The sequence below is a fragment of the Marinobacter gudaonensis genome (assembly GCF_900115175.1).
Classification (GTDB): Bacteria; Pseudomonadota; Gammaproteobacteria; order Pseudomonadales; family Oleiphilaceae; genus Marinobacter; species Marinobacter gudaonensis.
Genome location: NZ_FOYV01000001.1, coordinates 1,262,510 through 1,318,070, shown reverse-complemented (window position 1 = coordinate 1,318,070; position 55,561 = coordinate 1,262,510). Strand labels below are relative to the sequence as shown.

56 protein-coding genes (2 of these 56 cut by a window edge) are annotated in these 55,561 nt (G+C 61.3%); 32 read left to right on the top strand and 24 right to left on the bottom strand.

Translation table 11 applies throughout. The annotated features are described in order from the left end of the window. From BM344_RS17655 to BM344_RS05955, 10 genes are all read left to right on the top strand, one after another. Window positions 1-1,692, top strand: the 3' portion of a protein-coding gene (locus BM344_RS17655) for a chemotaxis protein CheA (protein ID WP_091987185.1). 387 nt of this gene lie to the left of the window's left edge; only the last 1,692 of its 2,079 coding nucleotides appear in the window; its start codon lies off the left edge, out of view; it ends in the stop codon at window positions 1,690-1,692. Next, window positions 1,676-3,307 carry a methyl-accepting chemotaxis protein gene (locus tag BM344_RS05995; protein ID WP_091987182.1) on the top strand — a complete coding sequence of 544 codons (1,632 nt, stop codon included), beginning with the start codon at window positions 1,676-1,678 and terminating at the stop codon, window positions 3,305-3,307. The genes BM344_RS17655 and BM344_RS05995 overlap by 17 nt, the downstream gene beginning before the upstream one ends. A gap of 12 nt (window positions 3,308-3,319) precedes the next feature. Then, the gene (locus BM344_RS05990) at window positions 3,320-3,865 is read left to right on the top strand and encodes a chemotaxis protein CheW (protein WP_091987180.1); all 546 of its coding nucleotides are present in this window, start codon (window positions 3,320-3,322) and stop codon (window positions 3,863-3,865) included. Further along, a complete protein-coding gene (locus BM344_RS05985) occupies window positions 3,849-4,700 on the top strand; it encodes a CheR family methyltransferase (protein WP_091990838.1) in 852 nt (283 codons plus the stop codon). The genes BM344_RS05990 and BM344_RS05985 overlap by 17 nt, the downstream gene beginning before the upstream one ends. Continuing rightward, on the top strand, window positions 4,697-5,212 hold the full coding sequence (locus BM344_RS05980) for a chemotaxis protein CheD (protein WP_091987178.1): 516 nt from the start codon (window positions 4,697-4,699) through the stop codon (window positions 5,210-5,212). Before BM344_RS05985 ends, BM344_RS05980 begins: the two co-directional genes overlap by 4 nt. Continuing rightward, window positions 5,209-6,276 carry a protein-glutamate methylesterase/protein-glutamine glutaminase gene (locus BM344_RS05975; protein ID WP_091987176.1) on the top strand — a complete coding sequence of 356 codons (1,068 nt, stop codon included), beginning with the start codon at window positions 5,209-5,211 and terminating at the stop codon, window positions 6,274-6,276. The genes BM344_RS05980 and BM344_RS05975 overlap by 4 nt, the downstream gene beginning before the upstream one ends. A gap of 297 nt (window positions 6,277-6,573) precedes the next feature. Beyond that, complete coding sequence (locus BM344_RS05970; protein WP_167363218.1) at window positions 6,574-8,121, top strand: PAS domain-containing sensor histidine kinase; 1,548 nt, start codon at window positions 6,574-6,576, stop codon at window positions 8,119-8,121. 5 nt (window positions 8,122-8,126) lie between these two features. Then, on the top strand, window positions 8,127-8,759 hold the full coding sequence (locus BM344_RS05965) for a response regulator (protein WP_091987172.1): 633 nt from the start codon (window positions 8,127-8,129) through the stop codon (window positions 8,757-8,759). A 100-nt stretch (window positions 8,760-8,859) separates the two neighbouring features. Further along, window positions 8,860-10,260 (top strand): putative bifunctional diguanylate cyclase/phosphodiesterase, encoded by a 1,401-nt coding sequence (locus tag BM344_RS05960; RefSeq protein WP_091987170.1) that lies wholly within the window; start codon window positions 8,860-8,862, stop codon window positions 10,258-10,260. A 29-nt stretch (window positions 10,261-10,289) separates the two neighbouring features. Beyond that, window positions 10,290-10,772, top strand: a complete 483-nt coding sequence (locus tag BM344_RS05955; RefSeq protein ID WP_091987167.1) for a sll1863 family stress response protein — start codon at window positions 10,290-10,292, stop codon at window positions 10,770-10,772. Between the two features lie 7 nt (window positions 10,773-10,779). Here BM344_RS05955 and BM344_RS05950 read toward each other — a convergent pair whose 3' ends face one another. Together BM344_RS05950 and BM344_RS05945 are read right to left on the bottom strand one after the other, a co-directional pair. Beyond that, window positions 10,780-12,117 (bottom strand): dicarboxylate/amino acid:cation symporter, encoded by a 1,338-nt coding sequence (locus tag BM344_RS05950; protein ID WP_091987165.1) that lies wholly within the window; start codon window positions 12,115-12,117, stop codon window positions 10,780-10,782. Window positions 12,118-12,222: 105 nt separating this feature from the next. After that, entirely contained in the window at window positions 12,223-12,918 is a 696-nt protein-coding gene (locus tag BM344_RS05945) for a pseudouridine synthase (protein ID WP_091987163.1), read from the bottom strand. 53 nt (window positions 12,919-12,971) lie between these two features. Between BM344_RS05945 and BM344_RS05940 the strand changes: the two genes are divergently transcribed. The 5 genes from BM344_RS05940 (at window position 12,972) to rarD (ending at window position 18,125) form a co-directional block, all read left to right on the top strand. Further along, window positions 12,972-13,211, top strand: a complete 240-nt coding sequence (locus BM344_RS05940) for a TIGR02647 family protein (protein ID WP_091987160.1) — start codon at window positions 12,972-12,974, stop codon at window positions 13,209-13,211. Between the two features lie 75 nt (window positions 13,212-13,286). Beyond that, window positions 13,287-14,021 carry a TVP38/TMEM64 family protein gene (locus tag BM344_RS05935; protein WP_091987158.1) on the top strand — a complete coding sequence of 245 codons (735 nt, stop codon included), beginning with the start codon at window positions 13,287-13,289 and terminating at the stop codon, window positions 14,019-14,021. Further along, the gene (locus BM344_RS05930; RefSeq protein ID WP_091987156.1) at window positions 14,018-16,213 is read left to right on the top strand and encodes a hypothetical protein; all 2,196 of its coding nucleotides are present in this window, start codon (window positions 14,018-14,020) and stop codon (window positions 16,211-16,213) included. The genes BM344_RS05935 and BM344_RS05930 overlap by 4 nt, the downstream gene beginning before the upstream one ends. Window positions 16,214-16,315: 102 nt before the next feature. Further along, entirely contained in the window at window positions 16,316-17,203 is an 888-nt protein-coding gene (locus BM344_RS05925) for a DMT family transporter (RefSeq protein ID WP_091987154.1), read from the top strand. A gap of 31 nt (window positions 17,204-17,234) precedes the next feature. Next, window positions 17,235-18,125: an EamA family transporter RarD gene (gene rarD / locus BM344_RS05920; protein WP_091987152.1), complete on the top strand. Its 891-nt coding sequence runs from the start codon at window positions 17,235-17,237 to the stop codon at window positions 18,123-18,125. 8 nt (window positions 18,126-18,133) lie between these two features. Here the strand turns inward: rarD and BM344_RS05915 are convergent, their stop codons facing one another. After that, entirely contained in the window at window positions 18,134-19,024 is an 891-nt protein-coding gene (locus tag BM344_RS05915; RefSeq protein ID WP_091987150.1) for a haloalkane dehalogenase, read from the bottom strand. Window positions 19,025-19,117: 93 nt separating this feature from the next. Here BM344_RS05915 and BM344_RS05910 point away from each other — a divergent pair, with 93 nt between their 5' ends. From BM344_RS05910 to BM344_RS05900, 3 genes are all read left to right on the top strand, one after another. After that, window positions 19,118-19,999: a diacylglycerol/lipid kinase family protein gene (locus tag BM344_RS05910; protein WP_091987147.1), complete on the top strand. Its 882-nt coding sequence runs from the start codon at window positions 19,118-19,120 to the stop codon at window positions 19,997-19,999. 231 nt (window positions 20,000-20,230) lie between these two features. Continuing rightward, window positions 20,231-21,013 carry a substrate-binding periplasmic protein gene (locus BM344_RS05905; RefSeq protein ID WP_091987146.1) on the top strand — a complete coding sequence of 261 codons (783 nt, stop codon included), beginning with the start codon at window positions 20,231-20,233 and terminating at the stop codon, window positions 21,011-21,013. 153 nt (window positions 21,014-21,166) lie between these two features. Further along, complete coding sequence (locus tag BM344_RS05900; protein WP_167363217.1) at window positions 21,167-21,391, top strand: hypothetical protein; 225 nt, start codon at window positions 21,167-21,169, stop codon at window positions 21,389-21,391. Between the two features lie 16 nt (window positions 21,392-21,407). On the opposite strand, the gene BM344_RS05895 is transcribed toward BM344_RS05900, so the two are convergent. From BM344_RS05895 to BM344_RS05880, 4 genes are all read right to left on the bottom strand, one after another. Beyond that, window positions 21,408-21,920 (bottom strand): DUF2244 domain-containing protein, encoded by a 513-nt coding sequence (locus tag BM344_RS05895; protein WP_091987141.1) that lies wholly within the window; start codon window positions 21,918-21,920, stop codon window positions 21,408-21,410. 68 nt (window positions 21,921-21,988) lie between these two features. Next, window positions 21,989-22,780, bottom strand: coding sequence for a M48 family metallopeptidase (locus BM344_RS05890; protein ID WP_091987138.1), 792 nt, complete (start codon window positions 22,778-22,780; stop codon window positions 21,989-21,991). Between the two features lie 26 nt (window positions 22,781-22,806). Continuing rightward, a complete protein-coding gene (locus tag BM344_RS05885) occupies window positions 22,807-23,502 on the bottom strand; it encodes a response regulator (RefSeq protein WP_091987135.1) in 696 nt (231 codons plus the stop codon). Further along, window positions 23,499-25,142, bottom strand: a complete 1,644-nt coding sequence (locus tag BM344_RS05880; protein ID WP_091987133.1) for an ATP-binding protein — start codon at window positions 25,140-25,142, stop codon at window positions 23,499-23,501. Before BM344_RS05880 ends, BM344_RS05885 begins: the two co-directional genes overlap by 4 nt. A 223-nt stretch (window positions 25,143-25,365) precedes the next feature. On the opposite strand from BM344_RS05880, the gene BM344_RS05875 reads away from it, so the two are divergent. From BM344_RS05875 to BM344_RS05860, 4 genes are all read left to right on the top strand, one after another. After that, window positions 25,366-26,343 (top strand): Bug family tripartite tricarboxylate transporter substrate binding protein, encoded by a 978-nt coding sequence (locus BM344_RS05875; protein ID WP_091987131.1) that lies wholly within the window; start codon window positions 25,366-25,368, stop codon window positions 26,341-26,343. Next, window positions 26,340-26,786 (top strand): tripartite tricarboxylate transporter TctB family protein, encoded by a 447-nt coding sequence (locus tag BM344_RS05870; RefSeq protein WP_091987129.1) that lies wholly within the window; start codon window positions 26,340-26,342, stop codon window positions 26,784-26,786. Before BM344_RS05875 ends, BM344_RS05870 begins: the two co-directional genes overlap by 4 nt. Continuing rightward, window positions 26,786-28,312, top strand: coding sequence for a tripartite tricarboxylate transporter permease (locus tag BM344_RS05865; RefSeq protein ID WP_091987126.1), 1,527 nt, complete (start codon window positions 26,786-26,788; stop codon window positions 28,310-28,312). The genes BM344_RS05870 and BM344_RS05865 overlap by 1 nt, the downstream gene beginning before the upstream one ends. 161 nt (window positions 28,313-28,473) lie before the next feature. Beyond that, window positions 28,474-29,145, top strand: a complete 672-nt coding sequence (locus BM344_RS05860) for an NAD(P)H-binding protein (RefSeq protein WP_091987125.1) — start codon at window positions 28,474-28,476, stop codon at window positions 29,143-29,145. A 7-nt stretch (window positions 29,146-29,152) separates the two neighbouring features. Here the strand turns inward: BM344_RS05860 and BM344_RS05855 are convergent, their stop codons facing one another. Both BM344_RS05855 and BM344_RS05850 read right to left on the bottom strand, forming a co-directional pair. Continuing rightward, a complete protein-coding gene (locus BM344_RS05855; protein ID WP_091987122.1) occupies window positions 29,153-30,823 on the bottom strand; it encodes a GMC family oxidoreductase in 1,671 nt (556 codons plus the stop codon). Window positions 30,824-30,849: 26 nt separating this feature from the next. Further along, window positions 30,850-32,361 (bottom strand): CoA-acylating methylmalonate-semialdehyde dehydrogenase, encoded by a 1,512-nt coding sequence (locus BM344_RS05850; RefSeq protein WP_091987121.1) that lies wholly within the window; start codon window positions 32,359-32,361, stop codon window positions 30,850-30,852. Between the two features lie 185 nt (window positions 32,362-32,546). Here BM344_RS05850 and BM344_RS05845 point away from each other — a divergent pair, with 185 nt between their 5' ends. Continuing rightward, the gene (locus BM344_RS05845; protein ID WP_091987118.1) at window positions 32,547-33,455 is read left to right on the top strand and encodes a LysR family transcriptional regulator; all 909 of its coding nucleotides are present in this window, start codon (window positions 32,547-32,549) and stop codon (window positions 33,453-33,455) included. Between the two features lie 37 nt (window positions 33,456-33,492). Here BM344_RS05845 and BM344_RS05840 read toward each other — a convergent pair whose 3' ends face one another. Further along, entirely contained in the window at window positions 33,493-34,278 is a 786-nt protein-coding gene (locus tag BM344_RS05840; RefSeq protein WP_091987116.1) for a ZIP family metal transporter, read from the bottom strand. Window positions 34,279-34,419: 141 nt separating this feature from the next. Here BM344_RS05840 and BM344_RS05835 point away from each other — a divergent pair, with 141 nt between their 5' ends. Beyond that, a complete protein-coding gene (locus BM344_RS05835; protein ID WP_091987114.1) occupies window positions 34,420-35,307 on the top strand; it encodes an alpha/beta fold hydrolase in 888 nt (295 codons plus the stop codon). A gap of 5 nt (window positions 35,308-35,312) precedes the next feature. On the opposite strand, the gene BM344_RS05830 is transcribed toward BM344_RS05835, so the two are convergent. From BM344_RS05830 to BM344_RS05800, 7 genes are all read right to left on the bottom strand, one after another. Further along, complete coding sequence (locus BM344_RS05830) at window positions 35,313-36,413, bottom strand: oxidoreductase (protein WP_091987111.1); 1,101 nt, start codon at window positions 36,411-36,413, stop codon at window positions 35,313-35,315. A 127-nt stretch (window positions 36,414-36,540) separates the two neighbouring features. After that, on the bottom strand, window positions 36,541-36,834 hold the full coding sequence (locus tag BM344_RS05825; RefSeq protein WP_091987110.1) for a SelT/SelW/SelH family protein: 294 nt from the start codon (window positions 36,832-36,834) through the stop codon (window positions 36,541-36,543). After that, window positions 36,831-37,781 (bottom strand): alpha/beta fold hydrolase, encoded by a 951-nt coding sequence (locus tag BM344_RS05820; protein ID WP_091987107.1) that lies wholly within the window; start codon window positions 37,779-37,781, stop codon window positions 36,831-36,833. Before BM344_RS05820 ends, BM344_RS05825 begins: the two co-directional genes overlap by 4 nt. Beyond that, on the bottom strand, window positions 37,768-38,220 hold the full coding sequence (locus BM344_RS05815; RefSeq protein ID WP_091987105.1) for a hypothetical protein: 453 nt from the start codon (window positions 38,218-38,220) through the stop codon (window positions 37,768-37,770). The genes BM344_RS05820 and BM344_RS05815 overlap by 14 nt, the downstream gene beginning before the upstream one ends. Window positions 38,221-38,225: 5 nt before the next feature. Continuing rightward, complete coding sequence (locus tag BM344_RS05810) at window positions 38,226-39,869, bottom strand: L,D-transpeptidase family protein (RefSeq protein ID WP_091987102.1); 1,644 nt, start codon at window positions 39,867-39,869, stop codon at window positions 38,226-38,228. Between the two features lie 81 nt (window positions 39,870-39,950). Beyond that, window positions 39,951-41,012 (bottom strand): PA0069 family radical SAM protein, encoded by a 1,062-nt coding sequence (locus tag BM344_RS05805; protein WP_091987100.1) that lies wholly within the window; start codon window positions 41,010-41,012, stop codon window positions 39,951-39,953. 96 nt (window positions 41,013-41,108) lie between these two features. Then, entirely contained in the window at window positions 41,109-42,986 is a 1,878-nt protein-coding gene (locus BM344_RS05800) for a methyl-accepting chemotaxis protein (RefSeq protein WP_091987098.1), read from the bottom strand. 91 nt (window positions 42,987-43,077) lie between these two features. Between BM344_RS05800 and BM344_RS05795 the strand changes: the two genes are divergently transcribed. Then, window positions 43,078-43,848 (top strand): sulfite exporter TauE/SafE family protein, encoded by a 771-nt coding sequence (locus BM344_RS05795; protein ID WP_091987096.1) that lies wholly within the window; start codon window positions 43,078-43,080, stop codon window positions 43,846-43,848. Window positions 43,849-43,864: 16 nt separating this feature from the next. On the opposite strand, the gene BM344_RS05790 is transcribed toward BM344_RS05795, so the two are convergent. Next, window positions 43,865-44,530, bottom strand: a complete 666-nt coding sequence (locus BM344_RS05790) for an AbiTii domain-containing protein (RefSeq protein WP_091987094.1) — start codon at window positions 44,528-44,530, stop codon at window positions 43,865-43,867. Window positions 44,531-44,689: 159 nt separating this feature from the next. Between BM344_RS05790 and BM344_RS05785 the strand changes: the two genes are divergently transcribed. Then, on the top strand, window positions 44,690-45,346 hold the full coding sequence (locus BM344_RS05785) for a protein-L-isoaspartate(D-aspartate) O-methyltransferase (RefSeq protein WP_091987091.1): 657 nt from the start codon (window positions 44,690-44,692) through the stop codon (window positions 45,344-45,346). Window positions 45,347-45,366: 20 nt separating this feature from the next. Here BM344_RS05785 and BM344_RS05780 read toward each other — a convergent pair whose 3' ends face one another. After that, complete coding sequence (locus BM344_RS05780; RefSeq protein WP_091987089.1) at window positions 45,367-46,173, bottom strand: DUF1338 domain-containing protein; 807 nt, start codon at window positions 46,171-46,173, stop codon at window positions 45,367-45,369. After that, window positions 46,163-47,209 carry an arginine N-succinyltransferase gene (locus BM344_RS05775; protein ID WP_091987087.1) on the bottom strand — a complete coding sequence of 349 codons (1,047 nt, stop codon included), beginning with the start codon at window positions 47,207-47,209 and terminating at the stop codon, window positions 46,163-46,165. The genes BM344_RS05780 and BM344_RS05775 overlap by 11 nt, the downstream gene beginning before the upstream one ends. 118 nt (window positions 47,210-47,327) lie before the next feature. On the opposite strand from BM344_RS05775, the gene BM344_RS05770 reads away from it, so the two are divergent. Together BM344_RS05770 and BM344_RS05765 are read left to right on the top strand one after the other, a co-directional pair. Beyond that, a complete protein-coding gene (locus BM344_RS05770) occupies window positions 47,328-47,756 on the top strand; it encodes an Lrp/AsnC family transcriptional regulator (protein ID WP_091987084.1) in 429 nt (142 codons plus the stop codon). Window positions 47,757-47,935: 179 nt separating this feature from the next. After that, window positions 47,936-49,618, top strand: a complete 1,683-nt coding sequence (locus BM344_RS05765) for an AMP-binding protein (protein ID WP_091987081.1) — start codon at window positions 47,936-47,938, stop codon at window positions 49,616-49,618. Between the two features lie 113 nt (window positions 49,619-49,731). Here BM344_RS05765 and BM344_RS05760 read toward each other — a convergent pair whose 3' ends face one another. Further along, window positions 49,732-49,926, bottom strand: a complete 195-nt coding sequence (locus tag BM344_RS05760) for a hypothetical protein (protein ID WP_091987078.1) — start codon at window positions 49,924-49,926, stop codon at window positions 49,732-49,734. A 129-nt stretch (window positions 49,927-50,055) separates the two neighbouring features. Here BM344_RS05760 and BM344_RS05755 point away from each other — a divergent pair, with 129 nt between their 5' ends. Further along, complete coding sequence (locus tag BM344_RS05755) at window positions 50,056-50,955, top strand: LysR family transcriptional regulator (RefSeq protein ID WP_091987075.1); 900 nt, start codon at window positions 50,056-50,058, stop codon at window positions 50,953-50,955. 3 nt (window positions 50,956-50,958) lie between these two features. Here BM344_RS05755 and BM344_RS05750 read toward each other — a convergent pair whose 3' ends face one another. Next, window positions 50,959-51,582 (bottom strand): transglycosylase SLT domain-containing protein, encoded by a 624-nt coding sequence (locus tag BM344_RS05750; protein WP_407656799.1) that lies wholly within the window; start codon window positions 51,580-51,582, stop codon window positions 50,959-50,961. A gap of 186 nt (window positions 51,583-51,768) precedes the next feature. On the opposite strand from BM344_RS05750, the gene BM344_RS05745 reads away from it, so the two are divergent. Together BM344_RS05745 and BM344_RS05740 are read left to right on the top strand one after the other, a co-directional pair. Continuing rightward, complete coding sequence (locus BM344_RS05745) at window positions 51,769-52,605, top strand: DUF2059 domain-containing protein (RefSeq protein WP_091987070.1); 837 nt, start codon at window positions 51,769-51,771, stop codon at window positions 52,603-52,605. A gap of 106 nt (window positions 52,606-52,711) precedes the next feature. Next, entirely contained in the window at window positions 52,712-53,905 is a 1,194-nt protein-coding gene (locus BM344_RS05740; RefSeq protein WP_091987068.1) for a M24 family metallopeptidase, read from the top strand. Here BM344_RS05740 and BM344_RS05735 read toward each other — a convergent pair. Together BM344_RS05735 and BM344_RS05730 are read right to left on the bottom strand one after the other, a co-directional pair. Beyond that, entirely contained in the window at window positions 53,865-54,848 is a 984-nt protein-coding gene (locus BM344_RS05735; RefSeq protein ID WP_091987066.1) for a VanZ family protein, read from the bottom strand. The two genes, BM344_RS05740 and BM344_RS05735, sit on opposite strands and share 41 nt — an antisense overlap. Then, window positions 54,848-55,126, bottom strand: coding sequence for a peptidylprolyl isomerase (locus BM344_RS05730; RefSeq protein ID WP_091987063.1), 279 nt, complete (start codon window positions 55,124-55,126; stop codon window positions 54,848-54,850). The genes BM344_RS05735 and BM344_RS05730 overlap by 1 nt, the downstream gene beginning before the upstream one ends. Before the next feature lie 203 nt (window positions 55,127-55,329). Between BM344_RS05730 and BM344_RS05725 the strand changes: the two genes are divergently transcribed. Next, on the top strand, window positions 55,330-55,561 hold the beginning of the coding sequence (locus tag BM344_RS05725) for an ABC-F family ATPase (RefSeq protein WP_091990835.1). The gene runs 1,355 nt beyond the window's last position; the window shows 232 of its 1,587 coding nt (coding positions 1-232); its start codon is at window positions 55,330-55,332; its stop codon lies beyond the right edge, outside the window.

Sequence of the window (55,561 nt, the reverse complement as noted above, 5' to 3'; positions counted from 1 at the left end):
GTCGCCGAGACGGCGGATCCGACACCGGAATCACCGGTTTCGGATGGCGCGGATGACCTTTGGCAGATCCGGATCCGCATCCACGCCGATGCCCTGCGCCACGGTATGGACCCGCTGGGCTTTATCCGCTTCCTGGGTACCCTGGGGAAACTGGAGCAGGTCTCGATCCTGGAACAGGGCCTGCCGGCACTTCCGGAATTCGATGCCGAGGCGTGCTACCTGGGTTTTGACCTGGCTCTGCGGACCGCAGCCGGTCAAAGCGACATCGAGGATGTGTTCGAATTTGCCGGTGAGCTATACGAGCTGCAGATCTCTCGTCCACAGGCTGACGATGATCCGGAGTCAATTCCGTCCGAGGCATGTGTCGGACTCGAGCTCGAAACGGAACCGGCTGGCGATATGCGCATCGGTGACGCCGTCGATCCCCAACAGAGCCGGCGGAAGAAATCGGTGCAACACCTGCGAATCCAGGCCGACAAGCTGGACAACCTGATCAATCTGGTTGGCGAGCTCGTGATTGCCTCTGCCACGGTATCTTTGGACGCGGAGCGCTCCGGCGATGCCGCTTCCCGGGAGACCGCCGCCAACCTCAACCTTCTGGTGGAGGAAATCCGCGACAGCTCCCTGGACCTGCGCATGGTGCCCATTGGTGAAACCTTCCAGCGCTTCCAGCGGGTGGTTCGCGATGTGTCGTCGGAGCTCGGCAAGGACATCGAGCTGGTGATCACCGGTGCCGACACCGAGCTGGACAAAACAGTGGTCGAGAAGATCGCCGATCCGCTCACTCACCTGGTCCGCAACGCATGCGACCATGGCGTCGAGTTGCCCGAGGTCCGCCTGGGCAAGGGCAAGTCGGCCCAGGGCAGGGTGCACCTGAATGCCTACCACGAGTCCGGCGCTGTGGTGATTGAGGTGAGCGATGACGGCAGCGGCCTCAACCGTGACCGACTTCTGGCCAAGGCTGTGGAGCGGGATCTGGTGAAGCCGGACGCAGTGCTCTCCGACACCGAACTTTTCAATCTGATTTTCGAGCCGGGATTTTCAACGGTGGAACAGGTAACCAACCTGTCCGGCCGCGGGGTGGGCATGGATGTGGTGCGCCGTAACATCGAGGCGCTGCGCGGCATGGTGGAGCTGGAATCGCCCGGCGTTGCCGGCGGTACCACCTTCCGAATCCGCCTGCCGCTGACCCTGGCCATTATTGATGGCTTCCTGGCCAGCGTTGGCGAAGCCACCTACGTGGTGCCCCTGGAGATGGTGGTCGAGTGCACGGAGCTGAGTGCCGAACAGCAGGCGCTCAGTGCCGGCCAGGACTACCTCAACCTGCGGCAGGAAGTCCTGCCTCTGGTGCGACTCAGGGATCAGTTCTGTGTGCCGGGCCAACCTGGCCGGCGACAGAACATCATTGTGGTGCGCCACGCCGGTCGCAAGGCGGGCCTGATCGTGGACGATCTGCTGGGCGAGCACCAGACCGTGATCAAACCGCTGAACGGCATTTTTTCTCATCTCAAAGGGTTGTCTGGCTCCACCATTCTGGGGAGTGGCCAGGTGGCCCTGATTCTGGACGTGCAGGCCCTGATCTCCCAGATAAGCCATCGGGAGCAGGAAGCGCTGAGTGCGCAGGGAATGCGTTTAAACCAACCAAGACATGGCCTAACACAGGGGATCAAATCCAATGAGCCTGTTCAATAACCTTCGAATTTTTACCAAACTGATGGGCGCCTTCGGTGTCGTCCTGCTGCTTTTCCTGGCCACCGGCATCTACGCTCTGATGCAGATGTCCACGATGAACGATTCCGCCAACGAACTGGCGGATAACTGGATGGTGTCGGTGGATGCTGCCCAGACCATGGATGCGCTGGTTGGCGATTACCGCCGGTTTGAGCTTGAGCACATCATTTCCCAGTCGCCTGAGGAAATGGCCGGCAATGAAAAGCGGATGGATGCCATCATTGGCCGGCTTGAAACCGCGGCCGCCACCTTTGCCGCCCTGTTGAAAATGCCAGAGGAAAAGGCGCTGTTCGAGGAGTATCAGAGCGCCTGGACCAGCTACGATACCGATCACAAGAAGCTGCTGTCGCTGTCGCTTTCCGGTAATACCGAGGAGGCTCTGGCGTACTATAGGGGTGACTCAAGAACGGCGTTCAACAAGATCAGCGAGGCCATCGAACGCAATGTGGCCTGGAACGTCGAAATGGGCAAGGCCGCCAGCGACGCCGCGAGCGAAGCCTATGCAGCAGCGCAACTGGCGGTCATCATCCTGCTTTCAATCAGCATTCTGCTTGGTCTTGGCCTGGCCTATGTGATTGCCCGCAGCATCACCGGTGCCATCCGTGAAGCCATGGCCGCGGCCACCAGCATTGCCGACGGCGATCTCACCGTTAAAGTGGAAGCCCGCAGCCGTGACGAGATTGGTCAGATGATGGACACCATGCAGCGCATGGTGGCGAAGCTGTCCCAGGTGATTTCCGAAGTTCGCTCAGGTGCCGACAACCTGGCGTCTGCATCGGAAGAGGTCAGCGCGACCAGCCAGTCGCTGTCCCAGGCGTCCAGCGAGCAGGCCTCCAGCGTTGAGGAAACCAGTGCCTCCATGGAGCAGATGACCGCGTCCATCAGTCAGAACACCGAGAATGCCTCCATTACCGACGGCATGGCCAGCAAGGCCTCCCGTGAAGCGGTGGAAGGTGGCGAGGCCGTTGGCCAGACCGTTACCGCCATGAAGAGCATTGCCGAGAAGATCTCGATCATCGACGACATTGCCTACCAGACCAACCTGCTGGCCCTGAACGCGGCCATTGAAGCCGCCCGGGCCGGCGAGCACGGCAAGGGCTTTGCGGTGGTGGCTGCCGAGGTTCGCAAGCTGGCCGAGCGCAGTCAGATCGCCGCCCAGGAAATTGGCGAAGTGGCCGGTTCCTCGGTTGAGCTGGCGGAGCGTGCCGGTCGCCTGCTCACCGAAATGGTGCCATCAATCCAGAAAACCTCCGATCTGGTGCAGGAGATTGCTGCCGCCTCTGGCGAGCAGTCCGCAGGTGTTGAGCAGATCAACAGTGCCATGGAGCAGCTGAACCAGATTACGCAGCAGAACGCCTCTGCCTCGGAGGAACTGGCCGCCACCTCGGAAGAGATGTCCTCCCAGGCCGAGCAGCTGCAACAGGCTATGGCCTTCTTCCGTACCCACGACAGCCACGGTGCCCAGGCACCCATGCGCCAGGCCAAGCCCGCGGTGCCTGCGAAAAAAGCCCGGGACGTGTCCCGGCCGGTGCAGGACAGCGAAGAGTTTGACGCCTCTGCCTACGTGCGCTTCTGATCGGAGGTGATCATGAACCAGGTACAAAGACAGCAGGAGGTGGTCCGCCTGGCGGATACCTCCGGAGACCAGAACCAGTATCTGACTTTTCAGATTGGCCGCGAGATGTTTGCCGTGGGCATTCTTCACATCCGGGAAATCATCGAGTATGGCAGCCTGACCACCGTGCCCATGATGCCCCGGTTCGTGCGGGGTGTGATAAACCTGCGGGGCAGCGTGGTGCCGGTCATCGACCTCTCGGCCCGGTTTGGTCGGGGCGAGAGTGCTATTAACCGCCGCAGCTGCGTGGTGATTCTCGAGGTGGAAAGCGCGGACGAGAGCCTTCAGGAAATCGGGGTGATTGTAGACGCGGTGTCCGAGGTGTTGGAAATTCCGCCTGCGGACATCGAGCCGGCGCCCAGTTTTGGCGCCCGGATCCGGGCCGATTTTATTGCTGGTATGGGCAAGGTGCAGGGCCAGTTTGTGATTCTGCTGGACGTTCAGCAGGCCCTGAACACCCGTGAAATGGCCGAACTGGCCGCGATCTCGGATGGCCACCAAGATGTCCTCGACCACTGAGCTGCGTGCCCAGAGCGTGACGAGTGCGGTGAATGCCGCACCGGTACTTGGCGAGGCCGAGTTCCGGGAGTTTCAGGCGATGATCTTTGCGGTTGCCGGCATTCACATGCCGGCGAGCAAGCGAACCATGGTTGCCGGACGACTCTCCAAGCGGTTGAAGGCGCTGGAAATGGGTAGCTACGCCGAGTATTGGCGGCACCTGAAGATGAATGCCTCGGAGAAACAGACCGCGGTCGATCTCCTCACCACTAACGAGACCTACTTCTTCCGAGAGCCGCGGCACTTTGAGTTTCTCAGGGAGCGGATTCTGGGGGAGCGCCAGCGCCAGGGGCGCTTCCGCCTCTGGAGCGCCGCCTGCTCTAGCGGCGAAGAGGCCTACACTGCGGCTATGGTGTTGTCGGATACGCTGGGCGCCGGAGGCTGGGAAATCCTGGCGTCGGATATCAGCACCCAGGTTCTGGAAAAAGCCAGGGCCGGTCGCTACCCCTTGGCAAGGACCGATCGGATTCCGCCAGAAAGTCTGAAGCGCCATTGCCTCAAAGGCATTGGTGAAGCCGCCGGTACCCTGATGGTGGATCCGGTTCTGCGGGCGCGGGTGGAATTCCGCCAGATCAATCTCAACACGCGGCTGCCGGACGTTGGGCTGTTCGATGTGATTTTTCTGCGCAACGTGATGATCTACTTCAATGCCGAGACCAAGCAACAGATCGTTGCCCGGTTGCAGGCCTGTCTGCGTCCGGGGGGGTATCTGCTTATTGGTCATTCGGAGACCCTGAACGGGTTCCAGAACGGGCTCGAGGCGGTGGCGCCCTCCATTTACCGGAAGCAAAAATGACTGCACACCTGGGTTCGGGTATCGATATCTTTCTTCATCCCGGGGACTGGTACTTCGGGGATCGCGACACCCGGATTCGTACCACCCTGGGGTCCTGCGTCGCGGTAACGCTCTGGCACCGGGAGCTTAAGCTGGGCGGCATGTGTCACTACATGCTGCCGGGCCCCAGCCTCGAGAACGCGCTCAATGCCCGTTATGGCGAGGACGCCCTGCAGTTGCTGGTTGCTGAAATTCGTCAGCAGGGCACGGCGGTGACCGACTACGAGGCCAAACTGTTTGGCGGCGCCAGCATGTTTGACGTAGGCCCCCATGGCAGCTCGGTCGCCAGGCGCAATGTCGAGGCCGCTGAGGCCCTGATGCTGCGGCACGGCGTTACGGTAACTGCACGAAGCCTCGGTGGCACAGGCTATCGGCGGCTGTTCTTCAACATTGCCGATGGCGATGTCTGGGTAAGTCGCGGCGAAAGCCGGGCAGAGCCGGCTGGCGCGGTGTCTTCCGGAGGTGCTGTATGACGGCGCCGGTTTCCGTGTTCATCGTCGACGATTCGGCAGTGGTTCGGCAGGTACTCGGTCAGTTGCTGATGTCGGATCCCGGGATACGGGTCGCTGGTGCGGCGCCTGATCCGATCTTTGCCTTGCAGAAAATGCAGAAGGACTGGCCCGACGTGATCATCCTGGACGTGGAAATGCCCCGGATGGATGGCATCACCTTTCTTCGCAAGCTGATGAAAGAGCGTCCGACACCTGTGGTGATCTGCTCGACTCTCACCGAGAAGGGCGCGGATACCACGCTCCAGGCCCTGTCCGCCGGCGCCGTGGATATCATTACCAAGCCGAAACTCGGTTTGCGGGATTTCCTGCAGGCCGGTGGTCCGCACATGGTGCAGGTCCTTAAAGCGGCCGCCCGGGCAAAGCTCGCTGCAGTGCCCCGTGCGCGTCCCGTTGCTTCGCCCGAGCCCAGGGCGGCAGCGCCGGTGGCCATGGCCCGTACCACCGACCAGGTGGTGGCGCTGGGCACCTCCACAGGCGGAACCCAGGCCCTGGAAGCGGTGCTGACGCGGTTGCCGGCGGACTGCCCGGGTATTGTCGTGGTGCAGCACATGCCGGAGAAATTCACGGCGGCTTTTGCCCAGAGGCTGAACCAGCTCTGCCGCTGTGAGGTACGTGAAGCGGTGGACGGTGATCGGGTCATCCCCGGTCTGGTACTGATTGCTCCGGGCGGTCGCCACATGCAGCTTCGTCGCAGCGGCGCCCAGTACCGGGTAGGCGTTGCCGATGGCCCGCCGGTGAACCGGCACAAGCCGTCGGTGGACGTACTGTTTCGATCGGTCGCCAATACCGCAGGGCGCAATGCCCTGGGCATCATCATGACCGGCATGGGCGACGACGGCGCCCAGGGGTTGCTGGCCATGCGCCAGGCGGGTGCCCACACCATCGCCCAGGACCAGCAAACCTCGGTGGTTTTTGGCATGCCACGGGAAGCCATCGAGCTGGGCGCCGCCGCAGAAGTCCTGCCTCTGTCGGACATGGCGCAGGCGATTATGGGTTCCGGCGGCAGACGGTCACTGGCGTCCTGATCATGGTGGTGACCCTGAAATGTGCCTGCCGGCATGCTACATTTAAGAAGCAAACGCGATGAACGTTCAGAGGTGGACATGGGACCACACGCTGTGATCCCGATGGCCGCATTGCCTGGAGCCGTTCTAAGGATTGCGCCAGACGGACGGATAACTGATCTCAACCCCAGCGCTGCCGCGCTTGACGACTGTCTCCAACCGGGCACCTTGTTGATTGATTGCCTGGACCTCCCCGGTCGCTCGCATCTGCAGTCACTTTTAGACAGTGACGGAAGGGGGGCGGACGACGGGTTCGAGATGGAAGCACGAATTGGCGACCGTCTCTACCGCCTGACTCTCGCCCGGTTCCACTGCCCGGACGGATCCAGCCTTGTCCAATTGGCAGACATTACCGATTATCGCCATCTCTCCGAGCGCATTGCGATCAATGAGCAACGCTTTCGCTCACTGTTCTCCCAGAATCCTTTTGCGGTCTGCAGCATGGATCTGCAGGGGCGGCTTGTGGAAATGAACCACTGCACCGAGGAGTTGACCGGCTACCCCGAGCGGCAGCTTTGCGACTACCACTGGGAAACGCTGGTGGATCCCAGAGATCGGCAGGCGGCCAGGGAATGTTTCGAGGCGGCACTGAGTGGAATTCCCTGCAGCTACCGTTGCCGGGTCAAACGTAGCGGCGGACAGACGGCGCTGCTGCAGGTGACCTACATCCCGATCTTGGTGGAGGGCGAGGTAACCGGTGTATTCGGTGTTGCCCGTGACAAAACCGAGAGATACCGCCTGGAGGAAAGTCGACGTCTGCTACAGGCCTGCATGTCGCAAATCCACGATGTGATCATTATTACCGAAGTGGATCCGCTGGATCCGCCGGGGCCGCGTATTGTGTACGTCAATGAGGGCGTGGAGCGGATGACCGGGTATCGGCCAGAAGAGCTTTTGGGCAATACCCCCCGGATTTTTCAGGGACCAGACACTGACAGGGCCGCTTTGCGCCGGATACGTAGGGCGCTGGAGATGCATGAACCGATCAAGGAGGTGTTGGTCAACTACTGCAAGAATGGCGTCCCTTTCTGGAATGAAATCGAGATTGTGCCTATTCCGCGGTCCGGGACGGAGGGTCGAGCCTATTTTGCAGCGGTTCAACGCGACATTACCGAGACCAAGCGCCGGGAAGCCGAGCTTCGGCACTCCCAGGAGGAATTACGACAGTTGAGTAGGGCCCAGGAAGGGCTGCTGGAACAGGAGCGGCGTCGGATCGCCCGGGATCTCCACGACGAACTTGGGCAGACGTTGACGGCACTCAAGCTGAACCTGGCCGTTGCCGTTGACGGCATTGACGAGTTGTCCGCAGAGCACCGACGTCGGTTGGAAAGCACGATCGATTCGGTGGATGACGCGGTGGAGAAGGTCCGCGAGATTTCTGCGAACCTGCGCCCGCCCATGCTGGACGACCTCGGTTTTGAGGCGGCGGCGGAATGGTTGCTGTCGAAATGGGGTGAGCGCAATGGTCTGGATGTGGAATGGCGCTCGGAATCGACGGAATCTGGTCGGCTCGGGGGTGAGCAGGCTACCGCTCTGTATCGCATCCTGCAGGAAGGCATGACGAATGTGAGTCGACACTCCAGAGCCTCCCGGGTAACGGTTTCTTACCGCGAGACCGAGGAACGGGCGGTTCTCGAGATCCGTGACAATGGCGTAGGCTTCGACCCGGTCGCTCGTCACCATGGCTCCGGTCTTCTGGGTATCCGGGAACGTGTGACCATGCTGGGCGGTGAGCTGACGGTCGAGTCGGCCCTGGGTAAGGGCGTAAGAATACAGGTAGAGTTGCCGCTGGCAACTGGAGAGTGAAGACAATGATTAGCGTCTACATTGCCGACGATCACAGCATTGTCCGGGAAGGTATTCGGTCCCTGGTGGCGTCTGCCCCGGATATGGAAGTTGTGGGAGAAGCCTCGGATGGTGACGAGGCGCTCAGGCAGATGCCCCAGCAAAAACCGGAAGTCTTTCTGATGGACATGTCCATGCCCGGCTGCTCGGGGCTGGAACTGATTGAACGCGTTCGGCGGCGGTCGCCCGAGACTCACATTCTGGTTTTGAGTATGCATCGGGAGGATCTGTACGCCACCCGAACTATTCGGGCCGGCGCCCGGGGCTTCATTACCAAGACACGTCCGCCCTCGGAGCTTCTCGAAGCACTCCGAAAGGTGGCCCGTGGCCAGCTTTATATCACTCGGGAGCTGGCAGACCGGCTGGCAATGGACGCGCTGACCGGAAAGCCCGAAGAAGAAGCGCACGCCAGACTGACCAAGCGTGAATACGAGATTTTTCTGGACCTTGCCCGGGGCATGAACGTGGGTGACATTGCGGAGAAATTGCACGTCAGCTCCAAGACTGTAAGCACCCATAAGGCTCGCCTCATGGAAAAGCTGAACGCCAACAGTATTTCGGATCTTGTAAGGTACGCTCTGTCCCAGGATCTTCTCTGAAATGGGGTAGGGCAATCCCTACGTGAATTCAGTCGGCACTGATCGTTTTGTCGCGGAAAATCATGCACCTTGGGCTTCGGCCAGAACATAGGTGTAAAAAATGAAACATGCCCACTCCCGTCTTCCCGAGCCAGGCAGCGCCAGTATAAGCAGGATAACGGGCGAACCTGGCAACCCACTGGAGGATAAAGTCATCACCTTGGAGGGCTCGTATTGCAGCCTCTGCGGGCCACTGACCAACCTGCCCGTTCGCCAGAACCTGTCGGCCGCTATCGAGCGGTCAGTGCAGAAGGGCATTCGCGCCGCGATAATGGTGGTGAAGGTTGGTGATCTTACCGAGATCAACCACTGGCACGGTTATGAGGTTGGTGATCAGGTCATAAGAACGGTCATGGAACGGATCGAAGCGTCCCTGCATGAGAGTGATTTCGTCGGCCGACTGGGTGGCGGCCATTTCCTGGTTTTTCTGAATCACCGAATGGAGCGGGAAGCATTGGCTGAGCGCGTCCAGTCTCTGCTGGCCGCCGTCTCCGACCCCATGAAGTTCGGGCCCGGTCCGTTACTGATCAATGCCAGTGCCGGAGTGAGCCTGATGCCCGACGATGCCGATAGCGCAGACGAGCTCTTGCGTAATTCGGAGCTGGCCCTCAGAAAGGCCGGGACAGGACGTGCCCGGTTCTTCTCGCAGGACCTCCAGGCGCATCTCGCGGGCTACGCTGAAGTTCGCTCTGCCCTGGTCGGAGCTCTCGAACGAGAGGAGTTCTTCCTCGTCTATCAGCCGCAAGTGTGCGCCGTTATCGGACGTGTGCTGGGTGTCGAGGCGTTGCTTAGGTGGCAGTCACCGGCCCTGGGCCAAGTGCCGCCAGATCGCTTCATACCGGTAGCCGAGAATGTGGGCCTGATGCCCCGGTTGGGGGACTGGGTATTGGCCAGCGCCTGTCGCCAGGCCGGCCAGTGGCGGGCCGAGGGCAAGTCTCTGCGCGTGGCGGTTAACATCAGCGCCACCCAGTTGGAAGACTCGCAGTTTTCTGATCGGGTGCGGGCGATTCTTGCGGAGCAGGCGTTGCCAGCAGAGTGGCTGGAGCTTGAGGTGACCGAAAGCATGCTGGTGGGCGATGTGGCGGAGTGCCAGCGCGCACTGCAGGCAATCCGGCGTGCTGGCGTGAAACTGGCCCTGGATGATTTCGGCACCGGGTATTCCAACCTCGCCTACCTGCGGCACTTCACCTTTGACACCCTTAAGATCGACCGGTTGTTCACTAATGCCATGAATAACGATAGCTCGGGTGACGCGCTCGTTCGTGCCATCGTGGCGACGGGTTCGGAGCTGGGCCTCGATATCGTCGCCGAAGGTGTCGAGACAGCGGAACAGGCCGAGGCACTCCGTAAACTGGGCTGCTCCCGCATGCAGGGCTATTATTTCAGTCGCCCGGTTCCCGCCGCTGAAATCTCGGTAATGCCCGGTATCGATGCTGCAGACGAGGCTCCAACGTTGCTATAGTGATGGAAAACGTCCGGGAGCAACGCGCGATGCCTAACCGCCTCAGAAGTCTTATTATCCTTGCGCTTTTTACTCTGCCGCTGGCATCGGTTCACGCCGAGTCGTCCGAGACTGACTCGCCGAGCGTGGAGACACTGAAGCAGGAAACCGAAGACCTGGGCGAGGCCCTGAAAAACTACGGTGCCGACCAGAAAGAGCAGGCCGAGGAGTCGATCAATAGGACCTTGTCCGCGATCGACAAACGGATCGAGGAGCTGGAGCAGCAGCTTTCCGAAAACTGGGACGACATGAGCGACACGGCCCGGGAACGGGCCCAGAAGAGCCTGGAATCCCTGCGCGAGCAACGGGCACGGGTGGCGGACTGGTATGAAGAGCTCAAGTCCAGCTCGGCCTCGGCCTGGGAGCGCGCCCGCGAGGGCTTTTCGGAGGCCTGGGATGCTTTCTCCGAGCGCTGGAATGCCACGGAAAAGCAGCTGGATAAAGAGTCCGACAAGCGTTCAGAAAGCATCTGACAGCCCCTCAATCAGCACGGTGGGGCTCGTCGGTCAGGCGTTTCCCCGCCCAGTTCTCCATAAGCCGGCAGGTAACGAGGTCGCCGGTGACGTTGATCGACGTCCGGCACATATCCAGGATCCGGTCCACGCCCATGATCAGGGCAATGCCGCTTGGTGGCACCCCCACGGTCTGGAGCACCATCGCCAGGATCACGATGCCCACGCCCGGCGTTGCCGGTGAACCAATGGAAGCGCCTACCGCCATGGCCACCACGAGTGCCATGCTGCCTGTTCCCAGTTCGATACCGTACACCTGCGCCAGAAAGATGGTGGCGACGGCCTGATAGAGCGCCGTGCCGTTCATGTTTATGGTGGCGCCAAGCGGAATCACGAACTGAGAAATGGATGGACGCACCCCCAGCTTGTCCTCGGCGGTGCGTATGGAAAGCGGCATGACCGCGGCCGAGCTGGAGGTTGAGAAGGCCAGAAGCAGGACATCGCGGGTGTCCTTCAGGAATTTCAGCGGTGGCTGGCCCACCAGCAGTTTCAGGATCACCAGGTAGACTCCCAATAGCACCAGCAGGCCCACCAGCACTGTCAGCACGTAGGAGGCCATCCCGAGCATGGCCCTGAAGCCGATGGTGGCGGTGAGTTGTGCCATCAGTCCGAAAACCGCGAAGGGTGCCAGGCGCATGGCCCAGCGAACGACCGTCATGCAGATCTGTTGCAGGGAATCGAGCAGATCCAGCATTGGCCGGGATTTCTCGGGGGCCATGCTGACCAGGGCAACGCCGACAATGATCGAGAAGATCACCACCTGCAGCATCTGGCCCTCCACCATGGCATCCAGCGGGTTGCCGGGCAGCAGGCCTATGAGGGTTTTCGGCAGATCATTGATGCTGGGCATGGCGGCCGCCGTGACCGGTTCGGAGGCCGTTGTAACAGCCAACCCCTTCATCATCTCGCCGGGATTCATCAGGCCGCCCACCCACAGCCCGATGGCCGCCGCCATGGCAGTGGTAATGACAAAGAAGGTAGTTACCCGCAGGCCGAGTTTGCGCAGCTGCGACAAATCCTCGCTGGCAGCCAGACCACGCACCACCGAGGCAATCACCAGGGGAATCACGATCATCTGGATGGTGGCGAGAAAGAGCTGGCCCGGGAACGCCAGCCAGTTACCGATCAAAGTGCCGGTGGCCGGCGCCACCAGGCCAACCGACGGGCCCAGCAAGGTGCCAACCACCAGGCCCAGAAGCATGCCAATCAGGACTTTGAGCCACAGGCGACCCTGAACAAGTCCGGACAGGTAGACGCTTAGATGACGCAGTGGTCGCGGGTAAGAGGCACCCGAATCCTTCTCCATGCCAGCCTCAGTGTCTGCTTTGAAATCGCTTCCGGGAGTTAAGCCCAGTATCGGGTCGCTGACAATGAGCCGGATCAATTTATACGATGCCTCGACGCTCCAAAGTCAAGGCACAGAGGCAATCTCTTCGGCGGTCAGGGGCCTGTACTGGCCAGCCATTAACCGGTCATCCAGGCAGATTGCGCCCATGCGTTCCCTGTGCAGGGAGGTGACCTGGTTGCCGACCGCGTGGAACATTCTCTTCACCTGATGGTATCGGCCCTCGTAGATGGTCACGCGGGCTTCCCTGGAGCCGATGGGGTCTATTTCTGAGGGCGATGTCCTGATGCCCTCATACGCAAACCAGATGCCCTCGGCAAATCGGTGATGAGTGTCGGCGCGGATCAGGTCCCGAGTGGTGACCCGGTAGACTTTTGGCAGCTTGACGACCGGCTCCGTCAAACGACGAGACCACACCCCATCGTTGGTCAGGATAAGCAGGCCGGTGCTGGCCCGGTCCAGGCGGCCGGCAATGTGCAGCCCGGCTCGGAGCTCGGGCGCAATCAGGTCCAGGACTGTCTCGTGGGCCGGGTCCCGGGTGGCGCTGAGAATTCCGGCCGGCTTGTTGAGCATGAAGTAGCGCGCTGTTTCCCCGGTCTGAAACGGCTCGTTATCAACCAGCACCCGGGAAAACCGGCCGATGTCCCGGGCTGCTTCACGACAACGGCTGCCATCCACCGTCACTCGCCCGGCAGCAATCAGGGCATTCGCCTGCTGGCGGCTGATGCCATTGCGATTACTGAGGATTCGGGACAGCTTCATGGAAGGAATCGTCTATGCTGAAACAAATACCGACAATGATACGAGGACATGCCATGCCATTTTCTGTCGATCACCTGGCGGAACTCAACCTGTTGGGCCAGTTTCCTTCCACTTCCAACCAGGAGGGCCTGAAAGTGCACGCACACACCGCGGCGCCGGAAACCGTCAGGGCCGCTGAGAGCCTTCATGCCAAGGGGCTGATCAGCCAGAAAGATGGCGGCTACCTGACACCGTTGGGTGCCGAGGCCGTTGAACTGACCCAGAAGCTCCAGTCGATTCTCAGCAGCGCCTGATACGGCTTTCAGCCCGAGCGTCCATGAGCCGGAGAACCTTTGAGCCCGGAGGTGCTCCCGCGTTAGGGTAGCGCCATGAGCAACTGGAAAAAGTCTCCCTTTTTGCTGATGGCAGGCAGCATCGGCCTGGTGGGGCTGATTGTCGGCTTGCTGTATGCCTTTGGCGTGCACCAGCAGGTGGTGGAGCTGCTGCAGTGGTTTGATACCCAGGGCGCCTGGGCGGCGCTGATGTTCATTGCCATCATGGTGATTGCCATGGTGTGCCTGCTGCCGGGCGTTCTGCTTACCACCGGCGCAGGATTCGTGTTCGGCGTGCTGGAAGGCACTGCCTACGTGGTGGTGGGCACCACCCTGGGCTCGGCACTTGCGTTCCTGATCGCCCGCCAGTTCCTCGGGGACCACGCCCGGGTTTACATACGCGACCGCGCCAGGCTGTCCATGGTCAGCAACGAGATGGCGCCCCACGGCTGGAAGATTGTGCTGCTGACCCGGCTGATTCCGTTTTTTCCCGGAAAGCTGTCCAACTACCTGTTCGGTCTGACTCGATTTTCGTTTGGCGGTTTTGTGGCCGGCACCTTCGTTGGGGTGATCCCCTTCTCCCTTCACAACGTCTACCTTGGTTCACTGGCCGCCGATCTTTCCACCATTGGCGTGCGCGAAAGCGCCCGTACCCCGTTGGAATGGGGGATCTACGGGGCCGGCTTTCTCGGCACGGTGGTTGCGGTGGTATTCCTGAACCGGTTGGCCCGGCGGGCCCTGGCCCGCTACCGGATGGAGACCGAACCCACTGAACAGGAGGCCTCTGAATGAGTTGGATGAAATGGTTGCCCTGGCGGTATGTCGTCAAACGCATGGCCCAACGCCACGGCTTTCTCGACCCCATTGCCCTGTTGGCGAGGTTACACAGCTTCGCCCAGCCCTCTGAGGTGGGCGAGCCCATCGAGCTGTTACGGGCCGGCGTGGTGTTTCACGCCCGGGGTCTGATTAACAGCCGGGTCATCCAGCATAACCTCGACTGGGTCTGGCCCTATTGGGTAGAGCGCCAGTTTGATCCGGAAGATCCGGCGTTCATTCCCCGAGCCTTTTCCATCACTCATATCAATCTGAGCAACAGGAACTGGACTGCGATTGGCCAGCCGGACGTGGACGAACTGCCGGTGGTTGACCCCCGCGGCCTGCTCACGCCGTTTTACGATGGCTGGTCCCTGGATGCCTGGATAGTGGGGGACGACGGCCGGTGTCTTCTGCCCTCCCGCTGCAAGTCCACCCGACAGCGCCAGGAGTTTGAGGATGGCCCCTGCGTGGTCACCGAATCCAAGCAGGAGGGTTTGAGCCTGACCAGCCGCGCCCGGGTAGTGGTGGGAGGTGGTCGGCCAGTGTGCGAACTGACGCTGAAAGCTGTTTCTGATATCTCCGGATCGCTGGTGCTGTCTCTGCGGCCTTCCAACCCGGAGGGCATCAGTTTCATCAATCGGGTACGGTTGTCGGAACAGCGGGATGCCTGGGAGGTGGACGGCAAACAGAGTGTGTTCTTCAGCCGGGCAGCCCAGCGCCACCATGTTTCGGATTACAACCAGGGCGACGTGCGCATTCACCTGTTCGACAAGGAGGACCAGAGTGAGGGCCGGTGCGACGTAGGCATGGTGACCGCGGCGGCCCTGTTTCCGCTGGAGGCAGGCGAGATGTCCGAGCTGACCGTGCGGGTACCCCTCGCCGAAGCTCCGGCACCGGCGATTCCAGGAGACGGCTGGGTCAGGGCGCTCAAGGGGCATGCCCGGCTTGAATGCCCCGACGACACCTGGCGCTTCCTGTACGAAGCCGCCATTCACTCGCTGGTTCTGCATTCCCCCGAGGATGTCTACCCGGGGCCCTACACCTACAAGCGCTTCTGGTTCAGGGATGCCGCCTTCATCATTCACGCGCTGCTGTGTACGGGCCTGACCGATCGGGCCGAACGAGCTCTGTATCAGTTTCCCGACCGGCAACTGAAGAGCGGCTATTTCCGGTCCCAGGAAGGTGAGTGGGATGCCAACGGTGAAGTGCTCTGGATTCTCCGACGATTTCATGAGCTGACCGGTCGCCCGCTACACCGTGAGTGGCAGGAGCCGGTGCGCCAGGGCGCGCGCTGGATCCAGAAAAAACGGGTGAGCGATACCCTGAACAAACCGCACGCCGGCTTGTTGCCGGCCGGATTCAGTGCCGAGCACCTGGGCCCCAACGATTACTATTACTGGGACGATTTCTGGGGGGTGGCCGGCCTGGAAGCGGCCGAGGCCCTGTTCCGGCCACTGGATAAGGAAACCAGCGAGCGGTTTGGTGCCGGGGCACGGGAGTTTTCCCAGACCATCGACAGAAGCCTCGCGACCTGTGCCGAACGCCTCAAGCGGCCCGGAATGCCGGCGTCTCCCTATCGCCGTCTCGATGCCGGGGCCATCGGCTCACTGGCCATGGGCTATCCGACCCAGCTGTGCGAACCGGACGACCCACGGCTGCTGGATTGCGTGGAGTTCCTGCTCGACAAGTGCTTTGTGAAAGGCGCCTTCTACCAGGACATGATCCATTCCGGACTGAACGCCTATCTCACTCTGCACGTGGCGCAGGTTCTGCTGAGGGCAGGGGACCCGCGCTTTCTTGATCTGGTGGACGCGGTGGCCGGCCTCGCATCACCCACGGGGCAGTGGCCGGAAGCGATCCATCCGTCGACCGGTGGCGGCTGCATGGGCGATGGCCACCACGTGTGGGCATCGGCGGAGTGGGTGCTGATGGTTCGTAACTGTTTCGTGCGGGAGGAAGGCGAGCGTCTGATCCTCTGCGCCGGCATTCCGCCGCGGTGGCTTCAGCAGGAGCAGCCGATACGGTTCGGTCCGGCGCCCACGCGCTTTGGCACACTCGATATCACCGTGCAGCCCAATCCGGGAGGAACGCCAGAGGTGACCTGGGACGGGCGCTGGCACAACGGAGAACCGGAGATCGAAGTAAGGCTGCCGGAGTCACCGGGCTGATTTTCTGTACTGGTTCGGAACCGGGTTTTCTGTATCTGTTTTGTTTGCCTGCTAACTTATAGAGTAGTCGATTTACAGATCCACCTGGCCCGGTTTCGAATCATGCGTTCACTGTTCTTCTCGTTCTTTGTTCCGGCCCTGTTTGTCTGGCTTTGGAGCACTGGCTTCATCGGCGCCAAATACGGGCTGCCCTACGCAGAGCCGTTCACCCTGCTACTGATTCGCATGCTGTTGACCCTGGTGCTGCTGGCAGGCCTGGCGCTGATCATGAAGACCCGCTGGCCCGGGTGGCGCAGTGCCGGGCATCTGGCTGTCACCGGCCTGCTGGTGCACGGCTTTTACCTCGGCGGCGTGTACTACGCGATTCAGGACGGCATGGCTTCAGGCATCGTGTCACTGATCGTAGGGCTTCAGCCCCTGGTCACGGCGGCAGCGGCGGTGGTGATTCTGCGCGAGGCGGTGAGTGCCCGCCAGTGGGCTGGTCTGGCCCTGGGGCTGGTGGGTGTGGCGCTGGTGCTGTTCGAGAAATACGGCACCGGCGGCCAGGGTCCGGGCTATTCGCCGTGGAGTCTGTTGTGGGCGGTGCTTGCGCTGGCCGGTATTTCCATGGGCACCGTGTACCAGAAACGCTTTGGCACCAGCGCAGATCTGGTGGCCGGCTCGCTGATCCAGTTCTCGGCGGCGGCCGCCCTGTTTACCCTCGGAGCCTTTGCCCTGGAAACCCGCGAGGTGGAGTGGAGCCTGCAACTGCAGCTGTCCATGGCGTGGCTGGTGGTGGGTTTGTCCATTGGCGCGGTACTGCTGCTGATGTGGCTGATTCGCCAGGGGGCGGCATCGCAGGTGGCCAGCCTCTTCTACCTGGTGCCACCGGTGACCGCCCTGGAGGCCTATTTCCTGTTCGATGAACGCCTGGGCGGGCTGGCCATGTCCGGCGGCCTGATTGCCATCGTTGGCGTGGCTCTGGTGGTCACCCAGAAGAAACCCTCATGATGGTTGCGGGCGGTAGACGGAGCGCAGGGTCATGACCGAAACCACCAGGGGCGTCTGGTATGGCCTGAGCGCCTATTCCATCTGGGGCTGCTTTCCATTGTTCTTTGCCCTTTTCCAGGGCGTACCGGCCTTCGAGATTCTCGTGCACCGGATCATCTGGTCGTGTGTGTTTCTGGCCCTGGTGATCACGGGGTTGCGACGCTGGCCTGCGGTTAGGGCAGCGCTCGGGGATCCCTCACAGCTTTGGCGGGTGCTGGCCTGTGCCGTCCTGATTGCTGCCAACTGGGGCATCTATATCTACGCGGTTGAGACCCGGCACGTGCTGCAGGCCAGCCTCGGCTACTTCCTGACACCGCTGGTGAATGTTGCCCTGGGCATGCTGGTGCTGCGTGAACGCATGGGCACCTGGCAAATGGTGGCGGTGGTGCTGGCGGGAATCGGTATTCTCATCCAGCTCGTTCTGCTCGGGGAGTTGCCCTGGCTTTCCATCGGCCTGGCGTTGAGCTTCGGCACCTACGGGCTGGTGCGCAAACAGGTGCTGCTGGACGGCCTTTCGGGCCTGTTTGTGGAAACCCTGTTGCTGCTGCCGCCGGCTCTGCTGGTGTTTGGCTGGCTGGTGGCAGAGGGCGCGTCGCACTTCACCGGCAGTCTCCACAACGGCAGCCTGCTGCTTGCCAGCGGTGTGGTCACCGCCATCCCGCTGCTGCTGTTTGCCGGTGCCGCCCGTCGGCTGCGGCTGGCCACCGTGGGATTTCTCATGTACATCAACCCGACCCTCCAGTTTGCTATCGCCCTGCTGGTGTTCTCCGAGCCAATCAGCGAGGCGCAGTTGATGAGTTTTCTCGTCATCTGGATTGCCCTTTGCCTTTACAGCTGGTCATCCTGGCACTACCGGCCGCGGGTGCCGGTGCGCCAGGAATGACGGTCCACTCAGGCCAGGGTTTCAAGCAGACTGTTGATCGCCCGGGCGAAGGGAACCGGTGAATCCTCCTGCAGGAAGTGGCCGCCCTTGAGAGTTACGTGGGGCTGGTCTTTCGCGCCGGGAATCCGCTTTTGCATGTACTGGTCCCCACCCCGGGTGATCGGGTCGCCGTTGCTGAAGGTGGTCAGGAACGGTTTTTCCCAGCGTTCCAGCACTTTCCAGGCGTTGCGATTGGCCTCGCTGGCCGGGTCGTTCGGGTGCATGGGCACCAGCCTTGGGAAGGCCCGGGCCCCCGCCTTGTATTTCTTGCCCGGAAAGGGCGCGTCGTAGGCGCGCATTTCATCCGGTCCCAGCTTCCGGAAACAGCCGGTGTTGATGATCCGGGCAATGGGGAACCAAGGGCTGTGCAGCGCAAAATTTTTCCACACCTTGAACGCTGCCGGCGCCTTCTGATCGCCAGTGGGCAGCATGCCATTACCGACCACAATAGCCCGGAACCGGTCGGGATTCTCCGCCGCCAGGCGCAACCCCAGCAGTGAGCCCCAGTCCTGGCACACCAGGGTGATGTCCTTCAGGTCCAGCTGGTCGAGGAACGACTGCATCCAGTCCATGTGCTGCTGGTAGCTGTAATCGCTGAGGTTCGTGGGTTTGTCGGATTTACCGAAACCGATCAGGTCCGGCGCGATCACCCGGTGGCCTGCCGCTGCGCACACAGGAATCATGTGGCGGTACAGGTACGACCACGAAGGTTCCCCGTGCATCATGAGAATGGGGCGGGCTTCGGCAGGCCCCTCGTCCACATAGTGCATCCGCAGACCACCCACATGCAGGTAGTGGGGATCAAAAGGGTAGTCGAGCAGGCGTTCAAAACGCTTTTCGGGAGTTCTGACGAAATCCATGGTGCATGCCTTGAGGTTTGTTATTGTGAGGGAACGACGCAGCTGAGTGTGCCGTCCCTCTTACGGGGCGTCAATTAACAGGGACGAAGCCGTATGACCTACTGGCTGGTTTGCAATGCAAAATCGGGCGATGGCGAGCGTGACTGCAATTTCTGGCTGGCTCGCCTTGCGCAGGCGGGTATCGCGCACCCACGTTGTTGCGACTTCGAGGAGCGCGACTGGCAGCACGAACTGCGCCCGGACGACACGCTGATCGTTGCCGGTGGCGATGGCTCGGTGAATCTTGGCGCTCGCGTGTGTCGCGAGAAGCAGGCTACCCTGGCTATTCTGCCGTCGGGAACCGCCAACGATTTTGCCCGTAATCTGGCGCTACCGGCGGAGCCAGAGGCCCTGTGCGAATTGATTGCCCGGGGCTCGACCCAGCAGGTGGATGTCGCGGAGCATGGAGATGGCATTTTCCTGAACGTGGCTCATATCGGGCTGGGTACGCTGCCTTCAAGGGAGTCGCGCACCACCGATAAGCGGTTTCTCGGCCGTTTCAGCTATGGCGCCCAACTGCTTCGACGGATCAATGCCCGGCGTGGCTTCCGGGCCATCATTGAGTGCGATAAAGGCGTGGTTCAGGGCCGGTGGCTTTCCATCGCCATCGCCAGTGGCGCGTTTTTCGGCGGTGGTAATGAAATTCCCGAGGCCTCTGCAAACGATGGCCAACTGGATGTCATTGCGGTTCGTCCGCGTCCCCTGTTGCAACTTTTGCTCACCTTCCTCACGGTTCGCCTCAACCGCCAGTCGCCCCGTCGTACCAGTACTCTGGTGCATCTTAAAGGCACCCACTGTCGGGTTCAGACCCGCAAACCCAAGACCGTGACGGCCGACGGCGATGTGGTCTCTGAAACGCCTCTGCACGTACGTCTGCACAAAGGTGCCCTGAAGGTGGTGGCGCCTGTTGTTGTAAATACAGGGCCGAGCAAATAAGGCGCCGCTGGCCACTGACCCAGTGATTCGCCAAGGTTCAGATACGTTTTGTCACTGACTTTTTTGGCCGGACAGGCAATCATGGGCCTTGTTGGCACAATCCTCCAAAGGGAGTGACAAAAACTGACACTGTGTCGCTTTTACAACTGGATTTTTTTGACCGTACAGAAAAAGAATGAGTGCCACGCCTGGCGCTCACACCCACCAGGCTTGTCAACAAAGGACCAGAAAATGCCCACTGACTACTCATCGGTTTCCTCCCGGGTTATCAAATACCTCCGAAACGGCGTTGTCGCGTTGTCGCTGTCGGCCATTGCCATCCCGGCACTGGCGTCCGAGCGTCTGTATATCTTCACCGAGAACTACCCGCCCTATAACACCTCTGAAACCGGTAAGGGCTATGCTCACAGCGAGGAAGATATCAGTGGCATCTGCGCCGATATGGTCAAGGCCATGCTCAGCCGGGTGAACTACGACTACGTCATGAAGATGCGGGCCTGGAGCTATGCCTACAACTGGGTTCAGGACCGGGAGAACCATGGGCTTTTCTGCACCGCCCGCACCGACGAGCGCGAGGACCAGTTTCAGTGGGTGGGCCCATTGGCCTCGATCAAGTGGACGCTGTTTGCCGCTCCGGATTCCGATCTGACCCTGGATTCACTGGCGGACGCGAAAAATCTCAACATTGCAGGCTACAAGGGCGACGTCATGTCGGAGTACCTGGTGGATCAGGGCTTCAACGTTGTGATGGGCGTCTCCAGCGATGTCAACGCGCGGAGACTCACCCTGGGCCAGGCGGATCTGTGGGTGACCGACGGTCTGGTCGGCCCGCTGATGGCGGAAGAGGAGCATGACATCACCGGTCTCAAACCGGTGCTTGTGTTCCGTGAAACGCCCATGTATCTGGCTTTCAGTACCAACACCGACCCACGCATCGTTGCCGATCTCCAGAAGGCTCTGGATGAAGCCCGGGCAGCCGGTGATATCGACAGGATCGTCGCCAGCTACGAGTGAATACACCGATGATCCCGAATGGGTAGCGGGTATTCACTACGCCTGAAATCGGCTGACGATGGCCGTATGAACTACACTCCCGGTAAAGCGTTGCGGAAAGGGCAGGCGCCGTGTTTGCCTGATCCGCTTATCGACCGAACGGGAGGATGGACTATGGAAGATCCGAAGACGGTAGTGAAGGGCGAACCCCGCAAAAGCCTGATCATCCTGTTTCTGTCGGCCCTGTACAGCATCATCATCGGTATTGTGGTGCTGGTCGGCCTGGGTTCCGGCGACACGCAAATGGCTGAGGGTGCCGGCTGGGTTCTGATCGTTTGCGGTATCGCGAGCCTGGTTTATTACGTTCTTGCCCGCAAGCAGACGCCACCGTTGAAGTAGCAGTCAGCCATTCGTATCAGAACCAGAGCCCGATGTCCGCATCGGGCTCTTTTCGTTCAATCAAAAGTCCGCGGTGTTCGAGGATATCGAGAAGCTCTTCGGTGTCCTCAAGGTTGAGGAAACCACCCAAAGAGACCTGGGTATCCCGATGGCTCAGGAACAGTCTGGCGGGTGTGAAAGGATGGCGCGGCGAGTGGACACTGAGCCTGACGTAGCGTCTGGGCAGGGTCCATTCGGATTGCTTGCGCCGGATGCCCTTTTCCAGGCGAATGTTCTCGTCGCTGATGACCAGCACCTCCTGGCGCTGGCAGGCCCGTGAGGTTATATAGATGCCGCAGGCCAGGGCAATCAGTTCCAGACCGGCAAAGGGAATGATCACCCAGGCGCCGGCAAGGCTGAAGCCGGTTGTGATGAGCGCAGAGACCACAAACAGCCCGATCCAGATCCTGACATTACCATGCCAGCTCAGGGAGCGGTTGGGTGTCAGAACCAGCCGGAGACCGTCCGGGCAGGGCAGACGTTCCACCATGGGGATGCCTCACTCGCCAACGGGCCAATGACTTGATGATAGTCAATTCTACGCCGGAGTTCGCTTGTTCAGATCTGGCACCGGGCCGGTGGGACCTTTTCGGATATCGACCTCGCCGCCTCCAGCTGATTCCGGAGCGCGGTTATGCGGGTATCGTGGTTGGGGTGCGTGGACAGAAATTCCAGTGGCTGGGCGCCGGACGCCTGCGCCATGTTTTGCCACAGCTGAACACTTTCCTCGGGCTTGAAGCCGGCTCTTGCCATGATGCTCAGGCCCATCAGGTCGGCCTCCTCTTCATGGGCGCGGCTGAATGGCAGGGTCAGGCCCAGTTGGGCGCCAATCCCGAGGGCCTGCTGGATCTGATCCTCGGCAATCTCGCTCTCGGTGAACAGGCCCACCAGCAGCATGCCGGCTTGCACGCCCAGCTGTTGGGTCAGGCGCTCATTGCCGTGGTCGGCCAGTAAATGGGCAATTTCATGGCCGATCACGGTGGCCAGCTGGGACGGATTTTCGGCGATCCGGAGCAGGCCGGTGTGCACGCCGATTTTTCCGCCCGGAAGGGCAAAGGCGTTTGGGCTCGAAGCCTCGAACACCACCACTTCCCAGCTCTCGGGCGCGGGGGCCTGCGGGTACTCGGTGCGGGCAGCCGCCACCAGTTCGCCGGTGATGCACTGCACCAGCCGGTTCACCTCGGGGCGGGTGACCACGGTATTCTGCTGCTTCATCTGCTCAAAACTGTCCTGGCCCATGTCGGCCATCACTGCATCGGGCACCAGTGCCAGACGGTTCCGGCCAGTAGGGGATTCCTGGCAACCGGTGAGCAGGGCCATGGCCAGCAAGGGGATCATCAGTAACTTCACGCGCAGGCTCCAGAGTTTGAGGGATCTCAGGGCTTGGTATCCACCATGCAGTATCTTCGCTCAGGCCGACCGACACTGCCATAGGCCACTTCCGCCGACAGCTCGCCGGCGCCAACCAGGAATTCCAGGTAGCGGCGCGCGGTGGTGCGGGAGGCGCCGATGGCGTTGCCGACTTCTTCGGCGCTCAGTTTGCCTGCGCCGGCCATAACCTCACGAATCTTGTCGAGGGTCAGCGCATCAATGCCCTTGGGCAAGCGTTCCTCCGTGCTTCGGGAGTTCTCCATGGGCGCCCTCGGAAGCAGCGCGTCCACTTCTTTCTGGGCAACCTGATGCAGGGTGGCCAGGCGCTCCATGTGGCCGCGGTAGCCATTAACAGCCTCCTGCAGGCGCTCGAACACCAGGGGCTTGAGGATATAGTCGAAGACACCGCCGCGCAGGGCACTTCGCAGGGTTTCCACTTCCTTGGCGGCGGTGATGAGAATGACGTCGCTGCCGCTGTCGGCGGCTCTCAGCTCCCGAAGCAGGTCCAGGCCATTGCCATCGGGAAAGTAGACGTCCAGCAGGATCAGGTCGGGCGCCAGTACGTCAATCTGCTCCCGGGCATCGGCCAGGGTATGAGCGATCCCGCACAGCTCCACCTGATCCAGGCGTTCCACGAATCGTCGCTGGATTTCGGCGATTCTGGGGTCGTCCTCAACGATCATGATGCGAATGCAGGTCACGGGTAGACTCTCCCATTGGCAGTCTTGGGCAGGTACAGGGTAAACCGGCTGCCGCCCTCCGGCACATCGTCCACGGTCACCGAGCCACCCCACTGGTTGAGGAACTGGCGCACCAGATGCAGGCCATAGCCCCTGGACTCGCCGTTCTTGGTGCTGACGCCCTTCTCGAAAATGCGCTGCCGCTCGGCTTCCGGAATCCCGGCGCCCTGGTCTTCCACCTCGAAAATCAGTTCCTGGCCAAGGTCGGTCATGGAAAGCTGAACCTGGCCGCCTGCCCCGGTCTTGGCAAGGGTGGCATCCAGGGCGTTGTCTATCAGGTTGCCCAGTACACTGACCAGCTGGTCGCGGGGCAGGGTGGCAGGCAGGTCAGACATCCGGCTGTCCGGGTCAATCTCCAGGCGCAGCCCCATCTCCCGGGCCCGGTTGTACTTGCCCAGAAGACAGCCGGCAATGACCGGATCCGGTACCGCCTCAAGCAGCAGGTGGATCAGCGCCTGGTGATCGCTGACTTCGCTGCCGATCAGGTTCAGGGCTTCCCCGGTAGCACCAATCTGGATGAGGCCGGCAATGGTGTGCAGTTTGTTGGAATATTCATGGGTCTGGCTGCGCAGGGTATCGGCATACTGCTGGATGCGGGTCAGCCGGCGGCTGACCTGATCAAGCTCGTCGCGCAGCCGGAAGCTGGCGACCACGCCGATAATGTCTTCGCCCTGGCGTACCGGCAGCCGGTTGACCACCATCTGCCGGTCCCGAAGCCATATTTCCCGGTCGAAGTCCGGCTCACCGGACTCCAGAATGGCGGGCAGGCTGCTTTCCGGGAGCACATCCAGAACGTGCTGGCCAGCCAGCGGTGGTTCCGGGGGCAGGCCCAGGGTTTCATAGGCGGCCCGGTTGGCGGTGGTGATCATGCCCTCGCGGTTGATCGCAATGATGCCCTCGCGCACCGATTGCAGGGTCGCTTCACGTTCCCGGAACAGCCGGGCGATCTCCTCCGGTTCCAGTCCGAAGATGGCCCGCTTGAAGCGCCCGGCGATCACTATGGCGGACAGGATCGTTACCAGCAGCATCAGCCCCACCACGCCGTAAAGCACGAAATTGTAGCGACGTATGGTGGTTTCCACCTGCTGGAGGCTGTAGCCAACCGACACGATGCCGATGATGTCGCCAGTTGCGGGGACGACAACCGGTGCCTTGCCCCGCATGGATTCCCCGAGGCTGCCCCTGGCCCGGGCAACGTAGGCCTGGCCGTCCACCAGAGCCTTGCGCCCATAGTCGCCATCGTCATCGCCCATGGAATGCCCGATCCGGCTTGGGTCGGGATGGGCCAGGCGAATGGCCTCGGCGTCTCCGATCACGATAAACAGGGCTTCGTTGGTCACTGCGAGCCGTTCCGCGAGGCGGTTCAGGCCGTCGATGTCCCGCTCCCGGACACCCTCGATCACGGCCGGGGTGGCGGCCACCGTCTTGGCGACCATGAGGGCGCGTTGGCCGATTTCGTCGTAGAGGGAATCGCTCAGGTAGAAGCCGGCAAAGCCACCGATCAGGACAGTCTGCAAAGCGCCCAGCAGTCCCAGGGTGAGGATCATTCGGGTTTTGAGTTTGGTCTTTCGAAACACGGGCGGTGTCGGGCTTGTTGTCATTGTTTGCTCAGGGTACTGCATCGTTCCGGGACATGCCCGTGATCTTTATGAACAAAATGCGGTAAATGCCCTTTAAAGGCATTACGTGCACAAGCTTCAAGGGTTCGGGTTTCACCTATTAACCTGCCTGCAATCGCTCCTCTGGCCTGCCAAAGCCAGGGACCTGGCCAACACGGTCCTGCCTCAGGGGCGATCACAACAACAAGTTGATGAGGTGACAACCATGTTTATCAAGAGAACCCTGTCTTTCGTGGCGGCTGCGGCCGTCTCCATGTCTGCCATGGCCTGGCAGCCCTCCGGAAAAGTCGAATGCCTGGCGCCCGCCGATCCCGGTGGCGGTTGGGATTTTACCTGCCGCAGCGTTGGTAACGTGCTGAAGGATCTTGGCTTGGTGGAAGGCACTGTCCAGACCGTTAATATGGCTGGCGCCGGCGGCGGCGTGGCCTATGCCCACACTGTGAGCAAGCGGGCTGAAGACAACAAGCTGCTGGTGGCGGCATCCACCGCGACCACCACCCGGCTGGCCCAGAAGCAGTTTCCCGGCATGAACGCCGACATGGTGACCTGGGTCGGCGCCCTGGGCGCTGATTACGGCATCATCGCCGTTGGCAAGGACTCGAAGTACCAGACGCTCAACGACCTGATGGCAGCCGTGAAAGCCAATCCCAAGTCCGTCAAGTTTGCCGGTGGCAGCGCCCGGGGTGGCTGGGACCACCTGAAAGTGTTGATCGCAGCCAAGGCCGCCGGTGCTGACCGACTGCCGTCCATTCCCTACCTGTCCTACAACAACGGTGGCGAAGCCATGACCCAGGTGGTTGGTGGCCAGGTTGACGCCTTTACTGGCGATATTTCCGAGGCGACCGGCTTCATGGAGTCCGGCGACCTGCGCGTTCTGGCGGTGCTGGCGGACGAGCGCCTGCCGGGCAAGTTCGGCAACCTGCCTACCGCTAAAGAGCAGGGCATTGATGCGGTGGGACCGAACTGGCGCGGGTTCTACATGCCCAAGGGTGCGGACGAGGCCGCCAAGGCCTACTGGGTGGAAGCCGTCGATACCCTGTACGCCAGTGACGAGTGGAGGCAGGTGATGAAGAGCAACGGCCTGATCCCGTTCCATCCGCCGGCGGACAAGTTTGATGAGTTCGTGCGCAACCAGGTTCAGGACATCGAGAACCTGTCCCGCGAAATCGGGCTGCTCAAATGAGCAGCCTCGGTGATCGCGTTCTCGGCCTGGGCCTTCTGGTTCTCGCCGTTGCCTACGGCTGGGCTGCCCAACAGTGGCCCGAGCCGTTTGGCGGCGCCGAAGCCGTGGGCCCGGAAACCTTTCCCACCATCCTCTCGGTGGTGCTGGTTGCAGGCAGTCTCTACCTGATGATCAAGCCGGACCCGGACGCTCAGTGGCCCCTGGGCAAGTCTGCCCTGGAGCTGGTGGTGTCGGTGGCGGTTCTGGTGGTCTATGCGTTCCTGCTCGAGCCGCTGGGCTTTGTGATTGCCACTACCCTGGCTGTGGGCACATTGAGCTGGCGTATGGGCGCTGAACCGAAACGGGCCTTTGTGACCGGGCTGGCGAGCGCTGTGGTGGTCTTCGTGCTGTTCAACTACGGCCTGTCGCTGAGCCTGCCCGCCGGCTTGCTGGAGGTGCACTGATGGAAACTCTCGGCTTTCTGATGGAGGGGTTCGCGGTTGCGCTGACCCCTTACAACCTGATGTTTGCGCTCTTTGGCGCCTTCGTAGGTACGCTGATAGGCTGCCTGCCTGGCCTGGGGCCGGCCAACGGCGTCGCTATTCTGATTCCCCTGGCGTTCACCCTCGGGTTGCCGCCGGAAACGGCGATGATCCTGCTCACGGCGGTGTACGCTGGTGCCATGTACGGCGGACGGATATCGTCGATCCTGCTGAACATACCCGGCGACGAGCCGGCGATGATGACCTGCCTCGATGGCTACCCCATGGCACAGAAAGGCCGCGCTGCCGATGCCCTGGCGGTGTCGGCCATCGCCTCCTTTGCCGGTGGCCTGATAGGCACCATCGGTCTGATCATGCTCGCACCGGTGCTGGCAAAATTCGCGCTGACCTTCGGGCCGGCGGAGTACTTTGCCCTGTTCCTGCTGGCCTTTGCCACCCTCGGGGGCATTACCGGCAAGAACCCGATGAAAACGGTGATCGCGGCCACCCTGGGTATCATGATCTCCACGGTCGGCATTGATATCTCCACCGGAACCCAGCGTTACACGTTCGGCGTGCTGGAACTCTATGAGGGTATCGATTTCATCCTGGCGATTGTGGGCCTGTTTGCCATCTCCGAATTGCTGTTCTTTGTTGAACATCGGATGGGTGGCGGTCGCGAGAAGATGCAGGTGGGCAAACTCACCCTGACGTTCAAGGAACTGGTGACCACGATTCCAACGCAGCTTCGCGGCGGCATACTGGGTTTTATTTCCGGTGTCCTGCCGGGCGCGGGTGCTTCCCTGGGCAGTTTTATCAGCTACACCCTGGAAAAGCAGGTGGTGGGCAAGAAAGGCACGTTTGGTGAAGGGGATATCCGGGGCGTCGTGGCGCCGGAGGCCGGCAACAATGGCGCGTCTTCGGGTGCCCTGGTGCCTATGCTGACCCTGGGTGTTCCGGGCAGCGGCACCACTGCCGTGCTGCTGGCCATGCTGATCTCCCTGAACATCACGCCCGGGCCGCTGATGTTTACCCAGAACGCCGACATCGTCTGGGGCGTGATCGCGGCGCTGCTGATCGGCAACGTGCTGCTGCTGGTGCTGAACATTCCGTTGGTCGGCTTCTTCGTGAAGCTGCTTTCAGTGCCGCCCATGTACCTGCTGCCGATCGTCACCATGGTGGCGTTCGTGGGTATCTATTCCATCAGCCACAGCACCTTCGACCTTTATTTTATGGTGGCATTCGGCATTGCGGGCTACTTCCTGCGCAAACTGGAAATACCCCTGGTGCCGATCATTCTGGGTCTGCTGCTCGGGCCGGAAATGGAGAAGAACCTGGGGCACGCCATGGTACTGTCGGACGGTGACTGGAGCATTCTCTGGGGCAGCCCGCTTGCGATGGGGCTCTGGATTGTCGCCGGGTTGGGCCTGATCCTGCCGTACCTCGTCGGGCCGCTGTTGCGCCGACGGATGAATGCGGCCATGAAGGAGAGCCCGGTCAGCGACTAGCAGACCCCTGATGACTCCCGACCGACGATCTGTTGTCAGTCTTTGCACCGGGCTTGTCCCGGTGCTTTTTTTGGTGGGGCGGTCGTGGTGCCTGCCAGGGAAGGCGCCAGCCGGCCGGTCTTTGCTATGATGAAGCAGGTTTGTTTGCGGGAAGGTCTGTTATGAAGGTGATGTTGCTCGGTGCCACCGGTCTTACTGGCGGGCAGGTTCTTCAGGGGCTGTTGGCCCGGGAGGAGGTTAATCAGGTGGTGGCCCTGGTGCGTCACCGGTTGCCGACCCTGCACGACAAACTGGCCCAGCATGAGGTCGATTTCGACGATCTGGACGCCCATGCCAGCCTGTTTGATGTGGATGCCATTATCTGCTGCCTGGGCACCACCATCAAAAAGGCCGGCTCCCAGGCCCAGTTTCGAAAGGTGGATCTCGGCTATCCCCTCAAAGCAGCAGAGCTGGGCCGGGCCCCTGACGTCCGGGCCTTTATCCTGATGTCGGCCATTGGTGCGTCGTCCTCCTCCACCATCTTCTACAACCGGGTGAAGGGAGAGCTCGAAGATGCCCTTGAAGACCTGGGTTACCCCTACCTTTCCATCTATCATCCCAGTCTGCTGCTGGGTGACCGCAAGGAGCAGCGCACCGCGGAGGCGCTGGGTATCAAGGCCATGCCCCTGGTAAACCGCCTGCTGATCGGCCCCCTGGACAAGTACCGGGGCATTGAGGCGGCAACGGTGGCCCTTGCCATGGTCAATGAGGTCTGCAGCCTGGCCACAGCGCCCGCGGCTGAGCGCGTGCTGCAAATTCGCGAGTATGACGAGATCCGCCAGCTGGCGGAGTAGCGCGTGGCTACTCGCCCGCCAGAATCCAGCGTGCCGCCTTTTCGGCAATCATCAGGGTAGGTGAGTTGGTGTTGCCGCTGGTGATGGTGGGCATGACACCGGCATCCACCACCCGAAGCCCGGCCATTCCCCGGACCCTGAGGTGAGGGTCCACAACCGCTTGCTCGTCGTCGGCACGTCCCATCCGGGTGGTGCCCACCGGGTGAAAGATGGTGGTGCCAATGTCCCCGGCCAGCCGGGTGAGTTCATCGTCGGTCTGGTACTGCAGGCCCGGCTTGAACTCCTCGGGCTGGTATTTCTGGAACGCCGGCTGCTCGGCGATGCGTCGGGTCACCCGAAGCGAATCCGCTGCCACTTTGCGGTCCTCCGGCGTGCTCAGGTAGTTGGGCGAAATCGCCGGTGCCGCTTTCGGATCGCGGCTGCGAATGCGCACCGTACCCCGGCTGGTGGGGTTCAGGTTGCAGACGCTGGCGGTGATGGCCGGGAAATCATGCAGGGGCTGGCCGAAGGCATCCAGGCTCAGGGGCTGCACGTGGTATTCGATGTTGGCGTAGTCGAACTCCTCCGAGCTACGGGTAAACAGGCACAACTGGGAAGGCGCCATGCTCATGGGGCCGGACCGGGTGAGCAGGTACTCCAGGCCGATCCGGGCCTTGCCCACCAGGGAATTGGCCATGGTGTTCAGGGTGGTGGCACCGGTCACCTTGTACACCGAGCGGATCTGCAGGTGGTCCTGGAGATTCTCGCCCACGCCGGGCAGGTCGAGAACCACGTCGATACCGTGTTCCCTGAGCAAGTCCCCCGGGCCAATACCCGAGAGCTGAAGCAGTTGCGGCGAGCCGATGGCGCCGGCCGAGAGCACGACTTCCCGTTTGGCCAGCGCCAGCAACTCGCCAGTGCCAGGCCTTTCAACCTTTACACCGGTACAGCGGGGACCGGCGTCGCCGGTTTCAGTGGTCAGGCCCAGTACGTGGGTGGAGTGCCAGAGGGTCAGGTTGGGGCGTTTTTCCGCTTCGCGCAGGAACGCCTTGGAGGTGTTCCAGCGCCAGCCCGAACGCTGGTTTACCTCGAAGTAGTCCACGCCTTCATTATCACCCCGGTTGAAGTCGCGGGTTCGGGGAATCCCGGCCTCCACGCAGGCGGTGGCGAAGTCTTCCAGCACCTTCCATTTCAGGCGCTGGTGCTCCACTCGCCACTCACCGCCATGGCCATGGTACTTGTGATGGTCCGGGTCGGCGTCACCGCCCTCATCCAGGCGATAGTGGTCCTCGTGGCGCATGAAATCCGACAGGCAGTTCTCCCAGTTCCAGGCCTGCTCGCCGGTTACTTCGGCCCATTGATTGTAGTCCCGGGCCTGGCCGCGGATGTAGAGCATGCCGTTGATGCTGGAACAGCCACCCAGGGTCTTGCCCCGGGGGTAAATCAGCGAGCGGCCGTTGAGGCCAGGATCCGGCTCGGTGCGGAAACGCCAGTCGGTTCGGGGGTTGTCGATGCAGTACAGGTAGCCCACCGGAATGTGAATCCAGTGGTAGTTGTCGCGTCCGCCGGCCTCGATCAGCAATACCCGGTTGTCCGGTTTGGCGCTCAGGCGATTGGCCAGCAGGCAGCCAGCCGAGCCGGCGCCTACCACGATGTAATCGAACTCCAGCTGTCCCGTGGCCTTGTTGTTATCGGACATGGTTCTTCTCCGCCGCTGCCTGTGGGTTACTTGGCCGTTGGCATGACAAATTCCGCTCCGGCATCGATGGATTCGGACCAGCGCTGCATGATCGATTTCTGGCGGGTGTAGAACTTCACCCCTTCCTCGCCGTAGGCGTGGGTATCGCCAAACATGGAGCGCTTCCAGCCACCAAAGCCGTGCCAGGCCATGGGCACCGGAATAGGCACGTTGATGCCCACCATGCCAACCTGTATCCGACGACCGAACTCCCGGGCAACGCTGCCACTCTCAGTGAAGCAGCTCACGCCGTTCCCGAATTCGTGCTCGTTGATCAGGCGAATGGCAGTGGCAATGTCCGGTACCCGCACGCAGGCCAGAACCGGGCCGAAGATCTCCTCCCGGTAGATGGTCATGTCCGGGGTCACGTGATCAAACAGCGAACCGCCCATCCAGAATCCGTTCTCGCAACCTTCGCCGGTGCCGGAGGCATCGAATTCACGGCCATCGACGACGAGTTGGGCACCTTCGGCCACACCCTTGTCAATGTAGCCGGTAATGCGCTGGTGCGCGGCGGCAGTGACAATCGGGCCCATCTCGGCATCCAGTTGCTCGCCGTTTTTCACCTTCAGGGCGCGGGCGCGCTCGGCCAGTCGGGGCATGATCTTGTCGGCCACGTCGCCCACCAGTACCGCCACGCTGATGGCCATGCAACGCTCGCCGGCGCTGCCGTAGGCGGCACCGATCAGGGCGTCGACGGCTTTGTCCAGATCGGCGTCGGGCATCACCACCATGTGGTTCTTGGCGCCGCCAAGGGCCTGGATGCGCTTGCCGTGTTTGGCGCCTTTCTCATACAGCAGGTTGGCAATGGGGGTGGAGCCGACAAAGCTCAGTGCCTGCACATCCGGGTGCTCGATCAGCGCGTTCACGGCCTCCTTGTCACCCTGGACCACGTTGAACACGCCGTCCGGCAGGCCCGCCTGCTTGAGCAGGTCGGCCAGCATCAGGGAGGCGCTGGGGTCCAACGGGCTGGGTTTCAGTACGAAGGTGTTGCCAGCGGCAATGGCCACCGGGAACATCCACATGGGCACCATGGCCGGGAAGTTGAACGGGGTGACGCCGGCCACCACGCCCAGGGGCTGGCGGGTGGTCCAGTTGTCGATGCCGGTGCTCACCTGCTCGGTGTAATCGCCTTTCAACAGCTGGGGAATGCCGCAGGCGAACTCGACAATGTCGATGCCCCGGGCCACTTCACCCTGGGCGTCGGTAAACACCTTGCCGTGCTCGGCGGTGATGGCCCGAGCCAGGTCGTCCTTGTGCTGGTTCAGCAGTTCCAGAAAGCGGAACATCACCCGCGCCCGGCGGATGGGCGGCGTGTCGGCCCAGGCCGGGAAAGCGGCGTCGGCGGCGGCGACTGCGGCATCCACATCGGCACGGTTGGCCAGGGACACCTGCCCGGTTACCCGCCCGGTGGCCGGGTTGAAGACATCCTGGGTCTGGGTGGACGTGCCTGATGTTATTTCGCCATTGATATAATGCTGGATGGTCGCGCTGGTCATGTGTGCCTCGTGCTGTTCCGGAAAACCCCGAAGTCGAAAAGGTTTCAGGGGTGTTCGCGCCCCGAAAGGCGATAATTGTCGATTAATCACCCAGAGTAGGGCCGATTCGATCGGCAGGCAATTGAGATTTCCAAAAGCCAGATATAAGCTTTACTTATATCGAATGGCGATCAGGAAGCGAACCTGTGCATCCTCTGCAAACACTCAAGGCCTTTGTGACCGTTGCCCGTGAGGGCAGCGTGTCTCGAGCCGCCATACGGCTCCATCTGACCCAGCCGGCAGTCAGTCTCAAACTTAAGCAGTTGCAAGACGAGTTGGAACTGAAGTTGTTCCAGCGCAAACCCCAGGGCCTGGTGCTCACGCCGGATGGCCAGGCATTGTTGCCAGTGGCTGAAAAAGCCCTTGCTGCTTTGGCGGCGTTTGAGCAAAGCGCCCGGGCCTTGCACAGTACCCTGAGGGGTCGGCTCCGCATCGGCACCATCGTAGATCCGGAGTTCATTCGCCTGGGGGCGTTCCTGCACCGGCTGGTGGAGAGGGCGCCGCAACTGGAGACGGAGCTGCGCCAGGGCATGAGTGGCAGCGTTCTGGAACAGGTGAGGGATGGCCGACTGGACGTGGGCTTTTTCCTGGCGCCGCCGGGCGTTGGCCCCGGCGCCCTGGCTCCGGAGGTTGCCCACCGGGAACTGACCGGTTTCCAGTATTACGTGGTGGCGCCGGCCGGCTGGGGCCCACGCATCGGCTCAACCCGCTGGGAGGATCTGGCGAACATGCCCTGGATCGTCACGCCCGAGGATTCCGTTCATCATCGGCTGCTCAAAGGGGTGCTCGACCCGCTTGGTGTGCTGCCCCGGGGAGTCGCCCAGGTGGATCAGGAGGCGTGCATGCTGGACCTGGTGCGAGCCGGGGTGGGCCTGAGTCTGGCCAGGGATGCCCTGGCCATGACTGAGCGCCAGGAAAGGGGCCTGGTGGTTCTGGATGGCGTTCGGTTACCCTGCGCCCTCAGCTTTATCTGGCATCGGGACCGGCGGGGCGAGCCGCTGATCGGCGAGGCCCTCGAAGCCCTGGAGGGCGTCTGGGGGCATCCTGGCGCCTGAGCCCGTTTAGGCGATAGGGGCGACAGAGGTGATCGCCTCAGCCAAGCGTGGCGTCCAGAAACATCATGACCGCGAAGCCAGCCAGCAGGCAGAAGGTGGACATGATTTTCCACTGCCGGTGGTGGGTCTCCGGGATGATTTCGTTGCTGATGATGAACAGCATGGCGCCGGCGGCAAACCCCAGCGTCCAGGGCATCAGCGGTTCCGCCAGCCACACCAGGGTGGCGCCGAACACGCCGCCGAGGGGCTCGGCCAGGCCGGTGAGGAGGGCAATCAGGTAGGCCCGGAACCGGGAGTAGTTGATGGCAAGTAATGAAAACGCCACTGCGAGGCCCTCGGGAATGTTCTGCAGGCCGATGCCAGTGGCCAGAACATAACCGTTCTTTACATCGCCCCCGGCGAAGCCTACGCCCACGGCCATGCCCTCGGGGAAGTTATGCAGGGTAATGGCAATGATAAACAGCCAGATACCGCGGATGTAGGATGCCTCCGGCCCCTCACGCCCCAGTTCGAAGTGCTCATGAGGGAGCTTCTGGTGCACGTAGTAGATGGCTGCGGCCCCCGAGAGCACGCCCAGTATTACCACCAGGGCAGCGCTCCAGGTGTGGCCGGTAATCTGTTCGCCGTATTCCAGGCCGGGCAGGAGCAGGGAAAAGAAGGAGGCTGCCAGCATGACCCCGGCGGCTGCCGCCAGCATGGCGTCCTGGAGTTTGTGGGTGATGGTGCGCACCAGAAAGATGGCGAGTGCGCCCACCCCGGTGGCAAGGCCGGCGAACAGGCTGGCCAGCGTGCCCAGCCAGACAATGCTGATATCGGATGTCATGCATTCTCCTGTCGGTTGTTGGTGTGAGCATAGCATCCGGTTGCTGGCAGTTGGTCGTATGGTCATCTCGCCTGATCCGGGCGATAACTGTTGCTACCTTTGCCATGATCATCCATAACAACGGCCAACCGGGAGTGGACCATGAAACTGCCTGAGCCTTTCCGCTACCGAACGATTACGGTCGACGGCGTGGACATCAACCTTGCCGAAGGCGGCGCTGGCCAGCCGTTGCTGCTGTTGCACGGCTATCCCCAGACCCACCTTATGTGGCACCAGATTGCGCCAGCCCTGGCCAGGGAGTTCCGGGTAATATGCCCTGACCTGAGGGGGTACGGGGACAGCGGTAAACCGGATTCCGATCCGGACCATCGGGCCTACAGCAAGCGGCGGATGGCGGCCGATATGGTGTCTGTAATGGCCGAACTCGGCTATCCGCGTTTTTCAGTGGCCGGCCATGACCGGGGCGCCAGGGTTGTCCACCGCCTGTGCCTGGATTACCCGGATCAGGTCGAGCGTGCCTGTGTCATGGACATCGCACCCACGCTGCACATGTTCGAGCATACCGATCAAGCCTTCGCCACCGGTTACTACCACTGGTTTTTCCTGATTCAGCCGGACGGCCTGCCGGAGCGAATGATCGGCCAGGACCCGGAGTATTTCCTCCGGGAGAAACTCAGGCGCTGGTCCGCCCCGGGGGCTGTATTTGATGAAGCGGCGGTGGCCGACTATGTTCGCTGCTTTGCCTCGCCGGGGGCCGTTCATGCCAGCTGCGAAGACTACCGTGCTGCCGCGTCGGTGGATCTCGAGCACGACCGGGAGGACCGACGTGCCGGGCACCGGGTGAGTTGTCCGCTGCTGGTGCTTTGGGGAAACCGGGGCTTTGTGCACCGCACCTACGATGTACTGTCGGTGTGGCGTGATTATGGGGAGGAGGTGAGTGGCATCGCGCTCGATTGCGGTCATTTCCTTCCGGAAGAGGCGCCGGAGGCCGTCCAAGACGAGCTCCGGCGCTTTTTCTCAGCTACCTGAACCGATCAGGCGGCGTTCTTCTCGCGCCAGGCCAGTTCGTTGCGGATGGTGGCCTTGGGCTGCAGCATGGCAAAATCTATGTCATCGATTTCCTTGCCATCCTTGAGCCGCTGGACGAAATCCGGATTGGCCAGGGCTTTCTTGCCCACCGCCAGCAGGGTGCCGGGGAACTGGTTGGCCACATCCTGGCAGTTGATCTCGTCAATTCCGCCGTTAAGGATCAGCTCAATGCCGGCGACCTGATGAGCCACGCTGGCCAGGCTGCCGTTTCCTTCGGTGAAATGCTGACGGTTCACATCGCCGTCGGTGGTGTGCACGAAATCCGCGCCGGCGTCACGCACGGCTTCCACTATCTTCCGGAATCCGGCCTCGCCTTCCGGTAGCTGATAGTCCGGGTCGGTGACGGTGCCCTGGGACAGCCGGATGCCCACAGGAAAGTCTTCACCCACTGCCTTACGAACGGCGTCGACCACTTCGGTGACCAGGCGCAGACGGTTCTCCAGTGAGCCACCATAGCGGTCGTCCCGCTGGTTGAAGTGGGTGCTGAGGAACTGATTCAACAGGTAGCCGTTGGCGCCGTGGATCTCGATGCCGTCGAAGCCGGCAGCTTTGGCGTTGGCGGCAGACAGGGCGAAGCCGTCGATGGCTGCCTGGATATCAGACTCGCTCATGGCCTCGGGTGTTTTCCATTCGGTCTGGTCGCCATAAAAACCGAGCGGCGCACCTTTGGGAATCACCGGGCTGGGGCCCTGGGGCAGGTCTGTGTACCGGTTGGCCTGGAACTGGGCGCCGGCGTGCATCAGCTGTATGAAAATACGGCTGCCTGCAGAGTGGACCCGGTCGACGATGGTTTTCCAGCCAGCAACCTGCTGGTCATTGATGATGCCAGGCTGGTTGGCATAGCCCTGGCTAGCCTTGTCGTCGGTGTAGGTGCCTTCGGTGATGATCAGGCCGAAACCGCCCTTGGCGTAACGCTCGTAGTGGTCCGCCATCAGGGCGTTGGGCGTGCCGTCCGGTTCGGCGCTGGTGCGGGTCATTGGCGCCAGGGCAAAGCGGTTGGGCACCTCAACGGAACTGAATCGAACAGGCTGCATTACGTCGCTCATAGTTACCCTCACGTGTTGATGTATGTATGGCGCACTACTATCGGGCCGGAGGCGTGGGTCTTAAAGCGAAGAATATCGAAGCAGCCTGTCAGTATTTTTGAATGATCACTCAGGGATCGCTCAGGGATCATTCAGGAGAGTCGGCGGACTTCCGGTCCGAGTGGCCCAGCGAGCGCTCGGGAGCGATCTGGTCGCGGACCCGTTGCTTGAGCACAGTGATCTCCGGGAAGCCGCCATCGTCCTTGCGCGACCAGACTCGCTCTCCGTTCACCCAGACTTCGAAGATACCGCCGCTGCCCGGGTGCAGGCTCAGTTCGCTGATGTCCGCCTCGAAGGTGGTCAGTAGTTCCTGCGCCATCCAGGCTGAGCGAAGCAGCCAGCGACAGCCTGTGCAGTAATGTATGTCCACTTTGTTGGTCATAGTGCGCTCCTTGACGTGTGTTCGGTGAATGGTCGGGTACGGCCGCTCAGAAGCATCTGCCGGATGTGTGTGAACAGCCGCTCCTGAAACGCTCCGGACAGCGGATAAAGATGGCCTGTGTCTGGCATCAGGGTGAGTTCGGAGGCAGGTAGTTTGTCGTCAAGGTGGCGCGCATAGTCCACCGGTACGAAGGGGTCATCGGCGCCCTGGTAGATCAGCACCGGCGTACGGACATCCCCGAGGCGAAAACCCCAGTCACCCAGTTCGGTCAGAAGATCCGTGGCGATGGCGCGACAGCGGCTATTGAGACACTCAAGCTGATCGGCCCGGAACCGGCCATCGCCAGCCAGCGACTGAAGCAGCGCCCGGTCATGGACGCTCGCTATCTGCCGGGCACTTCTCATATACAGGCCCGGTTGGACACGGGACAGCCAGGCGACCAGGCACACGGCAACCTGCACCAGCCGCGGGCTGAGATTGGCCATGGCCGGACCGGGCCAGCGGGTGGCTTCAAGCAGCCTCCCGCTTCCGGGGTATTCCGGGAAATGGGTATAACCAGAGAGACAGACACCGAGCTCCACGCGGTCTGCCAGCCCATGGCAGCACGCCAGCGTCCGCGAGCCGCCACTGGACCAGCCCATGTGGGTGAAGCGATCAATGCCCAGGGCGTTCGCAAGTTGTTCGATGTCGCGAGGGTAATCCCGGAGCGTCCGCCCGGCCTGGAACCCGGACCGGCCAATGCCCGGGCGATCGACGGTGATAATCCGAAAGCGGTGGGCCTGGGCAAGCCTGTCAAAAAAATACCCTTCCAGACGGCTACCGGGCATGCCGTGGGCGAAAAACACCGGGGTGCCTTCCGGATCGCCGCAATCGGTGTAGGCGAGTCTTCGGCCATCCGCGAGCACCAGCGTCCGGTCGCTTTCTTGCGGGGTGTTACTCGGTGTCATAGGTTGGATAAACAGATCGGGACAGGGTGGGCTCGCACCCCACCACCTGCCGAGCCTGCCTGTGGGCATGCAGATACCAGCGGGTGCCCGGATTCTCGAACGTTGCCCGGGTAACGGAGAATTCAGTGTTCTCCATGGTGGCCGGGATGGGTGAGCCGTCGGCGTGCCGGTAGACGCAACTGACGCCGAGTGTTACGGGCGTTCTGGCGGGCAGCTCAATGAAGCCGTCGGAGCGAACCGGGGGAGCTTGTCCGTCGACGGAAATGATTTTGAGGCAGGGGCCATAGTGGTTTTTCTCAAGCTCCTCGAGGTACTCGCTCAGGCAATGCTGTGCACTGATCAGCACCGCGCCGGGCGCGACATCAGCACCGGCCGGTGGTTGAGACTGGCAGCCTGCCAGAAGCAGGCCGGAGAAACAGGCAATCAGTAGCCGATGCATACCGGTCAGCCCTCCATGGATCCCTTCAGTTCCTTGAGCAGGCGCGCATCGCGCTCGTAAATGTCGTTGCGGTACTGAATACGGCCTTCGCCGTCTACCCAGGCGGTCCAGTACTGGAGATGAACCGGCACGGGCCTGGGCAAAAGAACCGTTTGCGGAACCTGACCGTCGATGACGCCCTCAATTCTCGCCCGGGACCAGTTGGGAGAACCGGCGAGCAGACGTTCCGCCAGGTCGAAGGGCTGCTCCACCCGAATGCAGCCAGAGCTGAAGGTGCGCTCTGACTTGGCAAACAGCCCCCTGCCCGGGGTGTCGTGCAGATAGACGTCGTACTGGTTGGGCAGCATGAACTTGACCTGTCCGAGCGCGTTCTGCGGCCCCGGTTCCTGAACCAGCTGGTACGGGAAGTTGTTCCTGCCCAGGGCGGACCAGTCGATCGTGGCAGGGTCAACCGGTACTCGATCGGCGCCCCAGCCCCGGTAGACGCTGATGTTGAGCCTTGCCAGATAGTCCGGATCATTCAGGATCTGGGGCAACTGATCCTGCAGCATGATGGTGCGGGGCACGGTCCAGGTCGGATTGAACACAAGATATTCAATCTGATCACTGAACACCGGCGTTTGCCGGAAGGGCTTGCCGACGATCACGCGTTTGCGCAGAACTTCGGAGCCCCGGTCAATCAGGGTCAGCTCAAAGCCGGCAATGTTCACCAGCACGTAGGTTTCGCCCAGTGACTCGGGCAACCAGCGCCATCGCTCCAGAGTCGCGTCAAGCTGACGGATGCGCGCGGCAGGTGTGAGGTTCAGGGCCCGGAAGGTGTCCCGGCCGATCACTCCGTCGGCTTCCAACCCGTGCCGTGACTGAAATGCCCTGATGGCTTTCTCCAGCAGCGCGTTGTAGAGCTGGGGGTCCTGGTCGGTGCTGTCGGTCGGTTCAAGGTCTCCGAGGGCCGCCAGACGCAGGCGTACTTCGGGCACTCGTGGATCGTATTCACCTGGCCGCAGCGTGGGTCTGTCGGCCAGCGGCTCCCAGGGCGCCGCGGCTTCAGAGGCGAGTGAACGGCGAACGTCCATCAGTTGGCGATAGGCGGGATGCGACGGCCTCAGAGCGTCCAGAGTATGATCGATATCGCCGCTGTCGAGCGCATCGGCCAGTACTGACTCCATCTTCCGTTGGCGCCGGTTGGCCGTCCACTCGGCGTGGATGGTCTGGGGGTTGACCTTGCCTTCCAGCAGGTGCGATCCGAACACCAGGAAGGCGTCCGAGAACAGCAGATCGATATCTGCCCGCCGTGCCGGCGAGATATCCGCTATTGGTGCGGATGCCAGGCTTGCCAGCAGATCCGCGTGGTAATCACCGGGTAGCAGGCCGTCGTTGCTGGCGCGTCCGATCGCCCCGGCCAGTTGCTGGCGGTACTCCATTGAATCCCAGGCCAGACGATAGCCGTTACTGGCGTAAAACGCGGGCAGTGCCTTCTTTGCCATGAGCGGGCTGCCAAGCACTTCTACCGGAAAACCGCCGTTCAGCGCCTCGATTCTCGAGACGATGTGTTCATTGGCACCCTCGGCAGCATGTGCGGGCGCAAGCCAGAGCGATGGCAGTATCGTTGCCAGAAGAGTCACAAACGACAGCTGACGAATGTTAATCATGGGTGTTGGTTGCCTCCCCGTGGCAATACTTCCTGAGCGGCTGGACCTGCCGGGATGTTGAGCTTACCAGTTCTTTTGATTTCACCAGAGTGCCATTTGTTCCCCGCCCGGGCGCCGGAACCGGTCTACACGCAACAGCTCCGCCTCATGAAGATTGAGCCCCAGCTGGCGGGCTTTTTTGGTGAATCGCTGACGGATCAGGTCCGAATAGGGTCCGATGCCGGTCATTCGTCGGCCAAAGGTGGCATCATAGCTCTTGCCTCCCCTGAGGTCGCGCATGCGGTTCATCACATGTTCGGCCCGTTGTGGAAAGTGCCTGCGCAGCCAGTCCTGGAAAAGCTCGTCCAGTTCGTGAGGTAACCGTAGCATAATCCAGCTGGCCCGGGTGGCGCCGGCCCGGGCGGCTGCCTCCAGGATGGCCTCGATCTCATGATCGTTCACAAAGGGAATCACCGGCCCGAGGATGATCCCGGTGGGCACCCCCGCGTCACTGAGTTGCCGGATCATTTTCAGGCGGGTGGCTGGCGCCGCGGTGCGGGGCTCCATCGAGCGCTTGAGGTCATTGCTCAGCGTCGTCAGGCTGACCCTGACCGAACATAACCCCTGCGCCGCCATCCCGGACAGCAGGTCCAGATCTCTGAGAATAAGTGCGCCCTTGGTGATGATCGAGACCGGGTGGCGATAGTCGGACAGCACCTCAAGCACTTGCCGGGTAATCCTCTGGCTCCGCTCCAGGGGCTGATAGGCGTCGGTATTGACGCCAAGGGCAATGGGCGATACCCGGTAACCCGGCCTGTCGAGTTCTTCCCGGAGCCGGGCGGCGGCATTGGGCTTGGCGATCAGTCGGGTCTCGAAGTCCAGCCCGGGCGACATGTCCCAGTAGGCATGGGTTGGCCGGGCAAAACAGTAGATGCAGGCATGCTCGCAGCCCCGATAGGGGTTGATCGACTGATCAAACGGCACGTCTGGTGACGAATTCCGGCTGATGATTGTTCTGGCGTTCTCCAGAATAACCTCAGTGGCGACGCTGTCCGGGTTGAATTCGTCCTCCGGGTCACGATACCAGCCATCGTCCACCTCTCGATCGGTGGCGATGGGCTGGAAACGGTTGTGCGGATTGAGGGCCGTGGCGCGGGTTTTCATGGGTACACCTGATACTGTTTAAATGTACAGTATCCGCAATGCTAGCGCTCTCCTTAATGCAGCGCAACCGTCAGGTGTAGGTGGCCGGTTCCATGCTCAGAGTCGGAAGCCCTGAGAAGCCGTAGTCAGGGCCGTCACCTGGGACGATAGCCGCTCAATGTGGGCGGTGAGGTTCTGGCGAATGCCAGACGTTTCCTGGGTGTGGCCATGGATCTGCTCCACTTTCTGGGCGATTTCCTCCGTAGTGGTGGAGATGCCTTCTATGGACGATACGACCTGGTTCATGTCCCCGGCCACTTGTCGGACGGCGCCGGTTATCTGGTCGATGGCGCGGGCCGCTTCGCGGGCGCTCTGTTCACCTTCACCCGCAGAACTCAGGCCCTCCTCCATCAGGCGGGCAATGGCCCGGGTCTCCTGATTCAGTGACTCAACAATGTCGGCGATACCGTTGGTGGCGTTCACGGTTTTCTCGGCCAGAGACCGAACCTCATCGGCCACCACCGAAAAGCCGCGGCCTGCTTCTCCGGCCCGTGCCGCCTCAATCGCAGCGTTGAGTGCCAGTAGATTGGTCTGTTCGGCCAGGCCATTGATGACACCAACGATGGAGTTGACCTTTTCGCCGGTCTTGCCGAGTTTGCCGACCTGCTCGTGGGTTTTCTGGATGCGTTCCGCCAGGGAAGTCATGGTGTCTGCACTGCGCCGAACCACATCCGAACCGGATTGCGCGGCGCCATTGGCGCTTTGCACGGCGTCATTGACGGACTGGGTGTACTTCGCAATATCTACCGCGGTGTGGGAGATTTCCTGCACGGCCGTGGCGGTTTGCTCGGTTTCTTCCTCCACCTGTTCTCCGTTACGCCCCATCTTGTCCACCAGGCCATCCAGCTCCTGTTGCAGTTCCGACAACATGCGGTTGCCATCCACTACCTGGCTGATAACGCCCGAGACATCGTCGAGCATCTTGTTGGCGGCCTGTCCCAGGCGAGTGAACTCGTCATTCGGATTCTTGCCGGGTTCCAGCCGATGACTGAGATCGCCGCCGGCCACACGGGTCAGCAGGTCCACCGTGGCGTTGAGGCGCCTTACAAGCGTTCTGGAGGCGGTGGTAAGGGTGATTACCAGAATGACCACGACCGCCAGGGCGGTAATGATAATGAGCCAGGTAGAAAAGGTTCGGGTGTCTTCCGCTTGCTGGCTGGTTGCGACAATAAGCTCTTTCCGGAGCAGGTTATTCTGGCGGGTCACCAGATTCCGGATCGAGTCACCAAGGTTTTCAAGCTGGCTCTCGATTCCTGCCAATTCGCTGGCCAGGGTTTCCGCCTGGGTGAACGCCTCGTCGAAGGCCTTAACCGCCTGGCCGATGTCGATGTCCTGCCAGTCCATCTCGACCACCGTCGCCTTCATGCGTTCGAGAGCTTCCCGGGTAGCCTGGGCATAAGCAGGGTCGAATGTATCAAGGTAGTCCCGGTAGGTAGAGGCGATGGTGTTGATGTCGTTATTGAAGATGGAAATGCTGATTTTTCGGAGATTCTCATCAATGGCGGTCGCCATGGTGGCACGCAACCCATCGGAGGCGGTCAGGCCCATTTGCTGCTTGAGGGCCAGCCATTCGGTCCGAAGTCGGGTATACTCTGTCACCTGAGCCTGTATCTGTTTTGCCATGCTGGCGATGTCGTCGTCAGGCAGGGGCACGGCAGACTCGCTGAGTGAGGTGGCCTGTTCCGCCAGCGAGGCCAACTGCTGCTGGTATTCCTCCACCTGCTCCGGCTTGAGGCTACCGCTCAGTCGCTCAAGGGCGAGCCAGTCGTTAAGCAGGGTAAGGGATGCCGATTCGTAGGCTCGCGCCTGCCCACGTGCCTCGTAGGCATCCGAGACCCGTCCTAGCCCGCTCAGGGAAGCGGTGGTGGCGAGCCCCAGCCCGATCAGGGTGGCGACGATCAACAGCATGAATTTCTGGTTCCAGGACAGGGCCATCAACGTACTCCGGACATTATCGTTTTTATACAACTGACTGAGTTTAGACCAGTTCTCGCCGACAGGCGGCTCTTTTTAGCTTCGGGATTCCATGTCTGATCTTGCCAACTACCAATACCTTCTTATTGCCCTCATTTTTGTCTGGAGCGGTTTTGTGCGCTCGGGGCTGGGCTTCGGCGGGGCCGTCCTGTCGCTGCCGTTCCTGCTACTGGTACACGATCAGCCTCTGGTGTTCCTGCCGATCATTGCCGTTCACCTGCTGGTGTTCTCTTCGCTGACCATCTGGATGAACAACCGCAGTCGCTCCACGCCGGGGAAGGTTGGGGCCGGCACGGTTGACTGGGGATATTTGTGGCGAATTCTCGGCATCATGATCGTACCCAAGCTGATCGGCGTGTTCGGGCTGATCACCATGCCCTCGGACATCCTAAGCGCCATCATTTTTGTGATTGTCGCGCTCTACTCCGTGTCCTACATCGTCAATCGGCCGTTTCGCAGCGGTAGCAAAACGGTGGATGCGATCTTTCTGATGGTGGGTGGCTACATCAGCGGCACGTCACTGATCGGTGCACCGCTGATCATCGCCGTGGTGGCCCAGCATCTGCCGAAGGAAAAACTGCGGGATACGCTGTTTGCGCTGTGGTTCATTCTGGTGCTGATCAAGATGGCGGCCTTCATCTGGGCCGGCGTCGATCTGCAACTGATCCACCATCTGTGGCTGTTGCCGTGTGCGGCGGTGGGCCACGTGATTGGCCTTTATGCCCACGACCGCATGCTGCGCGCCGAGACGCCGGTGTTTTTCCGGGTGCTCGGCGTTGTTCTGCTGGTGGTCAGCAGCCTCGGCATCGCTAGCGTTCTGTGAGCCTTCGGGTGCGCCCTCAGCCGGCGCGCCCGAACACCCGCTCCAGAAATCCCCGCTCGCGAACGTCCGGAATCGGTAGCTGGTCAACATCCTCCATGGCCTGACGCCAGAACTTCTCCGGCTCGTCCAGGTGCGCCACTTTTGCACGTTCTTCCTGGCTGTAGTGGTTGTGCTCACCGGCAATGCCCTGATTCATGAGTTCCTGGGTCCAGAGATAGAGGCTGGCCCGCACGATTCTTAGCAGGCGGCAATAGGAATCGCGGCTCAGATTGATGGCAAGCTCGGCCGTCAGGTTGATGTGCTTCTGAAGCACCGCCATCGCGTCTTTCTCAAGCAGAATGCGGTTACCGTTGCCCTTCTTGCAGTTAACGCAGATCTTTTCCAGGGCCTTGACGCCGTCCAGCAGGTCGAGACGACCATAGGCTTCCTTCTGTTCCTCGTTTACTGGCGCAGGAATCCATCCGTACTGCGGAGACTTGGCCACAATGTGGCCGTGCAGATCGCGCCGGTATGGGGGAGCCGCTGCCAGGTCCTGGTAGCCGTCGAATTCGGTGCGTAGCCATGCGGCCATTTTGCGATGCCGGAGCATCATGGCAAGCGTGATGGCGGAGGGCATGATTTCTTCGAGCAATTCTGCGGCGTCCCGCGTCCGCTCGTCGAGGTGGTTGACGGATGTGGACATTTCTCCTCCTCGACAACGGTGACCCGGAGGGGCGACTTCCGTTGTCTGTTTGTTATTGTGGGTGATTAAAAAGTAGGCAGATAATGGACTGGCCGCCGTTGTAAAAAGGTTATTGCTTTGTAACGGTCGGTAAGTGAGCCAGGCATTGGAGGCAGAACCATGGGCGAGTATCGGGATTTCGAGCAGCGGAGGGCCGGCATGGTAAACGAACAGCTCCGGGCGCGGGGCATTGACTCCCCCGCGGTTCTTGAGGCGATGGGGCGGGTGGCCCGGGAGCAATTTGTACCGGTGCACCTGAAGGACGACGCCTATGAGGATGGCCCGTTGCCCATCGGCGCCGGGCAGACCATTTCACAGCCCTATATCGTGGCACTGATGATCGAAGCCCTCGATCTGGAGGGCGGGGAGCGGGTTCTGGATATTGGTACCGGTTCGGGCTACGCGGCGGCGATTCTGGGTTCCATTGCCGGCGAAGTCTTCAGCATCGAACGCATTGAGGAACTGGCGGACAGGGCCGAAAAGGTATTGACGGAGCAGGGGTTTGACAATGTCCGGGTACGTTGCGGCGACGGCACTCTGGGCTGGCCCGAGCACCAGCCCTTCGATGGCATTGTGGTGGCCGCCGGAGCTCCAGCGGTACCCGAGGCCCTGAAACATCAGTTAGCCATTGGCGGACACCTGGTAATTCCGGTAGGCGGTGAGCAGGGCGTCCAGTACCTCGAGCGTGTCACCCGACTGTCCGCGCATGAGTTCCGCACTGAAGACCTGGGCGCGGTTCGTTTTGTGCCGCTGCGTGGTGAGCAGGGATGGTCCTAGGGCCTCCTTTCAGCGGCCCCTCACCGACCGGCGTTGGTGCTCTCGAAGATTTTGTCTGCCGAGGCCGCCACAAAGCCGGAGTAGAGGTGGCCGTCGGCCTTCGGGTAGCGCAGCGCAAATTCATAGAAGCAACTGGGGATGGTCACGGTCTGGTCCGAGAACTGAACCGGAACGCGATCCGCCATGGTTGATGACTGCTCAAGCATCTCGGACGGCGACCCTTTGACTTCGCCGCCGGACGCGTTCACCTCATAGCCGTTTTCTTTCAGCAACTGATTGATGTCTCTCACCGTGCGGAAGCGCTCCAGATGATTGATGCTGACTGTGAAGTGGTTGGCACGGTAACCCCAGGCTGCCATCCAGGCAGCGTATTCACTTTCCTGAAGCAGATTGCTGTAGGTGCTGTAGTCAATCTGCCAATGACGTCCCGAGTACAGAAAATTATCGGCCGTTACCGCCTCGGGTGAGACCTGATCAACCAGACCCTTGACCGTTGCCTGGAGTGCCTCTGAGCACTGATCGACCAGCAGCTCGGAGATGAACACCTTGGGCAGATCCTCCCTGGGAGGCTCGTAGTGCCGGGCGTAGAGTTTTTTCGCTTCGAAATGATAGTCGCCGCCCTGGCGATAGCCGAGGCTGAGGAAATGTTCTGCCAGGGCATCCAGCCGAACGGGATCAAGGTTGAAGGTCCTCAGCGCGATGTGGTCGTTGACGATGCGCTGGCCCTCTTCGGCACCGAGAATCCTGTGGATTCGTTCTGCGGAGGGCGTTACCTGCCGGTAAGAGTCCCAGAGTTCTTTGAACAGGGTATCGGCATCAGTATGCATAGCGGACCTCCTCATTTGACATTTGTCCCTGGAGCACGGCTGGCGACTGCCGGCCGGTAAGCGGAAGATAGCAGGCCCGGCCGTTTGCAGACAGTCCCAGTGTGCGTGCCAGGGCAGCGGGAACAGTCACGCGCCCGCCGTCGGCATGTAACTGCCGGGACACAGTGGCCCGGAAATCGGCAGCACCGGTATTGGTGATAATGGCGTCGCCCCTGGACGGCGTCCGGTTATCGTCGGACTCTTTCGCATCTGAAAGTATCACCACAGAGCCTGAGCGGGTGTTCTGCACGCTTGCGATGGACTCTCTTCGACATTCCAGAGTTGGGCCACCGTCGATCGGATCCACGTAGCCCACGTGCTCAAAGCCTTCTTTCTCAAGCATCGCCCGGGCTGGTCGGGTGTCGATGTGGACCTCGCCAAGTGCGCTGCGCGCGGCGTCGGTCATCTGTTCGGTTAATAGTGTCTCCTGGTCCGGGTTCAGTCCCGGGGCGCGGCTCTGGAGCCAGCGCCAGAACGGCGACTGGCCTGCAGGGTCCCAGACGCCTCGCATCTCGGCAATGACGAGGTCAGAGAAACGCTCTGGGTGAAGGGCCATAAACACGAAGCGCACGCGCGACAGCAACTTGCCGGCGTTGGCCCTTCGAAAGGCAGGGCGGAGGTACAGGGAACAGATCTCGGTGCAGCCGCGGTAGTGCTGGCACCGGGTGAGCAACTCCCGGGGCCGGCCGACACGGCGCACTCCGGCGCTGTCGGTCAGCACCTGCCGGTGAAGATGGACCAGCGGGCGCTCAACACCAGCCGACGCTTCAATACCGGTGGTCCCCATGATGTCGCCGGTCTCGCAGTCTTCCAGGACGAAAAGATAGTGTTCGTTGCCAGGGCACTCGACGGTGCGCTCAAAGCTTGAAACCGAGAGGTCGATTTTCCGGACCAACGCATCACGGTCCGGCATCAGGGACGTAAATCCCGGGCCGGATTCCAGGGCAATCTGGTACAGCGCGTCAAGGTCTCCGGGGGCAACCGGTCGAATGAGCATGGCCTGGCTCCTCATGGTTCCAATGAGCCCAGTATGCGTACAAATAATGGCAAAATGCAGACACAAAATGATCGATTTGCTATCTTTTATGATCAAAAAGCAGATATGAAGAATCAAAATGATCAGTTCTCAGGACCAGAAGTTACTCGGCCTGCTACGTCAGAATGCGCGGGCAAGCGTCACCGACCTGGCGCGGGCCCTGCACGTTTCCCGGTCAACGGTGCAGAACCGGATTCGAAGGCTGGAGAACAATGGCGTAATTCGTGGTTATTCCGTGCAGCTGGGCGGCGAATTTGCGGCAAGCCAGGTAGAGGCGCATGTATCCATCAAGGTGGTCCAGAAGCTGACCAATCGAACCAATACAGCCCTGGAGGGCCTTAGCCAGGTGTCGCAGCTGTTCTCGGTCAGCGGCGAATACGACCTGATTGCCATCGTACAGGCTCAGTCCCTCGAAGAACTGAGCGCGGTGTTGGATGCCATTGGCAACCTGGAAGGCGTTGAGCGCACCAACTCGGCGGTGGTGCTTGAGACCCGCTTCCGGCGCTGAGGGAATATGAGAGATGGGTCTCAATGAAGGACAAATTGGCCAACGGGCAAGGCACTAAATGCTATTGAGCGGGTCGAAAATCCCGCTAGTATGGATCGGCAACCGATTCGAAGGCGCGCTTCTGGACTCGTAGGCGCGCGTTATAACAAGCAGTACAACAACAAGAATGGAGCACTTGTATGGCGGTAGATCCCCGCAAGCAGACGTCTTTGCATTGCCTTTACTACTGGGCGGAGCAGGCCCCGGACAGGGTTTATCTCACTCAGCCTTACGCGGACGGTCGGGTGGAAGATATCACCTGGAAGCAGGCCGCCGACCAGGTGTCGCGCATGGCCGCTCACCTGAACAGCCTCCAGCTGCCGGAGTCCAGCAACATTGGCATCCTTGGCAAGAACAGCGCCCACTGGATCCTTGCGGATCTGGCCATCTGGGCGGCAGGCCATGTTTCGGTGCCGTTGTACCCCACGCTCAATGGCGATACCGCGGTCTACGTGCTGGAGCACAGTGAGACCAGGCTGCTGTTCCTGGGCAAGCTTGACGGCACCGCCGACGGCTGGAACGACATCAAGGGCCATATTCCAGAGGATCTGCCGATCATCTCCCTGCCCATGTCTCCCCGGGACGACACGCCGAAATGGCTGGAAATCATCAAGAGTCAGGAACCGGCTGAGCCAAAATTACCCGATCCTGACAAGCTCGCCACCATTGTTTATACCTCCGGCAGTACCGGTCGACCCAAGGGTGTCATGCACAGCTTCCGTACCATGATCTCGGTGGCGGATGGTCTGCAGCAGCTGTTTCCGGTGTCTTCCGATGAGCGTATGTTGTCGTATCTGCCGCTGGCTCACGTGGCCGAGCGGGCTGCCGTGGAAACCCAATCCCTCTACTACGGCTTTCACCTGTACTTCGCCAACTCTCTGGACACCTTCCAGGAAGACCTGCAGCGGGCCAGGCCAACCCTGTTCTTCTCGGTGCCACGGCTGTGGATGAAGTTTTATCTGGGCGTCAATGCCAAGCTGCCGCCGAAGAAACAGAAACTGTTGTTCAGCCTGCCGGTTGTGAGCTCTCTGGTTAAAAAGAAAGTGCTGCGCCAGTTGGGGCTGGACCACTGCCGTGCCGCTCTGACAGGTGCCGCGCCCCTGTCGGCGGAGATCGTCAACTGGTACCGGAACCTTGGCCTTGAGCTGCTTGAGGTCTATGGCATGTCGGAGAACTTTGGTTATTCCCATGCCAATCGTCCCGGACAGGCCAGGGCCGGTTCCGTGGGAATGGCCAACCCCGGGGTGGAGCATCGCATCGCCGAGAACGGCGAAGTCGAGGTGAAGAGTCCCGGTCAGATGCTCGGTTACTACAAGAACGAAGAGAAAACCAAAGAGGATCTGACCGAGGACGGCTTCCTCAGGACCGGCGATATGGGTGAGATCGATCGGGACGGCACGCTTCGCATTACCGGCCGGGTAAAAGACATCTTCAAGACCTCGAAGGGCAAATACGTGGTGCCGGTGCCCATCGAGAACCGCTTCAACCACCCCAAGGCCGAAGTGGTGTGTGTGGCGGGGGCTAATCAGCCGCAGCCGTGCCTGATGGTTCTGCTCTCCGAAGAGGCCAGGGATGAGCTGGAAACTGGCGCCGACCGCGGTGCCCTGGAACAGGAGCTGGCGGAGGAGCTGGACGCGGTCAATGCCGAATGCGAGGCCCACGAAAAGGTGGCGTTCGTGGTGGTGGTGCGCGAGCCCTGGACCATGGAAAATGGGATGCTGACGCCCACCATGAAGATCAAGCGGAACGTGATCGAGGACTACTACAACCGCAAGATGGATGAGTGGTTCAGCCAGAAGCGCAAGGTTGTCTGGGAGTTCTGAGCCTGAAATGCAAAACGCCGGTGGGGCCCTCGGGCGCCACCGGCGTTTTCAAATCCTTATGATTGCCTGCCTGTCGGCGCGTCCCCGCGCCCATGACACCTGAGTCGGCCGGCTCAGTGACCGCCTTGAACCTGGGTCATGTCCGGAGCGACGCTGGCCGCTTTCCGGTTGAAGCTGCGCATCTTGCGGCTGATATACTGCACCGCCTGCTTGGCAGCTGCGCGGGTATACTGGCGCCTGACCTCAGCACTGTTGTGGAGGATACTGGACGGCAGCGGGTTTACGGTTGCGATATGGGTCTGAGTCATAGCGCCTTCCTCCTTTTATCTGGTGGATTGATTAGCGATCTATCTTTAATTTACCGACAATTCTAAGGGTTCTTATTTGCAGCTTGAATACGTTAAAATCCGTACTCTCGTTGCAAATATGCAGTAACTATGGACTGGGATTATCTTCGATACATACGGGCTCTGGCAATAGGCGGAACGCTGGCCAAAGCGGGAGAATTACTGGGTGTGCACCAAACCACAGTTCTGCGTCGGCTCGACCAGATGGAAGAGTCGCTGGGGGTGCAGTTTTTTGAGCGAAGCCGGGATGGCCTGCAGCTTACGCCGGTGGGTGAAACCGCCTTTCGTGAAGCGGAAAGACTGGCTATCGAGATGGAAAATCTTGAGCGTAAGCTGGTTGGCCAGGATTCCGCACCTGTTGGCAAGGTGAGGCTGGCCGCCGAAGACGCCATGATGAACGAGCTGCTTAGCCCGATTCTTTCGGAGCTGGTACGGGCGTTCCCGGACATCGAGCTGGAAGTTCTCACCGACAACGATGTCGCCAACCTGAGCCATCGCGAGGCCGACCTGACGCTGCGCCCCGAGAACAAACCCCAGGCCACGCTGGAGGGCACGCGGATCGCAGCGATTGAGTCTGCCGTGTATGGTGCCACCCGCTATTGCCGTCGCCACCGGAATATGGATGTGGAAAACCATCCGGAAGGCGTGCTCTGGATTGTACCGGACGAAACCTTCAGCCATCTGGCCACCGGCCGATGGTACCGCAAGCACCTGAAGAACGTGACTTCCTTCATTCGCTGTAACAGCCTGCAGTCGATGCATGCCCTGGCTCGGGCGGGTGCGGGCCTTGCGGTGCTGCCGTGTTACCTGGGAGAGAGCACCCGGGAGCTTCGCCGCCTGTCAGATCCCCTGGATGGCGAGAGCGTCGACCTGTGGCTTCATGTCAATCAGGACACCCAGCAGATGGCCCGGGTGCGCATTGTGATGGAGTACCTGGTGGAGCGATTGCAGGCGCTGGAGACGCAGATCGAACTCTCATCTGGCTCCTGATTCTCAGCTCTGGCAGAAGGGCCAGAACTGGTACCAGCGCCAGCACTGGAACTCCTGCTCACAGGTCTTCAGCTGATTGTCGTAGCGGAATGCCCGATTGCGGACGCGGCTGGCCAGGCCCGTTATCGCTGGTTTCTGTTCAAAGCTGCGCCGGGCGTAGCCGCCGCGACCCTCGTGGTAGGCGAGATAGAGCTGCCGCGGCGAAGAAAAGGGAATCCCCAGTCGTTCGTGGCTGAGGCGGTTGTACCAGCCCACGAAGTCGAGCGCGTACTCCATATCGGTGCGCACGGTGAACCAGCCACCGCCATTCGCTTCCAGGTACTCACGCCACGCCGGATCAAGTGCCTGGGCATAGCCATAGGCGGTGGTTGGCCGGGTCCAGGGGATGAAACCCCAGAGTTGTGTTCTCGGCGGACGGGCGTGGCTGCGGAACGACGACTCGTAAAAGACAAAGGCCATCTGGGTAGCGATGGGCGTGCCCCAGCGTTGTTCGGAATCCCGGGCGTAGTCGTACCACACCGGGTGCTCTCGGAAGATGTCGCAGAGATTGTCCGGGTTGGCGGGCGGGTCTGGCTCGAGCAGACTGAAGCGCAGTGTCGCCCAAACCCCCACCAGCAAACCGAGCAACGGCAGGCCGTACCACCTGGCCCGGCTCTTCCATAGCGTCAGGCTACGGCGTCGGCGTTGTGTTGGCCGGCGTGGCTGTGTCCGTTTTCCTACCAAACCGTCATCTCCGTAGCCCCGGGTTTGCTTGCCGTAGCCGGGGCCCACATGGCATAAGGGAACGATCAATGTGTCTCGGATGATAGGTAAATGAAGCGCATTCCCCTAGTTAAACCTCTTTTATTCGCCGCTCTGCTAACTACAGGCGCTGGCACCGTTCACGCGGCACCGGACGCCCGCCAGGTACTGGCGGTCTCACCGATTGACGATATTGTCGCGCAGTATCCGGCCATGATGAGCCAGGGTATCCGCCAGGGACTGAAACAGAGCGGCCAGCTGCCACCCGTGGTGGCGGGCACCATCGGTACTCTCGTCAGCAACAGCTTCAGCGCCGCCGATATTGAGCAGCAGATTGTTGCCGACCTGCGTGAAAAGCTGACCCCGGCCCAGCTGCAGGCCGTACACGACTGGTACCAGACACCGGTGGCCCGTAAGATCTCGGCGGCCGAAATTGCCGCTTCGTCGCCGGATGCCTGGCAGACCATCCAGACTCGCGCCCCGGAGCTCAACGCGAGGTTCAAGGGTACCCGGAAAGCCGAGATGTTTGACCGCTTTGATCGCGCCGCCCGGGCAACCGAGAGTGCCGTGGACACCAGTATTGCCGTGCAACTCGGGTTGGCTTCGGCGTTGGCCGCCTTCAGCAACGAATCGGCCAACCACGAGCAGCTCCGCCAGCGCATCGAAAGCCAGCGCAGTATGCTCAGTGGCGTTGTAGGGCAACAGGTGTACGACAGTTATCTATACACCTACGAAAACATCGGCGCCCAGGAATTGGAGCTGTATCTGAAGTTCCTGGAAAGTCCCGCCGGTTCTGCGTTCTCTCGGGTAGTGACCAACAGTATCCAGCAGGCCATCACCGAACCGGTCGTCAGTATTGGCGAGCAGATGTCGCGCTTCCTGCGTCCGGAGACTGCAACCGGCCAGTGATGGCAGACAATTGGCGTTGCCGGAGGATTTGAACAAACCTCCAATCCGGTCCACGCTCTAGAGAGATCTTTACGGAACTCGCCAGAGCCCAGGTCGGGGGGACGCCATGGACTTCAACGCCTATCAGAACGCCTTGTCCTCGCAGCTTCGGGGATACGAATGCCCGTTCCCGGAGCAGGAGTTTGCCAACCGCCTCGCCCGGGTCCGCGACCGGATGGCGCGGGAGGACTTCGGGGCGCTGTTGCTGACCGACCCGTCCGATATCTTCTATCTCACCGGCTACAGTACCTTCGAGGTTTCCGTCCACGTAGCCCTGGTGGTGACCCACGAGGAGCTGCTCCTGCAGGTGCCGTCCATCGAGATGGGCCCGGCCATGGTGACTACCCGGGTGGCCCGGGTGGTCGGTTACCGTTGGGAGGGGATTGGCGAAGTCCTTGAGCCGCTGGTTCAGGCGCTCAACAACGGCATCGAAACGGTGGGTATTGATGCATGGCACGGCTCACTGCGCCAGGGCGTTCTGGAAGGTCTCAGGGCGAAAATGCCTTCGACCCGGTTCCAGAACAATGGCGGCCTGCTGAAAAAGGTGAGGATGGTTAAATCCGAAGCCGAACTCGGCTTTCTCCGGGAAAGTGCCCGTATTACGGCCGAGGGCCTGGCTGCAGCGGTGGCCGCGGTTTGCCCCGGCATGACGGACAACGCCATTGCTGCGGTGGGAACTACCGCTTTGCTGGAAGCGGGCAGCGAATTCATGAGCATGCAGCCGATCGTCACCACCGGCAGGCGCAGTAGCGTGATTCACTGCAATCACCGGCGCACCGTCATCCAGGAGGGCGACCCGGTGTTCCTGGAGTTTGGCGCCGCCTGGCACCGGTACACCGCCCCCATGATGCAGACCGTGGTCGCTGGCGGCCGGCCGTCGGCGGAGATGCAACGGGTCCACGACGGCTGTCGTCGCATTGTGGATCGTCTGCTGGCCACCGTACGCCCGGGCGTCAGCTTCGATCACGCCGCCCAGGAAGCCGAGCGGGCTCTGGCGCCGCTGGCGGATTCGGTGTTCTTCTCCGGGGTGTTCGGCTACACCGTGGGCGCGCAGTTCCCGCCATCCTGGGTGGAGGGCTCGGGGTTCATTGCCCGTGGGGGTAACGTCGAGTTCCGGCCAGGCATGGTGTTCCACTTGCCGATTTGCCTTCGGATTCCTGGCCAGTGGGGGATTGGTTGCAGCGAAACCCTTGTGGTGACTGACCAGGGCGCCGAGACGATCACCGAGAATCCGTGGCAGCTTGGCCAGGCGCCCGGATAAGCCGCAGGTCCACCAGGAACACCGACCGCGGCGCTGGCAGTTGCACCGCAAACAGTCCCAGCCGGCGAATCCGGTCCATGTCCATGCGCCGCTGCCGCGGCGCACTGGCCACCTGTTCCAGGCTCAGTTCGAAGGTATTCAGTCCCGGCGCCAGTGTCAGTTGGGTGTTAAACCGGTCGCCGTAGGCATTCGCTCCCCGATCATGGGCCACATCATTGATGCGCAGGGTCATCGTCAGTGACTCTGGGTCGGGGTTGAACAGAGTAATGGCCAGCCGGTCATAGCCGCGCCAGTCCGATGGCAGGTTGTGGAGTGTGACTCCGGAGTAGAGCGACGTGCCCAGGTCCAATCGCAGACTGTAGGGGTGCTCGACGGTATGTTGCCGGGAGAGCACGGGGTTGCCGCCCCAAAAGGGGGCGGGGTTGTCCCGGCCAAAATCATACAGTAGCGGCAATTGTTGATGGACCTGCCATTGGCGGGCCGCAACCAGGCCGGTAGCGCCGAGCTCAGCACACAGCAGCAGCGCGACGACCACGGCCATCAGGCGCTCGCCCCAACTCGTTGGTGAGTCCCGAGACAGCAACGGGCGCCCGGCCAGCACCAGCCAACTGCCAATCAGGTTGCGCAACAGATCGCGCCCGTCGAGGTCGCGACCAAAGCTGGATTGAATCAGCTCAATGGCCAATCCCACCCCGAGCAGCACGGCGGTCACCGCAATCCAGAGTCGCCAGCCACTGAGCCAGCGCCATGGGCGGATGGCCAGGGTCAGCAGTGCGAAAAGGGCGATGTGGCCGAGATTCCAGGCCGATCTGAGCAGGGGTCCCGAAGCCCAGTCCGGGCCGCCGATAAACAGAAAGGGGGCAATCAGCAGAGAGGCGAACCCGGCCAGCAGCGACAGCCGCCGGCCGGGTTCCGGCGCTCGTGCCGGGGGGTCAGAGACCATCAGCTGCGGCTGGTGACTTCCAGCAGATGGTAGCCGAACTGGGTCTTGATCGGGCCGATCACGGTGTTCAGTTCGCTGTTGAACACGGCCTTGTCGAACTCGGGCACCATCTGCCCCGGGCCGAAGGCGCCCAGATCGCCGCCGTTGCGGCCGGAGGGACAGGAGGAGTGCTGCTTTGCTACTTCCGCAAAATCCTGGCCGCCTTCGATGGCCTTCTTCAGTTCTTCACATTTCGCTTCGCTGTCCACCAGAATGTGGCGTGCGGTTGCCTGAGCCATGGTTCTTCTCCTTAGTTCGGGTTAATGGGCCTGTGCTCGGGTTAATAGGATGATCAGAACCGGAATGCTGCCCGCACAGCTCGCCGGAGGCAAGCGCTTTTTATCCGTGTTTCTGCGGCCTCACGGTGGGCCCGGCAAACCTGTACAATGCCGGCTTTCGTTTCGCCGGCGCCTCGCTGGCCCCACATCGACAGGTTTGTTTCTTGATCTCCACCGCCAACATCACCATGCAGTTCGGGGCGAAGCCCCTGTTTGAAAACGTTTCCGCCAAATTCGGCAACGGCAACCGTTACGGCCTGATCGGGGCCAACGGCTGCGGCAAGTCCACCTTGATGAAAATCCTCGGTGGCGATCTTGAGCCCTCGGCCGGCCAGGTCATGCTGGAGCCCAATACCCGGCTCGGTAAACTGCGCCAGGACCAGTTCGCCTACGAGG

Bases quoted from the DNA above. Each gene is read 5' to 3' on its own strand.
- BM344_RS05995 (WP_091987182.1), top strand. From the start codon at position 1,676: ATGAGCCTGTTCAATAACCTTCGAATTTTTACCAAACTGATGGGCGCC.
- BM344_RS05990 (WP_091987180.1), top strand. From the start codon at position 3,320: ATGAACCAGGTACAAAGACAGCAGGAGGTGGTCCGCCTGGCGGATACC.
- BM344_RS05985 (WP_091990838.1), top strand. From the start codon at position 3,849: ATGTCCTCGACCACTGAGCTGCGTGCCCAGAGCGTGACGAGTGCGGTG.
- BM344_RS05980 (WP_091987178.1), top strand. From the start codon at position 4,697: ATGACTGCACACCTGGGTTCGGGTATCGATATCTTTCTTCATCCCGGG.
- BM344_RS05975 (WP_091987176.1), top strand. From the start codon at position 5,209: ATGACGGCGCCGGTTTCCGTGTTCATCGTCGACGATTCGGCAGTGGTT.
- BM344_RS05970 (WP_167363218.1), top strand. From the start codon at position 6,574: ATGGAAGCACGAATTGGCGACCGTCTCTACCGCCTGACTCTCGCCCGG.
- BM344_RS05965 (WP_091987172.1), top strand. From the start codon at position 8,127: ATGATTAGCGTCTACATTGCCGACGATCACAGCATTGTCCGGGAAGGT.
- BM344_RS05960 (WP_091987170.1), top strand. From the start codon at position 8,860: ATGAAACATGCCCACTCCCGTCTTCCCGAGCCAGGCAGCGCCAGTATA.
- BM344_RS05955 (WP_091987167.1), top strand. From the start codon at position 10,290: ATGCCTAACCGCCTCAGAAGTCTTATTATCCTTGCGCTTTTTACTCTG.
- BM344_RS05950 (WP_091987165.1), bottom strand. From the start codon at position 12,117: ATGGAGAAGGATTCGGGTGCCTCTTACCCGCGACCACTGCGTCATCTA.
- BM344_RS05945 (WP_091987163.1), bottom strand. From the start codon at position 12,918: ATGAAGCTGTCCCGAATCCTCAGTAATCGCAATGGCATCAGCCGCCAG.
- BM344_RS05940 (WP_091987160.1), top strand. From the start codon at position 12,972: ATGCCATTTTCTGTCGATCACCTGGCGGAACTCAACCTGTTGGGCCAG.
- BM344_RS05935 (WP_091987158.1), top strand. From the start codon at position 13,287: ATGAGCAACTGGAAAAAGTCTCCCTTTTTGCTGATGGCAGGCAGCATC.
- BM344_RS05930 (WP_091987156.1), top strand. From the start codon at position 14,018: ATGAGTTGGATGAAATGGTTGCCCTGGCGGTATGTCGTCAAACGCATG.
- BM344_RS05925 (WP_091987154.1), top strand. From the start codon at position 16,316: ATGCGTTCACTGTTCTTCTCGTTCTTTGTTCCGGCCCTGTTTGTCTGG.
- rarD (WP_091987152.1), top strand. From the start codon at position 17,235: ATGACCGAAACCACCAGGGGCGTCTGGTATGGCCTGAGCGCCTATTCC.
- BM344_RS05915 (WP_091987150.1), bottom strand. From the start codon at position 19,024: ATGGATTTCGTCAGAACTCCCGAAAAGCGTTTTGAACGCCTGCTCGAC.
- BM344_RS05910 (WP_091987147.1), top strand. From the start codon at position 19,118: ATGACCTACTGGCTGGTTTGCAATGCAAAATCGGGCGATGGCGAGCGT.
- BM344_RS05905 (WP_091987146.1), top strand. From the start codon at position 20,231: ATGCCCACTGACTACTCATCGGTTTCCTCCCGGGTTATCAAATACCTC.
- BM344_RS05900 (WP_167363217.1), top strand. From the start codon at position 21,167: ATGGAAGATCCGAAGACGGTAGTGAAGGGCGAACCCCGCAAAAGCCTG.
- BM344_RS05895 (WP_091987141.1), bottom strand. From the start codon at position 21,920: ATGGTGGAACGTCTGCCCTGCCCGGACGGTCTCCGGCTGGTTCTGACA.
- BM344_RS05880 (WP_091987133.1), bottom strand. From the start codon at position 25,142: ATGACAACAAGCCCGACACCGCCCGTGTTTCGAAAGACCAAACTCAAA.
- BM344_RS05875 (WP_091987131.1), top strand. From the start codon at position 25,366: ATGTTTATCAAGAGAACCCTGTCTTTCGTGGCGGCTGCGGCCGTCTCC.
- BM344_RS05870 (WP_091987129.1), top strand. From the start codon at position 26,340: ATGAGCAGCCTCGGTGATCGCGTTCTCGGCCTGGGCCTTCTGGTTCTC.
- BM344_RS05865 (WP_091987126.1), top strand. From the start codon at position 26,786: ATGGAAACTCTCGGCTTTCTGATGGAGGGGTTCGCGGTTGCGCTGACC.
- BM344_RS05860 (WP_091987125.1), top strand. From the start codon at position 28,474: ATGAAGGTGATGTTGCTCGGTGCCACCGGTCTTACTGGCGGGCAGGTT.
- BM344_RS05855 (WP_091987122.1), bottom strand. From the start codon at position 30,823: ATGTCCGATAACAACAAGGCCACGGGACAGCTGGAGTTCGATTACATC.
- BM344_RS05850 (WP_091987121.1), bottom strand. From the start codon at position 32,361: ATGACCAGCGCGACCATCCAGCATTATATCAATGGCGAAATAACATCA.
- BM344_RS05840 (WP_091987116.1), bottom strand. From the start codon at position 34,278: ATGACATCCGATATCAGCATTGTCTGGCTGGGCACGCTGGCCAGCCTG.
- BM344_RS05835 (WP_091987114.1), top strand. From the start codon at position 34,420: ATGAAACTGCCTGAGCCTTTCCGCTACCGAACGATTACGGTCGACGGC.
- BM344_RS05830 (WP_091987111.1), bottom strand. From the start codon at position 36,413: ATGAGCGACGTAATGCAGCCTGTTCGATTCAGTTCCGTTGAGGTGCCC.
- BM344_RS05825 (WP_091987110.1), bottom strand. From the start codon at position 36,834: ATGACCAACAAAGTGGACATACATTACTGCACAGGCTGTCGCTGGCTG.
- BM344_RS05820 (WP_091987107.1), bottom strand. From the start codon at position 37,781: ATGACACCGAGTAACACCCCGCAAGAAAGCGACCGGACGCTGGTGCTC.
- BM344_RS05815 (WP_091987105.1), bottom strand. From the start codon at position 38,220: ATGCATCGGCTACTGATTGCCTGTTTCTCCGGCCTGCTTCTGGCAGGC.
- BM344_RS05810 (WP_091987102.1), bottom strand. From the start codon at position 39,869: ATGATTAACATTCGTCAGCTGTCGTTTGTGACTCTTCTGGCAACGATA.
- BM344_RS05805 (WP_091987100.1), bottom strand. From the start codon at position 41,012: ATGAAAACCCGCGCCACGGCCCTCAATCCGCACAACCGTTTCCAGCCC.
- BM344_RS05800 (WP_091987098.1), bottom strand. From the start codon at position 42,986: ATGGCCCTGTCCTGGAACCAGAAATTCATGCTGTTGATCGTCGCCACC.
- BM344_RS05795 (WP_091987096.1), top strand. From the start codon at position 43,078: ATGTCTGATCTTGCCAACTACCAATACCTTCTTATTGCCCTCATTTTT.
- BM344_RS05790 (WP_091987094.1), bottom strand. From the start codon at position 44,530: ATGTCCACATCCGTCAACCACCTCGACGAGCGGACGCGGGACGCCGCA.
- BM344_RS05785 (WP_091987091.1), top strand. From the start codon at position 44,690: ATGGGCGAGTATCGGGATTTCGAGCAGCGGAGGGCCGGCATGGTAAAC.
- BM344_RS05780 (WP_091987089.1), bottom strand. From the start codon at position 46,173: ATGCATACTGATGCCGATACCCTGTTCAAAGAACTCTGGGACTCTTAC.
- BM344_RS05775 (WP_091987087.1), bottom strand. From the start codon at position 47,209: ATGCTCATTCGACCGGTTGCCCCCGGAGACCTTGACGCGCTGTACCAG.
- BM344_RS05770 (WP_091987084.1), top strand. From the start codon at position 47,328: ATGATCAGTTCTCAGGACCAGAAGTTACTCGGCCTGCTACGTCAGAAT.
- BM344_RS05765 (WP_091987081.1), top strand. From the start codon at position 47,936: ATGGCGGTAGATCCCCGCAAGCAGACGTCTTTGCATTGCCTTTACTAC.
- BM344_RS05760 (WP_091987078.1), bottom strand. From the start codon at position 49,926: ATGACTCAGACCCATATCGCAACCGTAAACCCGCTGCCGTCCAGTATC.
- BM344_RS05755 (WP_091987075.1), top strand. From the start codon at position 50,056: ATGGACTGGGATTATCTTCGATACATACGGGCTCTGGCAATAGGCGGA.
- BM344_RS05745 (WP_091987070.1), top strand. From the start codon at position 51,769: ATGAAGCGCATTCCCCTAGTTAAACCTCTTTTATTCGCCGCTCTGCTA.
- BM344_RS05740 (WP_091987068.1), top strand. From the start codon at position 52,712: ATGGACTTCAACGCCTATCAGAACGCCTTGTCCTCGCAGCTTCGGGGA.
- BM344_RS05735 (WP_091987066.1), bottom strand. From the start codon at position 54,848: ATGGTCTCTGACCCCCCGGCACGAGCGCCGGAACCCGGCCGGCGGCTG.
- BM344_RS05730 (WP_091987063.1), bottom strand. From the start codon at position 55,126: ATGGCTCAGGCAACCGCACGCCACATTCTGGTGGACAGCGAAGCGAAA.